Below are 57,671 nucleotides of genomic sequence, written 5' to 3' on the forward strand. Positions count from 1 at the left end.
TGGAATACATATTTGCCATTAACAAAGTCTAGGTCGCTGCTTCCCGATAAACTAATTGGGAAGGTGACTTCGTTCACCGCTCCTGGATTAATGGTCACACTGTCATCAATAATGATGGTCACTTGATCAGTTGAGTCATCTTCGCCCGAGAAAGTAATTAAACCATTCAATGCCGTACCTAGATCTAACTGGGTGTCCTCAATCGCATCAACAACACTGTCTGGTGTTATATCAATATCGGCTGCAACCTTAGTACTCCCAGCCACCACTTGAGGGAATGACAGAGTGACTTCTCCGTCCCTACGAGCGGCCGTAGATGACTCAACCTCAGCACCATCACCTCGGTCTATTACCGTGCTAAAGATATCCATCTTGATGTCATTGAACCCTCCTGCCCCGCTGTTTCCTGAAGGAAGAACAAGGCCGTTTGATGCACTGATGCTAAATATGTCTTCATTCGTTACAACCCAGCGCCCATTGCCTTCATAAGCAGCGCCAATAACGAGCAGTTGATTGAGTACAGCATCTGATAGCTCCGAACCGTCCACGTTTGTTAATTCAATAACTAACTGGTCAACTTCTTCGATAGCGGACGAAGCATCTGTTTCTTGATATCGAATGACGAACTCATCCGTAACCGATGTATTATCGCTGTTGGTTGTGAACTTAAGCACGCCAGTGTTTGCATCAGCAACTACGGTTGCTAGTGCTCCAGTACCCAGCACATCATCGACGATAAGCTTGTTGCTAGCGTCTTTCGGCTCAACGACTGGACGTACGATAACATCAATCGAGCCCGTGATTGTCGCGGTAGCGATGCCCTGACCAGGATCAGTCGCATCAACATACTCATGATCTCGCTCTTCGATCATGACAACCGTATTAAGCGTAAAGTCGGTGCTCGAGTCTTGTTCAGGTGTGATCTGAATAAAATTATTGTTCAGTGCAATTTGAGTAAACTCTTCTGCCGTCTGTCCACTCTTCGGCGTAATGGTTAAAGTGCCTGCTGAAGCATCGTAAACCCAAGTTACATCGCCATTAACCACAACACTTTCAACATCTGTCGGAATGGCACTGATCACAATAGAAGTGAAATGCTCATCATCATCAATATAATCAGTACCCTCTGGGTGCCAATCAATACTGATCGCCGTATCTTCATCGCCATTAGTGACTGTGCTGTACGTCGCTGAGGTATCGATTCTAGGTTCGACCAACACTCGCACTTCTTGGTCAAACGTAAGCGTATGACCGTCATTCTCAGTCACGATCACTTTACCCTGAATGTGAATGTTCTCTGTTGAAGAATCGACAGGTCTGATGCGGATTCCTGAGGTTTTACCTGCGTCAGTGATGTTCGCTTCGTAGATAGGTTTAGAAAGATCGGGGCTACCACCCGGACCGGTTTCGTAACCGACAAAGTTAAGGTCAATAATGGTACCGTCACCGTCTTCCAGAATAACGCCATCAGGAATACCCGAGAGGATAACGGTTATGGATTCTGAACCGTCGTCAGGTAATGGGGTTTGATCTACTGCTGCAGGATCAGGTCTTCTCTCTCCCGACAACACGGTGAAATCAAGCTCGGCGTAGCTGTCTCCATTCTGGCTCTCTTGGATCGTGGTTTGAACACCAGGTATTGTGCCATCGGTGATTGCTGTCCAAGCCGAACCGTTTGTACCGCCATAAGGAATATCTGCAACCCCTTTAACCTCAACGTTAACCGTTTTAGTTCCTAGGATTTCTTCATCAACTTGTGCACCAGTAGAGAGGTTCGCAGTGTCTTTAACCACACCGGTTACATCAAAAGTAAAATCGACATTGCTGTGTTTAGTCGGAACAATCTCTACGTTGGCGAGATCGGAATACGCCACTTCCTGATAATCAATACCGTTAATGGTGATTGTAGGAACTGGGGTCGTAGTTCCAAGGAAATAAAGCACCGCCCCTTCGGTAATATTACTGATACGAACAAATAGCTCTTCAGATCCATCAGTATCAACGGATCCCGTCATGGTGATAACTTCGTCTAACGTGAATGCGTCCTTATTATCAAGAGGACCTAGATAATCAGGATCATCAATGTTGTCTTCGTTGATCCTAATGCGGCTCACACTGAGTTTTCCAGGGTCGGCGTCAGCAGTCACATCAATGATAATGTTTTGTTCTACAGAGCGAGCGGTCGTTTTGTCTACGCCACCATTGGCTGAATCATCGTATGGGTTACGTGTTTCCTCGGTAATTGCCGTTGCTTTGAACTCAATTTGTCCAGAGAAGTTGTCGATTGGGTTAACTACGGTGCTATTGATATCAGCAGATGCGATGATATAAACACCATTAACGGGCGTTAACACATTGCCATTTTGATCAAGTAACTCAAACTTCCCGTCGCCTTCAACTGCTTCAAGTTCATAGGTAATCGTCTCAGTATTACTGTTATCTTGCGACTCTGCGTTCAGCTGCAGCGTCACATTGTCCTCATCTTCATTCACTTGATATTGATAAGTGCTATTCGCATCATCCCAAGTCGCAATGTCGGCAACCGCTTCAATTTCAATTCTAAAGTTTGAGTTTACTGTGTGGTCTAGCGAACCATTATTATCAATCTCGAGTTCGTAGTTGATTCGAACCCCATTTTCACCAGAACCAAAATTCTGGTCTGGGACAAAGAATAAGTTGTCGATTGTCGCGATGGTGTCTAATGGTTGGTTCGTACTTGGAGCAAAGCTCTGCTGCATTTGAGGTGGACCAAACAAGATATCACCGTTTGGTTCTGCCACTAGTTTGTGATATTCCACGCCCTCAAAGTAATAGAATGTCCCTCTGTGATTGCCACTCTGGATCGTCAGTTGGCCGATGGACTCGTTGTTATCTTGGTCCTTCAGGTTAACCTGTAACGCAACTTGTGCAGGGGCATCAGGCAACCCACTTTGATTATCTTGGGTATTCTCTAGGTTTGGGGCATCGCCGGTTGCGTAAGGGATTGTAGAGTCTCTACCCGCATCCTCAAACGTAGTCATCTTGAGCGAGATTACTGAAGACTCTTCATCCGTAATAGTGATGTTCAAAGGCGTAGATGACGTATCTAAATCACTGTCTGTCGCAATCACATTGATCGAGAAGTCGATGGTGTCCCCATCATGATCGAGATAATTGGTCGCTCTAAACTCCACTTCACCATTCGAGTTGATACGCAAAGTACCAAGCTGCCTTTCCTGAGTACCACCATTTCCATCATCGGTTTGCTCATAAACACGGATAGTTCGACGTCCACTTTGAACATTCAAGCCATCGCTAAAGCCAGTATTGTTACCTCGTTGGAAAACAATATCTACACCATTATTTGAGATGCCCTCAATTCGACTCAGTACCGCGCCATCAGCCCCCACATCCGTTGCATTGGCAAACATATCGACTTTAGAACCATTGTAATTCTGACCTTCAATACGAGTGATAGACTGAGTTGTCACTAACGGAACATCATCGGTTACTGTGATTTTTAGATCGATTGCGTTTGATTGGTCTTGGTCAAAATCTTCAGCAATGATTGAAAAATCAAGTTCTATGTTGTTTTCATCGGCACCATCAAGGTGCTTAAGTGGTTTAAACAATTCGAATTGATAGCTGTTATCTGAGGTATCGAAAATAATTTCGAACACTGCTTCATTACTCGTTGCTGTTTGAGCAACGTAAGTAAATGTTGTGCCGCTTTGTGAAACAGCTTGCCACTCTAAACTTTCTCCATCAGAGGTTAAGCCAGTCAGAACCAAATCTTCATCGACCAACTCATACTTCACAACACCATCGGCGCCTTCATCGACCGTGAACAGTCCGTTGATAATTGTGTCTTCAGATTGATCTGAACCAATGCCAGTAAGATCGTCTTCATCGACAACGGTTTCACCGGTCGGCGCCGTCATAACAGGCACATCATCGAGCACCTCGATTGGCAATACATACTGATTAGAATCATCGCCATCACCATCAACGGCAACGACATCGAATGGAATCGTTAAGGTATTGGAGTTCGGGCTTGTTGGATGGTTCAGAGGACCTAACAATGTAAAGGTATAGGAGCCATCATCACCTAATGCCAACGTGAAGATTGGCGTTCCACTTGTCGTCGTACCTTGATAGGTCGTTGTGTTAGCAGCACCTGTGATTTCTGTAATAGAAATCGCTTCAGTTCCAGAGGTCAATGTCGCTTCAAGAGCTGAGATATTACGCAGTTCGTAAACCTCAACTTGGTCGGCACCTTCAGTCGTAACAAATGCACCTGTCGCCTGAGCGACAACAGAGCCTAAATCGTCTTCATCAACGACAAACGTACTCGCAACCGTCGTATCAGTGATGGTTGGCGCATCATCGAGCACCTCAATTGGCAATACATATTGGTTAGAATCATCGCCGTCACCATCAACGGCCACAACATCAAACGGTATTGTTAATGTATCGAGGTTATTTGGTGTCGTAGCGTGATTGAGAGGGCCAAGTAAAGTAAACGTATAAGCACCGTCATCAGTCAGCACTAATGTAAAAATTGGCGTTCCGCCTGGGTCCGTTGCGCCTTGGTAGGTGGTCGTGTTAGCCGCACCTGTGATCTCAGTGATCTTAATACCTTCATTGCCCGACGATAGCGTCGATTCCAGAGTCGAGATATTACGTAGTTCGTAAGCCTCTACTTGGTCTGCACCTTCCGTGGTAACAAACGAGCCTGCCGCCTGAGCGATAACAGAGCCTAAATCGCCTTCATCAACGACAAACGTACTCGCAACAGTCATGTCAGTGATGGTTGGCACATCATCCGTCACCGTAATTTTCAGATCGATCGCATTCGATTTATCTTGGTCGAAATCTTCAGCTACAACAGAGAAGTTAAGGTTAATCGCGTTTTCACCCGCGCCATCAAGGTGCTTAAGTGGTTTAAACAATTCGAATTGATAGCTGTTATCCGAGGTATCGAAAATAATTTCGAACACCGCTTCATTACTCGCTGCTGTTTGAGCAACGTAAGTAAATGTTGTGCCGCTTTGCGACACAGCTTGCCACTCTAGACTTTCTCCATCTGAGGTTAAGCCAGTCAGAACCAAATCTTCATCAACCAGTTCATACTTCACAACACCATCGGCGCCTTCATCAACCGTGAATAACCCATTAATAATGCTATCTTCAGATTGATCTGAACCAATACCAGTAAGATCGTCTTCATCGACAACCATGTCACCAGTCGGCGCCGTCATTACTGGCGCATCATCGAGCACCTCGATTGGCAATACATATTGGTTAGAATCATCGCCATCACCATCGACGGCAACGACATCGAATGGAATCGTTAAGGTATTGGAATTCGGACTTGTAGGATGATTTAGAGGACCTAACAATGTAAAGGTATAAGAGCCATCATTCGCTAGCGCGAGCGTGAAGACAGGAGTCCCGCTTGTCGTCGTACCTTGATAGGTCGTTGTGTTAGTCGCCCCTGTGATTTCTGTAATAGAAATCGCTTCAGTTCCAGAGGTCAATGTCGCTTCAAGAGCTGAGATATTACGCAGTTCGTAAACCTCAACTTGGTCGGCACCTTCAGTCGTAACAAATGCACCTGTCGCCTGAGCGACAACAGAGCCTAAATCGTCTTCATCAACGACAAACGTACTCGCAACCGTCGTATCAGTGATGGTTGGCGCATCATCGAGCACCTCAATTGGCAATACATATTGGTTAGAATCATCGCCGTCACCATCAACGGCCACAACATCAAACGGTATTGTTAATGTATCGAGGTTATTTGGTGTCGTAGCGTGATTGAGAGGGCCAAGTAAAGTAAACGTATAAGCACCGTCATCAGTCAGCACTAATGTAAAAATTGGCGTTCCGCCTGGGTCCGTTGCGCCTTGGTAGGTGGTCGTGTTAGCCGCACCTGTGATCTCAGTGATCTTAATACCTTCATTGCCCGACGATAGCGTCGATTCCAGAGTCGAGATATTACGTAGTTCGTAAGCCTCTACTTGGTCTGCACCTTCCGTGGTAACAAACGAGCCTGCCGCCTGAGCGATAACAGAGCCTAAATCGCCTTCATCAACGACAAACGTACTCGCAACCGTCGTATCAGTGATGGTTGGCACATCATCCGTCACCGTGATTTTCAGATCGATCGCATTCGATTTATCTTGGTCGAAATCTTCTGCCACAACAGAGAAGTTAAGGTCAATCGTGTTTTCATCAGAGCCATCAGGGTGCTTAAGTGGTTTAAACAATTCGAATTGATAGCTGTTATCTGAGGTATCGAAAATAATCTCGAACACCGCTTCACTACTCGTTGCTGTTTGAGCAACGTAAGTAAATGTTGTGCCGCTTTGCGACACAGCTTGCCACTCTAAACTTTCTCCATCAGAGGTTAAGCCAGTAAGAACCAAATCTTCATCAACCAGTTCATACTTCACAACACCATCGGCGCCTTCATCAACCGTGAATAACCCATTAATAATGCTATCTTCAGATTGATCTGAACCAATACCAGTAAGATCGTCTTCATCGACAACCATGTCACCAGTCGGCGCCGTCATTACTGGCGCATCATCGAGCACCTCGATTGGCAATACATATTGGTTAGAATCATCGCCATCACCATCGACGGCAACGACATCGAATGGAATCGTTAAGGTATTGGAATTCGGACTTGTAGGATGATTTAGAGGACCTAACAACGTAAAGGTATAAGAGCCATCATTCGCTAGCGCGAGCGTGAAGACAGGAGTCCCGCTTGTCGTCGTACCTTGATAGGTCGTTGTGTTAGTCGCCCCTGTGATTTCTGTAATAGAAATCGCTTCAGTTCCAGAGGTCAATGTCGCTTCAAGAGCTGAGATATTACGCAGTTCGTAAACCTCTACTTGGTCTGCACCTTCAGTGGTAACAAACGAGCCTGTCGCCTGAGCGACAACAGAACCTAAATCGTCTTCATCAACGACAAGCGTACTAGCAATAGTCGTATCAATGATGGTTGGCACATCATCCGTCACCGTGATCTTCAAATCGATCGCATTCGATTTATCTTGGTCGAAGTCTTCAGCTACAACAGAGAAGTTAAGGTTAATCGCGTTTTCACCCGCGCCATCAAGGTGCTTAAGTGGTTTTAACAATTCGAATTGATAGCTGTTATCTGAGGTATCGAAAATAATTTCGAACACTGCTTCATTACTCGTTGCTGTTTGAGCAACGTAAGTAAATGTTGTGCCGCTTTGTGAAACAGGTTGCCACTCTAAACTTTCTCCATCAGAGGTTAAGCCAGTCAGAACCAAATCTTCATCAACCAGTTCATACTGCACAACACCATCGGCACCTTCATCAACCGTGAATAACCCATTAATAATGGTGTCTTCAGATTGATCTGAACCAATGCCAGTAAGATCGTCTTCATCGACAACCATGTCACCAGTCGGCGCCGTCATTACTGGCGCATCATCGAGCACCTCGATTGGCAATACATATTGGTTAGAATCATCGCCATCGCCATCAACCGCAACGACATCGAATGGAATCGTTAAGGTATTGGAATTCGGACTTGTAGGATGATTTAGAGGACCTAACAACGTAAAGGTATAGGAGCCATCATTCGCTAGCGCGAGCGTGAAGACAGGAGTCCCGCTTGTCGTCGTACCTTGATAGGTCGTTGTGTTAGTCGCCCCTGTGATTTCTGTAATAGAAATCGCTTCAGTTCCAGAGGTCAATGTCGCTTCAAGCGCTGAGATATTACGCAGTTCGTAAACCTCTACTTGGTCTGCTCCTTCTGTGGTAACAAATGCACCTGTTGCTTGAGACACCAAAGACCCAAGATCATCTTCATCAACGACAAATGTACTCCCAACCGTCGTATCAGTGATCGTTGGCGCATCATCGAGCACCTCAATTGGCAATACATATTGGTTAGAATCATCGCCATCACCATCAACGGCCACAACATCAAACGGTATTGTTAATGTATCGAGGTTATTTGGTGTCGTAGCGTGATTGAGAGGGCCAAGTAAAGTAAACGTATAAGCACCGTCATCAGTCAGCACTAATGTAAAAATTGGCGTTCCGCCTGGGTCCGTTGCGCCTTGGTAGGTGGTCGTGTTAGCCGCACCTGTGATCTCAGTGATCTTAATACCTTCATTGCCCGACGATAGCGTCGATTCCAGAGTCGAGATATTACGTAGTTCGTAAGCCTCTACTTGGTCTGCACCTTCCGTGGTAACAAACGAGCCTGCCGCCTGAGCGATAACAGAGCCTAAATCGCCTTCATCAACGACAAACGTACTCGCAACCGTCGTATCAGTGATGGTTGGCACATCATCCGTCACCGTGATTTTCAGATCGATCGCATTCGATTTATCTTGGTCGAAATCTTCTGCAACAACAGAGAAGTTAAGGTTAATCGCGTTTTCACCCGCGCCATCAAGGTGCTTAAGTGGTTTAAACAATTCGAATTGATAGCTGTTATCTGAGGTATCGAAAATAATTTCGAACACTGCTTCATTACTCGCTGTTGTTTGAGCAACGTAAGTAAATGTTGTGCCGTTTTGTGAAACAGCTTGCCACTCTAAACTTTCTCCATCAGAGGTTAAGCCCGTCAGAACCAAATCTTCATCAACCAGTTCATACTTCACAACACCATCGGCGCCTTCATCAACCGTGAATAACCCATTAATAATGCTATCTTCGGATTGATCTGAACCAACACCAGTAAGATCGTCTTCATCGACAACTGTTTCACCCGTTGGCGCACTCATTATTGGTGCATCATCGAGCACCTCGATTGGCAATACATATTGGTTAGAATCGTCGCCATCGCCATCAACCGCAACGACATCGAATGGAATCGTTAAGGTATTGGAATTCGGACTTGTAGGATGATTTAGAGGACCTAACAACGTAAAGGTATAAGAGCCATCATTCGCTAGCGCGAGCGTGAAGACAGGAGTCCCGCTTGTCGTCGTACCTTGATAGGTCGTTGTGTTAGCCGCCCCTGTAATTTCTGTAATAGAAATCGCTTCAGTTCCAGAGGTCAATGTCGCTTCAAGCGCTGAGACATTACGCAGTTCGTAAACCTCAACTTTGTCTGCACCTTCAGTCGTAACAAATGCACCTGTCGCCTGAGCGATAACAGAGCTTAAATCATCTTCATCAACGACAAACGTACTCGCAGCAGTCATATCAGTGATGGTTGGCACATCATCCGTCACCGTGATCTGCAGATCGACCGCATTCGATTTATCTTGGTCGGAATCTTCAGCCACAACAGAGAAGTTAAGGTCAATCGTGTTTTCACCCGAGCCATCAGGATGTTTAATTGGTTTAAACAGTTCGAATTGATAGCTGTTATCCGAGGTATCGAAAATAATCTCGAACACCGCTTCATTACTCGTTGCAGTTTGAGCAACATAAGTAAATGTTGTGCCGTTTTGTGAAACAGCTTGCCACTCTAGACTTTCTCCATCGGAGGTTAAGCCAGTCAGAACCAAATCTTCATCAACCAGTTCATACTTCGCAACACCATCGGCGCCTTCATCAACCGTGAATAATCCATTAATAATGGTGTCTTCAGATTGATCGGAACCAATACCAGTGAGGTCATCCTCATCGACAACTGTTTCCCCTGTAGGTGCTGTCATCACTGGTACATCATCTTTTACATTAACGAGAATCTCAGCAGCTTCTGGTGTGTTCGAACCTCCAGACAGTGCAGAACGGTCGCCATCTGCATCAACAGCATAAATTGGCAATGCAAAAGTTAGCAGCGCATCTTCAGCGCCTTGATGAGAAAGTTCTTCATAAAGATTAAACTCATAGTTGCCCAATGAAGGGCTATCAATTTTAACATCAAAGACCGTAATTCTCGTTCCATTGACCTCAACGTAACCTTCATAAGTTCTTACACCACCGATCTCACCAATCAGCTCAAGTAGCACAGCCTCACCATTTGAAACCAAGGTGCCACCCGTATTAAATTCCGTCGGCTCCAGTTCATAATGGTCGATGATGTCGCTTTCGAAAATATCGGCAGTGATACTTCCGCTCCCCGCTACAGGCGCGGTTCCCTCTTGTGAGCCACCAATGATGCCTGCTTCATCGACACTAATACTGTCGACATTAGTAATGACTGGGCTATCGCCATCAGTGATAACAATGTTGATGTTATTGGTTACAACATCTTGGTCGAAATCGGTAATCGTGATCGGTAAATCGAACGTCAGTGAATCGGTGCCCACTTGTTCTATTGGATTAAACTGCTCGAATTTATAAGTACCATCGGTATCTAGTGAGATAGTGAGAACAACCTCACCTCGACCTTGGATGGACAGAGTAATCGTTGTTCCATCATCAGAAAGTCTGGCAAGCGTATTTTGATTATCACTGAGCAACCCATCAAACTGGTCCAGTGCACCAGCATCAAATACAGCTGATTGAAGATTATCACTACCAATATTGGAGAACGTTCCTTCAATTGCTGCACTGCTAGTTTCTACGTTACTGATATTCACACTTTCAGCAGACGGATCGCCCCCATCAACCACGGCAACTTGCGCATTAATTGGTGTTGCTAATGGGTTTCCGGCGGTGTCTTCACCTTGAATATCAAAAGTGATGTTAATTTGATCGCCTGTATAGGAAACCTGACCGCCACCAACAGACGTTACGTGATCAATTGGTTGAGAAATCGTTGTGGTCAATGAAAGCTCAGCGTTATTTCCAACACTAACAACATCGATGTCGATGCGTAATACTTCATCGGTGCCTTGAACACCAATGATAGAGTTCGTCGCCGCATCATAAGTAAACGTAACGGGTTGACCACTTGAAGTAATATCACTGTTTAGCTCTGTGAGTAGCGAAGCGAGAGACAGTGCTTCTGGAACAAAAGAATCAGGGGAGAGCGCTAAACTACCAGCAATAATCGTTTCGGTAGTTGTAATAGATTGGGGGTAGGTATTGCCAGAAATGGAGCCTTCGGTGAGCACTTCACTGATTGATTGACCTCCCGATGAACGGGTTATTGTTCTGAACTCTTCTCGGTCTTCATCAACCGTTTGTTCTGCTAGACCTGCGGTCTCAAAAAATGTCGACGGATGAGTTTCGGTGTAGTTGTAGTCAATCGTCACAAAGCCAGCGTTTGCAGAACCTAATCCGCCCCCCGCAGCCGTTGCTTCTAAGATTTGGGTCGGATCGGCACCACCTAAAATGGCTTCTTGGATAGCAGCAAATTCATCATCATCAAAATCTCCTGCATCGGCTTGCTGTAAGTCAAAATTAACCTCACCAGCTATTGGGGCATCAGCCCACACTAAGTCTTGATCAACACAGCCAACACAATTACTTGCCACCTCAGTGACACCGTTTGGGTTACCTAATAACAGCTCTGCTTGGTTTGCAGTGATAACAATCTCGTTTTCACGAATAATATCGCCAACTGAAATTTTTCGTGCGCTTCCATCAGACTTAACCGCAATGACTTCTCCACTCACTGCCTCTACAACTGCAGCTTGGCGCGAAACTTCAATACCCATATATCCCCCGAGGTCACAAAATGCTGTATTGCCCAACATCGTGAAAATGATAGTAATAACGGTTTCAGGCTTAAATTATATTCAGAACTTATTCTCTGCATTAACAATCAATTACGTAGACTGATGTATGTGATGAGTCAGTTCCGTTTCGCCTGTTTTTTTTATAGTTTACTTAACTTTAAGCTTAGTCTTCCTTATCCGAAATGTCATGTCTGTGCGAAGTGACTTCTTTTCACAAATCTAGGCATTCACTTTAGTTTGTTCATGGACTAAGCAAAAGTTTATAGGGTGTTGATTAATATGCAATAAAACGCATACCTTAATTACACCTCAAATTTTTATAAATATATACAGTAATAAAGTTGATAAATCATTAGGTTTTATGGGCGATTGATAGGGTCGATATATACCTAAACCCCAAAGAAGAACTAAATCCCATATTTGAGACAAGGTGCAGCATAAAGCTGATGAGAAACTGTTCAAACACCGTATATGGCGTCAATTACATATACAACAGTTAGAGTATTGAATGGGTATACAGGGACAATGAGTAGAAGTTGCAAATGGATATTTCGAGGTATCCAAAAAAAGCCCACTAAGTTGAACCTTAGTGGGCTTTAAAATCAGTATATAGCGTTATGCTGTTAGCAATGACACACAACTATTTAGCAAGGCGATTTGCAGTCCAGACGTAAAGCAGCTCGAGAGCAATCGTCGCACCAGCCAATGCCGTAATTTCGCTTTGGTCATAAGCAGGAGACACTTCTACAACGTCCATACCAACCATGTTGATACCCTGTAAGCCACGGATGATTTTGAGCACTTTATCTGAGTTCAAACCACCACATACTGGTGTGCCAGTACCCGGAGCAAAAGCAGGATCCAGACAATCGATATCAAACGTTAAGTACACTGGCTTATTACCAACAATACCTTTCACTTGAGCAATGATCTCGTCCACGCTCATGTCGTTCGCTTGCATCGCGTTAATAACGTTAAAGCCGTGCCCTTCCTGCTTGTACTCTGTACGAATACCAATTTGCACTGAATGTTCAGGCGAAATTAAACCTTCATTTGGCGCATGGTAGAACATAGTACCGTGATCGTAACGACTACCCTGACTGTAAGTGTCAGTGTGCGCGTCGAAGTGAATCAGAGCCATCTCACCGTACTTCTTGCCATATGCTCTTAACAAAGGCAGTGTAATGAAGTGATCGCCACCTAATCCAAGCAATGTTTTACCGCTATTTAAAATCGCATCAGCCGCCGCTTCTAAACGTTGAGTTAGGTCTTCTGCATCACCGCAATCAAACACAAGGTCGCCAGCATCAATGACCGAGGTGTGTTCAAATACATTGAAGTCCCAAGGGAATTTTTTACCTTCCCACGCCAAGTTTACTGACGCACGACGAATCGCATCAGGTCCCATACGAGCACCCGGACGACCAGACGTCGCCATATCTAACGGCGCGCCCAACACAACCACATCAGCATCGTTGTCGATTGGGTTTTGCACCAATGGACGACGCATAAACGTCATCGCATTGGAGTACAACGAGTAATCTGGTTTCGTAAATAGATCGTTCATTAAAAATCCTCAAGATAGGTGTAACCCATCAAGCCTTGCTCTAACTCTTCAAGTACGCTTTGCTGCTCTTGCGCTGGTACTTTCGCCGTTACCAATTCTTTGTAGTTCTGACGAATTAGGTCCATATCGATATGAACATAACGCATCATGTCTTCAACCGTGTCGCCTTCGTTGATGTAGTCAATGTTCGCTTCTCCGCTCTCATCAACGTTCACCACCACACTGTGCGTATCACCAAATAGGTTATGCATATCACCCAAGATCTCTTGGTATGCGCCTACTAAGAAGAAGCCCATCAGGTAAGGTTCGTCTGGATTCCATGCTGGAACTGGCAACGTTGTTTCAATGCCCTGGCCGTCAACATACTGATCGATCGTACCGTCAGAATCACATGTGATATCCAGTACTACCGCGCGTCGCTCGTCCGCATTGTCCAAACCACTTAGAGGCAATACAGGGAACACCTGATCGATACCCCAAGCATCTGGCAACGATTGGAACAAAGAGAAGTTCACGAAAAACTTATCAGCCAAACGCTCACTCAACTCATCCAATATTGGACGGTGGTAGCGGTTCTTAGTACTCATACGAGAGCTAAGTTCATAGTTAATACGCAAAGACATCTGTTCTGCCCAAGCACGGTGCTGAAGGTTCAGCATGCCTGTCGCAAATTGGTTGTGTGCTTCTGCGATATCACTTTGCGTGTCGTTGTAGATCTCAATCAGCGCGCGGTCATCATTACCTGCATCTAACTCCAAGAAGTTCTTCCACATGTTGTTTAGCAACAGTGGTGCGTCTGCTTCTGGCGCAGCCATATCTTCCGGTGAGTAGCTTTCAGTACCAATCACGTTGGTGATCAACACAGCATGGTGCGCAGTCAGTGAGCGACCAGACTCCGAAATAATCACAGGTTGTGGCTGATTGTAGAGTTTACAAATATCCCCTACTGTCATCACGATGTTACGAGCGTACTCAAGCAAGCCGTAATTCATTGAGTTTGAAGATTGGCTACGCGTGCCGTCGTAATCGACTGCCAAGCCACCACCAACATCTAAGAACTTCAGTTGAGCGCCAATATCACGCAGTTCACAGTAGAAACGAGCCGCTTCACTCACGCCATTTCGCACGTCACGAATGTTTGCCATTTGTGAACCTAGGTGGAAGTGCACGAGTTCAAGTACATCCAGCTGGTCTTCGGCTTTCAAGCGTTCGATAACAGTAAGCACTTGTGATGCAGACAAACCGAATTTCGACTTCTCACCACCACTTGCTTGCCATTTACCTGCACCTTGAGAAGCAAGACGAATACGTAAACCCAAACGAGGTTTTACGCCAAGTGCTTTCGCTTCAGAAAGAACAAGATCAAGCTCAGACAACTTCTCTAGAACGATAAAGACTTTGTGGCCTAGCTTTTCGCCAATCAGCGCAAGACGGATGTATTCTCTGTCTTTGTAACCGTTACACACGATCACAGAGCTCGCTTTTTGAGCCAGCGCCAATACCGCTAATAGTTCAGGTTTGCTGCCCGCCTCTAGTCCTAGCTGCTTTTGCTCTAATTGAGCTTGGCTCGCTAAGATCTCATCAACCACTTCTTTTTGTTGGTTAACTTTAATCGGATAAACAAGTAGGTAACGATTGTCGTACTGATATTCGTCGATCGCTTGGTTAAATGCGTTACAGATATTGTGCACACGTTGATGCACTATTTGAGGAAAACGCACAAGAGCAGGTAAACCAATATTTCTTTGCTCTAACTGTTTTACGATCTTACTTAATGGGACTTGATGATCCGTCTCGCTCGGTGAAACATACACCTCACCGTTATCATCAATTCCATAAAAACCTTGGCTCCAGTGCTTTACATTATACTCAGCACGGATGCGTTCCAAATTAACCGAATTTTCCAATTCTAGAGACCTCACACTATAGGGCCATCGACAGAAGATACCTCTTTGGAATAGCGAGGTATAACCCAACAAAAAGCGTTCAAAAACGATTTGTTGGCTGCATTAACCGATATTATTAAGAGCGAGTCCAACCATTGATATTTGTAGTGACGATTACGTTTTTTTATCGACAGATCGACTTAAAATGACAGGTAAGGAATTACAAGGTTTTAGGGTAAAAAACAGGCTGAAGCGCATTAAATATAAAGCAATTTCTCACATTAAATTAGGGAGAAAAAATGTGCAGAAACCAAAAGATTTTTAGTAAATTGAGTGAGGTTAAGTCAGAGTTGTGACAAATATAAGCACTTCACAATCTGAACTCTCGCTATCACCAACACAGCTTGTGTCCCGCGATTCGATGCCGATAAACACTTCATTCTTCCTACTAGAACTCGCTCACTTCAATGTTGTAACCGCTCAATTTTTGAACTTTTCTCGCGCATATCTTGTATTCGGTTCAATCTTCTTGTAATTTTAACTGACCAACCAATCGGTCAGCCTTCGAATTTAGGGGATACTATGAGCCATAATCTAGACCTTGAACCAAACACGTCGAGCACCAACGACATGGATCAAATATTCAACCGACAACAAGATCACTACCGTAACAACGTTAATCCAACACTTGATCAGAGACGAAATGATCTCTCAGTCTTGAAAAAACTATTAATGCGCTACCAAGAGCAGTTAATTGAAGCGGTATCAGAAGATTATGGCCATCGAGCAGAGCACGACAGCTTAATTGCTGACATCACCCCTTCCCTACACCAGATCAATTACAGTGATAAAAACCTGAAGAAGTGGTTGAAGCCTTCACGTCGAAAAGCCGGCTTGATGCTAACACCAGCCAAGATTACTGTGCATTATCAGCCAGTAGGTGTGGTTGGTATCATCGTGCCTTGGAACTTCCCAGTCATGCTCTCTTTAGGCCCTCTGATCACAGCGTTAGCAGCGGGCAACACGGCGATGCTCAAGATGTCGGAGTTTACTCCAGCGACCAACCGAGTTTTAAAAGCGATGTTGGCCGAAGGCTTTAGTGAAGATCAGGTTGCGATTATCGAAGGCGAAGCTGACGTTTCCGCTAAATTTAGCCAACTGCCGTTTGACCATATCCTTTTCACAGGCTCAACCGCTGTGGGTAAACACGTTATGAGAGCAGCGGCTAACAACTTAACACCAGTTACCTTGGAATTAGGCGGCAAATCTCCAACCATCATTGCCCCTGACTTTGATGTAGCTGACGCTGTTGAACGTATCTTGTTTGCCAAGAGTCTAAACGCTGGCCAGATATGTGTAGCGCCTGATTACATCTTATTGCCGCGAGAAAAATCAGACGAGTTCATCACAGCCTATAAGCGTTATTTCAAGAAGCTTTATAAAGCCGGTATTGAGAGCAAAGACTTAACCTCAGTGATCAACATGCGCCAATACAATCGCTTGAAAGGTGTCATTGAAGACGCACAAGCCAAAGGCGCGGTTATTCACACCGTCACCGAACAAGCACAAGACGATGTAAACCACAGAATGACGCCGCACCTTCTCACCGAAGTGAACGATGAGATGCTCGCGATGCAAGAAGAGCTGTTTGGTCCTGTTTTGCCTATCGTGCCTTATGATTCCATCGAAGAAGCAATCAATTACATCACAGAGAGAGAACGCCCACTGGCTCTGTACCTAATGAGCCATAATAAAGAAACCCAAGACAAGCTTTTATCAGACACGCACTCTGGCGGCGTGTGTATTAATGATTCTTTGGTGCATGTGGCTGCAGAAGACGCACCATTCGGTGGCATCGGCCCTTCAGGCATGGGACACTATCACGGCATTGAGGGCTTCAAGACCCTTAGCCATGCCAAAACCGTTCTAAGTAGAGGAAAAATCAACTTCACCAAGTTAATGCATCCTCCTTACAACAACCCAATCAAGAAACTGATGTTCAAAGTACTCAATAGATGATCACCAAAAGACAAAAAATCCTAGATGCTGCACTCCTGCTCTTCTCTCAACAAGGGCTAGAGGGCACATCTACCGGACAAATAGCGAAAACAGCCGGCGTGGCAAAAGCGACGTTGTTCCACCACTTCGAGAATAAATCTCTATTGATTGATGAACTGTTTCGCGAGCTGAAGCTAGAGCTATTCTCGACCCTTCAACCGCACACTGATGTGGCTGTAGAAGATCGCTACCAAACCTTTAAGTTCATGTGGATCACAGGAATTGAGTGGGCATTAGAGAATCCGGTTGCGATGAAGTTCTTCACCAATGTTCATTTCGACCCAACGACTCAAACTCGAGAAGTGATTGTTTCACAGATGTTCGCATCGCTAGACGAGATCATTTTGAAAGGGCAACAAGATGGTGAATTGATGGTGTTGGACATTAACCTTGTTAGACACTTCATTCATAGCCACTTTCTGATTTGTGCAAACTGGCTGATTGAACAAAGCGAGTCTCCACCAGAGCAAACATCGAAGTACATCAACGATAGCTTTGATATGTGTTGGCGCGCCGTTGGTGGGCAAACCAAGTAGCTTTAGCTTTAAGCCCAAGGCTCTAAGCTCTAAGCTCTAAGCTCTAAGCTCTAAACCCAAAGATATAAGTTCTAGACTCAACTGATTTCCAATAATGATCACTAAAGCGCCACAAAGGCGCTTTAATTATTTGAACACAATTTAATCACCTCAACATATTGACTCAGAGTACTTTCTTTCAGTACCATCCCACCATCATTTCAAAAGAGAATAACGCCATAATGAAGTACTAACATCCTGACATCCGATTTATTTTTATAAAAATCATTTGGACACTCGGGGTTAGTGGGCGTTACTTCGTCATCTATTTTCGCGACAAATCAAGTTCTTAAAGATCCGTATTTTGACAACATGTATCTTGCAGAACTGTACCTCAAAGACAGAAATTGTCTCAGCGCAGCTTTTCTATCTTTGATTGGTCATCTACCTAAGTAACGTCTTGGTGATCTATTCTTAGACTCCTATGTTGGAGTCTATGTAGAAAAGCGCCTCACCCCTTTTACTCGTTTACACGTAAAGGGAGGTATTTTTATGCCTACTATATTAGCCAACAATCTCTCATTCCAGCTCGATACTGGTGAGTGGTTATTCAAAGACATCACCTTTAGTTTGAGCAGTCGCCTGACAGGCTTAGTCGGAAGAAATGGGGCGGGAAAGTCACTACTGCTTTCATTACTGGTCGGGCAAACACAACCCACATCAGGCAGTGTTTCCAGACAAGGCTCGATCGGCTTTTACTCCCAGTTGCCTTCAAAGCTATTGGATAGCACAACCAGCATTGCTGACTTCTTGGGGATCACCGAAAAGTTAGACGCATTACATGCCATAGAACAAGGCAGCTGCGAACTTCAGCCCTTCAATATCGTTGGCGAGGATTGGGATTTAGAGGCGCGTACCCAGCAGTTGCTAGGTACATTAAAGATCACTCGTGATTTGAACACACTTTGTTGCTCTTTGAGTGGTGGGCAACTCGCCCTGTTACAGCTTCATCAGCTATTCGTATCAAATAACGACATACTGATCCTCGATGAGCCTTCGAACCATTTGGATAACGACGGACGCAATTGGCTACTAGAACAATGCCAGTTGTTTGAAGGTAAGGTACTTGTCGTCAGCCATGATCGAAGCTTATTGAGACAAATGGAAGGTACCTACCATCTCAACAGTTTGGGGTTACGTTTCTATAAAGGAAACTACGATGACTACTTCAAACAAATGTCGAATCAGGCCGATGCACTAGATAAACAGATTGCACATCACCAATCCGAAAAGAAACGACTGGAGCGCCAAGCTCAAGCTAATAAGGAAAAAGCACAGCAACGTGAGTCTCAAGGTAATCGACTCAGAAAGTCCGGTAGCCAACCCAAGATATTATTGGATGCGATGAAAGATAAAGCAGGACGAACGCAAGGAGCATCAGCCACTAGTCAAAAGAACTTAAAGGACCAAAACCAACATAAGCTTCAATCTCTTAAAGAACAAAAGGAACAACTAAAACCACAGGCCTTGTATCTACAACAGAGTAATAACAGTAAAAAGAGCTCTTTGTTAACCGTTGAAGATTGCCATCTGAGTTTTGGTTCTGACGCTCGTATCAACTTTTCTATGTCGCAAGGTGAACGGTGTTATCTCACTGGTGCAAACAGCTGCGGAAAGTCGACGCTGTTAAAGGCCATTCATGGGCAACACTCGAACTATACAGGTTCCATTAAACGCTTAGGGTCCACAGTATACTTGGATCAACACTTTGGACTATTAGACACCAACGACACAATGTTCGATAGCCTGGTGACACATAGCGGCAGCATGACAGAAAGTGACGCACGAACCTTGTTAGCTGGTATTGGATTCAGACGAGACTCCGTCTACCGCAAAATAGCTCACCTAAGCGGTGGAGAGAAAATGAAACTGGCGATGTTGATCGTCAGCCATAAACAGGATTCGCCATTACTGCTGCTAGATGAACCAGACAATCACCTAGACATCGACTCGAAGCAAATATTGGCTTCGGCTCTGCGTGAATACCAAGGCGCATTCATCTTGGTCAGTCATGATAGCGATTTTGTTGAGGAGGTCGGCGTTAGCCAAAACCATATCCAGCTTTAACCTTCGTAAATTCGTTCACTTAGTTTAGTTAAGCGAGTATTCTTCCGGATACTCGCCTTTCTTGATTGAGACAAGTAAACTACGCGCCTCGAACATCTATTCATAAGGCTAAGGTTTGCATACTCTAGAACAATTAAAATCAGGGCAACTTAAAGGTATTAAGCGCTTAAAACTGTCGGAAAGTCTCACCGAGTTTCCTCTAGAAATCATAGAGCTTGCAGATTCTCTTGAGATCCTAGACCTTTCAGGTAATCAGCTGTCAGACCTACCAGCCGAGTTATCAAAGCTAACTAACCTGCGTATTATCTTCGCGTCGAATAACCTGTTTACGCACCTGCCTGATGTTCTAGGGTCACTTCCTAAGCTCGAAATGGTTGGCTTCAAAACCAACCAAATCAAAACCGTTAGCGAACAATCTCTGCCGACTCAACTACGTTGGTTAATCCTGACCGACAATGAGATTGAGGCCCTGCCTAGCTCACTAGGTGAAAGACCGCGACTACAGAAACTGGCATTGGCGGGTAACAAGATTCGCGTGTTACCAGAAAGCATGGAAAACCTATCCAACCTTGAGCTAGTTCGCCTGTCTGCAAACCAGTTGACTGAATTCCCAGAGTTCCTTATCAAGCTACCAAAACTGACTTGGTTAGCGTTTGCGGGTAACCCGTTTTGCAAACACCCTAGCAGCTTAGATAGCGTGCCTGCGGTTAGCTCTCAAAGCTATTCACTGAATCAAGTACTTGGCCAAGGCGCATCTGGCGTGATCTCGCATGCAAGCTGGCTAAACAGCGACTTCGATTTTCCACAGGAAGTGGCGGTTAAAGTGTTTAAAGGCGAAGTCACCAGTGACGGCTACCCACATGATGAACTGGAAGCGTGCTTGCAGGCTGGACACCATAACAACTTGGTAAAATCTATCGCCCAAGTAGAGGAACAAGATTACCTAGCTTTGGTGATGGAACTCATTCCAAACAGCTACTACAACCTAGGGCTACCACCAACACTCGAGACTTGCACGCGTGATACTTTCCCAGAAGGTTTCGAACTTTCAATTGCTCAAATCAATAGCATTACAGAGCAGATGATTGATGTGTTTGAACACCTTCATGCCAATAAAGTCTCTCATGGTGATCTATACGCTCACAACACTTTAGTGAACGAACAAGGTCAGATGATCTTTGGTGACTTTGGCGCTGCGACTATCTACGGCTACCTAACTGAAGAACAGCAACAAGGTATTCGCCGAATTGAAGCACGTGCATTGAAGTACTTTATTGAAGACCTACTGACGATTTGTGCAAAGCAAGATCAAGACAGCGAGCTTTATACTCGATTGGCGAACTTCGAAGCTTAATAGAAGTATTCAGTCAGATTGAAGACAACAAAGCCAACATCATGAACTGACCCCCAATAGTTGGACACCAATTATTGGGGGTCTTTTTATGTCCAAATATAGCCGTGAGCTAAAATGTATCATTGCTAAGCAATACTTAGATGGCACGTCATCTCTCTATTTAGCAAAACAATATTCAATTTCTTCAAGGCAGATACGGTATTGGGCTCAAGTCTTTGCCATCCATGGTACTGATTCATTTTTACCAACTAAGCATGCCGCGACTGCTCAAACAAAACGAAAAGCATTGAATTTAATGTGGACGAATGAATGGTCTCTCACGCACACTAGCGCTGTATTAAACCTCTCATCCCCTGGGATACTCTCTGTCTGGCTCAAAAGATTTAATGAGCTCGGTATCAAGGGGCTCAAAATGCGCCAGAAAGGAAGACCCTCAATGAAACAGCAACCTCAACGTACCACTAAGCCTGATAATGAAATGACACTTGAGGAGCTAAAAGAGGAGTTGGTCTACTTACGAACCGAGAATGCCGTTCTAAAAAAGTTGGAAGAGTTGGAGCAGGAAAAAAACCGTCGAACAAAGAAAAAGCGGTCATAGCTCTAACTCTTAAAGGCAAGTACCCGCTGAAGCACTTACTGCAGACTCTACAGCTGGCAAAAAGTGTCTTTTATTATCAAGCTCAAACAAACAAGCGCCCAAATAGCTACGAACGTGAGCTGCGGTTGATAAAGTCAATTTATCATGAACATAAGGGTCGATACGGCTACCGCCGTATTCACTTGGAACTAAAAAATCAGGGGTTCGTGCTTAATCACAAAACGGTTCAAAGGCTTATGGCTCAGCTCAACCTTAAATCGACGGTCAGGATTAAAAAGTATCGTTCATACCGAGGAGAGTCTGGAACAGCTGCTCCTAACCTGCTTGAAAGAGATTTTAGTGCGACTCAACCCGATGAAAAGTGGGTAACTGATGTCACGGAGTTCAAAGTCAAAGAGCAGAAAGTATACTTGTCTCCCGTGGTCGACTTGTTTACTCAGGAGGTAGTTGCTTATAGAGTGGCCAAAAATGCCTGCTTGCCGCTTGTCACGGATATGCTAACGGAAGCCATATCAAAGCTCAAACCCAACTCAAAGCCAATTATACATAGCGATCAAGGTTGGCAATATCGTCATCGACAGTATCAGAAAAAGGTAGCGGAGAGTGGGTTAACACAAAGCATGTCGAGAAAAGGTAACTGCTTGGATAATGCGGTTGCTGAAAACTTTTTTGCTTTACTCAAAACAGAGATGTATCACAACCAAAGCTTTGAAGATGCAGATGCTCTGATAGAGCAAATTAAAGAATACATCGAGTACTACAATACCAAACGTATAAAAGTGAAACTAAAAGGCCTGACTCCGATAGAATATCGAACTCAGGCCTTGAAAGCCGCTTAACAGAAATGTCCAACTTTACGGGGTCACTTCAATCACTGTTGGCTTTTTTATATGCTAATTAAACGAACCAGCGTTTAGCTTTCAACTTGAACAAGCTTCAAGTACGAATGCAGCTCTCCGCTCTTATACTCAACCGCAGAGTGAATATTAAGGTCAGCACGAGCCACAACAGCAAACTGGTAGCAGTTCTCACCCTTCAGAATCTCGACGTGTAACAAACCGTCTTTTAGTTGCCACTGCCCTGTTGTTTCAAATCGGTCGAACAAACGATATTCAATCAAAGAACCGTCAGCATTGAAGTGCACTTCAGTGATGTAACCGCCGGGGCAGCTCTTCACCCAAACTCGATTCTCGATATCACTGACCGTAAAGTTACGCCTTGTGTCACGCCACGCTAGAAAGCCTTCGCTATCATAAAGAGCAATGTCGAGATCAGTTCTAGAGATTAACGGCTGCTCATTTTGCTCACGACAATAAAGTTGAAGCAAAATTTGCTGAACTGTTTCGCTCTGTAATTCACTCATTGTGGCTTCCCTTTATCATTGCTCTGCGTTAGACGCAGTATTGATCAACAAATTCTATTTAAAGCGGGCTACACAAGCTCGTAAGAAACCACATACAGTTGAGAGATACCCGGGTAGATATCTTGAATCACGTCTTTCAGTACTTGCAGCGTCATGTTCTCTTGCTGAGCATGGAACTCACCTAAGTCATCAAACAAAATTGGCTCAACGCTGATGATCTTAAGATTACAGAACACACGGTCTTGCTCTAGCGTCGATACTTCCACAACACTGCCTGGCTGGTAGTCTCGCTCAGATTCATCACGAATAGTAATCGTCTTCTTGCCAGATAGGATGTCAGTTTCAAAACGTTCGAAGAACGTCATAGTGGTCGGTGCGGTCATTTATTTCGGTCGCTTTACATTTAAAGGTTAGGTAAATGTTTATATACCAGAATGCGTGTTCAAGCGAATAAAAATTAGGTGCGGGATGCGAGATGCGAGATGCGAGATGCGAGATGCGAGATGCGAGATGCGAGATGCGAGATGCGAGATGCGAGATGCGAGAGAGTATGGCAAAGCCAAATTACAGGCAATAAAAAAGGAGAACCGAAGTTCTCCTTTTCTTAAACCTTTAAGCTAACTCTAAATTATAGAGATGCTTTCGCTTTTTCAACTAGAACAGCAAATGCTGCTTTGTCGAATACTGCGATGTCAGCAAGAATCTTACGGTCGATCTCGATAGATGCTTTCTTTAGGCCATTGATGAAACGGCTGTAAGATAGACCATTTTGACGAGATGCCGCGTTGATACGTGCAATCCAAAGTTGACGGAATTGACGTTTCTTGTTGCGACGGTCACGGTAAGCGTATTGACCAGCTTTGGTAACTGCTTGGAAAGCTACGCGGTAAACACGTGAACGTGCTCCGTAGTAACCTTTAGCTTGTTTTAGAACTTTCTTATGACGTGCACGAGCTTGTACACCACGTTTTACGCGAGGCATTATGCTTCTCCTAAACTAAACGAATTTATAAACTAAAAAGAATTAAGCGTATGGCATCATACGTAGAACTTGAGCAACTTCACATTTAGGAAGGATCGAGTTCGGACGTAGCTGACGCTTGTTCTTAGTAGTACGCTTAGTCAGGATGTGACGTTTACCAGCGTGCTTAAACTTAATACCACCAGCAGTTTTCTGGAAACGCTTAGCAGCACCTTTGTTGGTTTTCATCTTAGGCATGATGAATAACTCCGCATTGTTGAGTTGTTAATAACATAGTAATTAGGGCGAATAAAACCCCGCAACCTGAGGCTGCAGGGTTCAATTACTTGCAAAGCCGTTAATTACTTCTTTTTAGGGGCCAACACCATGATCATCTGGCGACCTTCAATTCTCGTTGGGAAAGATTCGACTACTGCAAATTCTTCAGTATCCGCTTTCAAACGATTAAGAACGTCAACACCGATTTCTTGGTGAGCCATTTCGCGGCCACGGAAGCGAATTGTTACCTTCACTTTGTTGCCGTCTTCTAGGAAACCAGTCAGGTTGCGTAGTTTTACCTGATAGTCTCCAATATCAGTTCCAGGTCGGAATTTAATTTCCTTGATCTGAACCTGCTTTTGCTTCTTCTTCTGCTCTTTCGCAGCTTTGCTCTTCTCGAAGAGGAACTTACCGTAGTCCATCACACGACAAACTGGCGGCTCGGCGTTAGGGCTGATCTCTACAAGATCCATACCAGCTTCATTTGCAGCTTCCATCGCTTCAGCGATTGATACTACACCAACAGCTTCGCCGTCTGCGCCAGTTAGACGCACTTCACGAACGCCACGAATGTCACCGTTTAAACGGTGCTGGTTTTGTTTGGCCGGTTGTTGGCCACGTCTTCCGCCTTTAATAGCTATTCCTCCAGATTGAGCTTACGGCTTGAAACCTCGGCTTGGATGTATGAAATAAAGTCATCCACTTTAAATTTGCCAAGGTCCTTACCTTTACGTGTACGTACTGCAATTTCGCCGGCTTCCATTTCTTGGTCACCACACACAAGCATGAACGGTACACGTTTCAAAGTATGTTCGCGGATTTTAAAGCCAATCTTCTCATTTCTCAAGTCTGCTTTGACTCTAAATCCACTTTTTTGCAGTTTTTTCGTAATTTCTTGTACATATTCAGACTGTTTGTCTGTAATGCCCATTACAACTGCTTGTTCTGGCGCCAACCACGTTGGGAAAAAGCCAGCGTATTCTTCAATAAGAATACCAATGAAGCGTTCTAGTGAACCTAAAATCGCGCGGTGGATCATAACTGGCGTGTGACGCTCGTTATCTTCACCTACGTAAGTAGCACCTAAACGTTCTGGTAATGCAAAATCGAGCTGCACTGTACCACATTGCCAAGCGCGGTCCAAACAATCATGCAAAGTAAATTCAATCTTAGGTCCGTAGAACGCACCCTCGCCTTCTTGAATCTCGTATGCAATGTCCATTGCCTCTAGCGCTTGCTTAAGGTCAGCCTCTGCACGGTCCCACATTTCGTCTGAACCTACACGCTGTTCTGGACGAGTAGATAGCTTAACAACGATGCTTTCGAAGCCGAAAGTTGTGTAAGTATCGTAAACCATTTCAATACAAGCTTTAACTTCTTGTTGAACTTGGTCTTCAGTACAGAATACGTGAGCATCATCTTGAGTGAAGCCACGAACACGCATAATGCCGTGAAGTGCGCCAGACGGCTCGTTACGGTGACATGAGCCGAACTCAGCCATACGTAGCGGTAGATCACGGTAAGATTTCAAACCTTGGTTGAAGATTTGAACGTGACCAGGACAGTTCATTGGCTTGATAGCGTATTCACGGTTCTCTGAAGAAGTAGTGAACATCGCTTCAGCGTACTTATCCCAGTGACCAGAGCGTTCCCAAAGAACACGGTCCATCATTAATGGGCCTTTAACTTCTTGGTAATCGTACTCAGTCAGTTTTTGACGAATAAATACTTCTAGCTCACGGAAGATAGTCCAACCGTTGTGGTGCCAGAACACCATGCCTGGTGCTTCTTGCTGCATGTGGAATAGGTCAAGCGCTTTACCGATTTTACGGTGGTCACGTTTAGCCGCTTCTTCTAGGCGCACAAGGTGAGCTTTAAGTGCCTTCTTGTCGTGGAATGCAGTGCCGTAGATACGTTGAAGCATCTTGTTGTCACTGTTACCACGCCAATATGCACCCGCTACGTTAAGTAGAGTGAAGTGCTGACAGAAGCTCATGTTAGGCACGTGCGGGCCACGACACATATCGATGTATTCTTCGTGATGGTACAGACCTGGACGATCGTCTTTAGAAACATTCTCGTCCAAGATTTCAATCTTGTAAGTCTCGCCGCGAGCTTCGAATGCGTCGCGCGCTTCCTGCCAGCTAACTTTCTTCTTAACAACCTGATACTTGGTCTTCGCTAGCTCTTTCATACGCTTTTCAATCTTTTCTAGATCTTCTTGCGTTAGAGAGTGCTCAAGGTCGATATCGTAGTAGAAACCGTTATCGATGGTGGGACCGATCGCCATTTTCGCTTCTGGAAAAAGCTGCTTAACCGCGTGGCCTAAAAGGTGAGCACAAGAGTGACGAACGATCTCAAGGCCATCAACTTCATCTTTAGCAGTGATGATTTCTAGGCTTGCATCGTTTTCGATAAGATCACAAGCATCAACTCGCTCGCCGTCTACACGACCAGCAATGGTTGCTTTCGCAAGACCAGGACCGATTGATAGGGCAACATCTAGAGTTGATACAGGGTTGTCAAATTGACGCTGACTACCGTCAGGAAGAGTAATAATTGGCATTATTTGTCCTTTACAGTGGTGTTACACACCAAGCAACACATGAAAATGTTTAATATATGTCTTTCAATCAACGAGTACGCTGATTGGGGATATATGCATAATAAATATACCCACATAGAAGCAAATACAGATGCCACATCTGTGAGTAGCCGAACATTGTAACGAAATTATATGAAATGACAATGTTAGTCCCGCAGCACCACAAAACTATATGACTGAAATGTCTCTTCTATATAGATCCTTCTAACGCCTAACCCATAGTTCAATCAGTAATTCGTTGGCTTTATCTACAATACAAAAAAGCCGAACGGATAAGTTCGGCTATAGAAATCGTACTGTCTTGTCTCTATTAATAGAAAAAGCGACTACTAACAGAAAGGGAACTACGCACTCATGATTCTTGATACAGCGTTGCGAATGTCTGAGTCGGCCGCATTAGCAGGTAAGCTGAATGAGATGTATTGGTCGCCGCGGAAGCTCATTGAGCGGTCGATTTCTGCTAGGCAGTGAACCATTGAACCTTCAACGATGAATGACAGCTCGATCTCTTTATTATTCATGAAGCCGCCGCTGCGAAACTCAATCTCTTGGTAACAGCCCGAACGAGAAGCAAAGCTGTTGCCTTTTAAGAAGCCCTTCTCTACGTCTGCTTTCACCATTGCCATGCCCGATGCTTCCACACCTTGGATAATTTTAGCGACTGTTGGCAGTGGATGAACGGAGATAAAGTCACGGTCTTTAGGATCAATCGCAAAGCCGATATCTAGGTTGGTTTCAACCCACACATGGCATTGGTTCATTTGTGCGTTCAACGCGGTGACTGGTGTTTCATCATTTAACTTAAGACGGAACGGCACCAATTTGGTTTCACCCGGTTGGATCACAAATGGTTCTACCGCTTGAATACGACCCAACGAAAAGGTTTCGTAGCTGGTGCTATCTTCCGTTTCTACTTTTACTTCTGTGTTGAGAACCAAGTTGATCAGGTCGATTTGTTGCTCAACGTCACCACCAACAATGTGAACATTGCCAGACAACTCTCCACCTTGGAAAACTTCAATATTATCTAAGACAGTATCAACCTTTGCTGCACCGATGCCCAACGAGGCCTTTAATTTCTTAAACATATTATTTCCCTTTCTAATTATCTGATTTACGAATAGTTATTGCGTGACAATTTGCGACACTTGCCTCACAGAATCAAGCAATTTGCCCCATCTATGTTGAATAAGGTCACATTGCCCGAGGAAATGTTGAAATCGTGAAAAATTCCGTTACTCTATTTGTATAGTCAAATAAGGTTTCATTATGTCGAAAGCACCGCTCTACCTTCAGATAAAACAGTTCATAGATGACAAGATCAGCAGTGGTCATTGGCCGGTGGGTTACCAAATCACCACAGAACTCGAACTTACCGAGCAGTTCAATGTGAGTCGAATGACGGTCAATAAAGCCATTCGAGATCTTGTGTCTGAAGGCAAGCTCATCAGGAAACCAAGACTGGGGACTTTTGTTTGTGAACCCGACGAAAAAGCGCAATCTCCGTTGCTTGATATCAACAACATAGCGCAAGAGATCAAAGACCGAGGCCAAACGTATACTAGCCAGGTTATCAAGCACGATAGTATCAAGGCTGATGAAAGCACGGCTACACGGTTAGGTGTGATGATTAACGCAGAAGTGTTCTATAGTGAAATCATACACTTTGCGGACAACGCACCGATTCAATTGGAAGCGCGCTGGGTGAACTCTCAAGCCGCTCCAAAATACCTAGAGCAAGACTTTTCAACCTCTACGCCCAACGAATACCTTTCAAAAAGCTGCCCGTTAAGTGCTATCGAGCACACGGTTGAAGCCATTATTCCAGATTCTCAAATCAGAACGTCACTAAAGCTATCTGAATCAGAACCTTGCCTTCTTTTGAATAGAAGAACATGGAGCAAAGAACGCCTCATCAGCTTTGCATTGCTCTACCATCCTGGCTCTAAGTACAAATTAAGCTCCAAGATACTTCTAGATTAAAGAACATCATCCTGATCGCCGATCACATTTTTGCAACATCAACTTGATTCGGGTCAGCGTTTAGCCTATTTATTTGTATATACATTTAATATTTAGCAAAGATCTAGGTGATTATGAATTTGATCCTCAAAAACGCACGAGTGGTCTCCATGAGTTCGGGAGCCGACGGTTATCAGCCCTCTTCCCCTCAAGATATCGTTATCGAAAGCGGTAAAATCGTGTCCATCTCTTGTTCAAACCAAGGCGTACTTGCTTATGAGGTAGAACAACCGAGCACTGATAACTCTGCGGATTACATCACCTATGATTGCAAAAACAAGCTCGTTACCCCAGGTCTGATTGATTGCCACACTCACCTCGTATTTGCAGGCAATCGCGCCAACGAATTTGAACAGCGTTTGAATGGTATCTCTTACACCGACATCGCCAAACAAGGCGGCGGGATTCTTGCGACAGTCACTGCAACACGCGCAGCGCAAGAGTCTGAACTGGTTGAAATGGCACTACCTAGACTCGATGGCCTGCTAAGAAGTGGCGTAACCAGCATCGAAGTAAAATCGGGCTATGGTTTAACACTTGAAGACGAACTCAAGATGTTACGTGCAGCTAAAGCGTTAGAAAATCATCGCCGAATTAAGATCACTACCACTCTCCTTGCAGCACACGCAGTACCGCCAGAATACAAAGAACAACCAGATCGTTACATAGATCTGGTTTGCCAAGAGATCATTCCTAAAGCTGCGGGGCAAGGGCTCGCCGATGCAGTTGACGTGTTTTGCGAATCTATCGGCTTCAACCTAGAACAAACCGAACGTGTATTTGCAGCAGCCAAAGCACATGGCCTCGCGATTAAAGGCCACACTGAACAACTTTCGAATATGGGTGGCAGCGCGCTTGCAGCTAAATACGGCGCACTCTCTGTTGACCATGTTGAATACCTTGATGAAACCGGAGTAAAAGCACTGGCAGAATCAGGCACAGTTGCCACCTTGCTACCCGGTGCTTTCTACTTCCTGAAAGAGACTCAACAGCCACCTATTGCTTTACTTCGTGAACACAAAATCCCAATGGCGATCGCGACCGACCTAAACCCCGGCACATCTCCCTTTGCAGACTTAACCCTGATGATGAACATGAGCTGCACCCTGTTTGGTACGACGCCTGAAGAAGCGCTACGCGGTGTAACTTGTAACGCGGCGGCTGCCATTGGTGAGTCACAAACCAAAGGCAAAGTCGAAATCGGTTATGCCGCAGATTTGGCTATCTGGAACATCGACCACCCTGCAGATCTAAGCTATCAAGTCGGTGTTCCTCACCTGCATAAACGCATTGTTAATGGCGAGGTGTGTCATGACTCAATCTAAATCCAACGCTATCCAAGATAACGCAACAACCGTGCATAACTTTGTGTGGACCGGACGTAATGATCTTGAAGATGGCGCACTCGGTACTCGCGTTCATCACATTACCAAGCAAGTGCAAAGTAGTGAGTTAAGTGACAAGCTGACTGACGGTGATATCGCCTTGGTAGGCTTTGCCAGCGATGCCGGTGTTGCAAGAAATAAAGGACGCGTGGGCGCGAAACAAGCACCTAACTTGATACGCCAAGCATTGGCGAATATGGCTTGGCACAGTGACGCACACATCGCCGATCTTGGTGATATCGAGTGCAATGATGGTCAATTAGAAGTCAGCCAAAAACAGTGTGCTTCTGTGATTGCCAATGCCTTAGCAACCAACAAAGTGATTACCCTTGGCGGTGGTCACGAGGTGGCTTGGGCAACGTTCCAAGGTCTCGCTGAGCACCTAAATAAAATTCAATCAGAACACAATCCTAAGATCGGCATCGTTAATTTTGATGCTCACTTTGATCTTCGTGAATTTGAAAGCGACATCACCGATGTTAAACCGAGCTCCGGCACGCCTTTTAACCAGATCAGTGATTACTGCCACGCACATCAATGGCCGTTTCATTACGCTTGTCTTGGTGTGAGTGCCGCCAGCAATACCAAAGCGCTGTTTAACAAAGCTGACCAACTGGGCGTGTGGTATGAACACGACCGCAACATGACCCAAGTGAATCAAGTCGCTCAACTGATCAAGTTACAAAAATTCATCGTTGAGTGTGATTATCTCTATCTCACCATTGATCTCGATGTTTTCCCCGCAGCTACTGCGCCGGGCGTAAGTGCACCAGCGGCAAGAGGCGTGAGCTATGAAGCGCTTGCTCCTTTTCTAGAACAGATTTTCCAACACAGTGAAAAACTCATTATCGCGGACATAGCGGAATACAACCCAGACTACGACGTCGATGGCCAAACGGCTCGATTAGCGGCTCGTTTATGTTGGGATATTGCCAGTGCAATGGCCAGCGACTAATCCAGCTATACCGATAACTACAACTACAACTACAACTACAACTACAACGATATAACGTGAAACAGAAGGAATTCCAAAATGACGGAACACCACAACAGTGACCCTCGTCTCGACACGACTCGCGAAATTCGCGCACCTCATGGCACCACTTTGCGCGCTAAATCTTGGTTAACAGAAGCACCACTGCGTATGCTGATGAACAACCTAGACCCTGATGTGGCAGAACACCCACATGCACTGGTTGTTTATGGCGGTATTGGTCGCGCTGCGCGTGATTGGAAATGTTATGACAAGATTGTGGAAGTATTGGAGCGTTTAGAGGACGACCAAACCTTACTTGTTCAATCAGGTAAACCTGTGGGCGTGTTCCCGACTCATAAAAACGCACCTCGCGTACTGATCGCTAACTCGAACCTTGTTCCACACTGGGCGAACTGGGAACACTTCAACGAGCTCGATAAAGAAGGCTTGATGATGTACGGCCAAATGACAGCAGGCAGCTGGATTTACATTGGTTCACAAGGCATCGTTCAAGGTACTTACGAAACCTTTGTCGCTATCGCGAAGAAGCACTTCCAAGGTGAAGCAAACGGCAAGTGGGTTCTAACGGGCGGTCTTGGTGGAATGGGCGGCGCTCAACCTCTTGCTGCAACGATGGCTGGCTTCTCAATGATCGCAGTGGAGTGTGATGAATCACGAATCGACTACCGCTTGCGTACTGGCTATGTAGACAAAAAAGCCACCAGCTTAGATGAAGCGATGGCAATGATTAAAGAGTCAGACACGCCAATCTCTGTTGGCTTATTAGGTAACGCCGCAGACGTCTTCCCAGAGTTAGTTGAACGCAATATCACACCTGATGTGGTGACTGACCAAACCTCTGCCCACGATCCTCTTAACGGCTACTTGCCGCAAGGTTGGACGATGGAGAAAGCCGCACAAGAGCGCTCCATTGATGAAGCAAAAGTGGTCAAAGCCGCTAAGCAATCTATGGCGATTCAAGTACAAGCGATGTTAGACCTGCAATACCGCGGCGCAGCGACCGTGGATTACGGTAATAACATTCGCCAAATGGCACTGGAAGAAGGCGTAGAAAACGCGTTTGATTTCCCAGGTTTCGTTCCGGCTTATATTCGACCTTTATTCTGCGAAGGTATTGGTCCTTTCCGTTGGGCGGCACTATCTGGTGACCCAGAAGACATCTACAAAACAGACCAAAAAGTAAAAGAACTGATTCCAGACAACCCACATCTACATAACTGGCTAGATATGGCACGTGAACGCATTCAGTTCCAAGGCCTACCAGCTCGTATTTGTTGGGTTGGCTTGAAAGACCGTGAACGCTTAGGCCAAGCATTCAATGAAATGGTCAAAAATGGCGAACTTAAAGCACCGGTTGTTATTGGTCGTGACCACCTAGATTCAGGTTCAGTAGCAAGCCCGAACCGCGAAACAGAAGGCATGATGGATGGATCAGATGCCGTATCAGATTGGCCTCTATTGAACGCCCTTCTAAATACGGCAGGTGGCGCAACATGGGTTTCTCTGCACCATGGTGGTGGCGTTGGCATGGGCTTCTCACAACACTCAGGAATGGTGATTTGTTGTGACGGCAGTGAAGATGCATCGCAGCGCATTACTCGTGTACTTCACAACGACCCAGCAACAGGCGTTATGCGTCATGCTGATGCGGGTTACGATATTGCCAAGCAGTGTGCTAAAGAGCAGAAGCTTGATTTACCTATGCTAAACGAAGAACTTCGTCGCCTTTAACTTCTGGAGAGAACATGTTGAATTTATTACTTAAACCAGGACTTCTAGGCCTGCCTGAACTTCGAAAAATCAGCCGTAGCCCTGTAAACTTATCACTCGATCCAGCAGCGATTCCTGATATTGAAGCGAGCATGCACGTTGTAGAACAAGTGATTGCTGAAGATCGCACTGTGTATGGCATCAATACGGGTTTTGGCTTATTGGCAAATACCAAAATTGCGCCTGAAGATTTAGAAGTACTACAGAAAAGTATCGTACTTTCTCACGCTGCGGGCATTGGCAAGTTCATGTCTGATGAAACCGTACGCTTGATGATGGTATTGAAGATTAACAGCTTGTCTCGCGGTTACTCTGGTATCCGCCTCAAAGTGATTAACGCTCTTATCGATCTTGTGAACGCGCAGGTTTACCCGTGTGTTCCACAAAAAGGCTCAGTAGGCGCATCTGGAGATCTTGCTCCCCTCGCCCACATGAGTACCGTTCTGCTAGGTGAAGGCCAAGCACGCCACAACGGCAAGATCATCACTGGCTTAGAAGCAATGCAGATCGCAGGTCTTGAACCAATCACACTTGCGCCGAAAGAAGGCTTAGCGCTGTTAAACGGCACACAAGCATCGACTGCCTTTGCATTAGAAGGTCTGTTCGCAGCGGAAGACTTGTTTGCGTCTGCAACCGTATGTGGTGCAATGTCTGTTGAAGCTGCACTGGGTAGTCGTCGTCCGTTTGACCCTCGAATTCATCGCGTTCGTGGTCATCGTGGTCAAATGGATGCCGCGCTTGCTTATCGCCATATGCTTGATCAAAAGAGTGAGATTGGTGAATCACACACTTGCTGTGAAAAGGTTCAAGACCCTTACTCGTTGCGCTGTCAGCCTCAAGTGATGGGTGCCTGTTTACAGCAAATTCGTAATTCAGCAGAAACGTTAAACGTTGAAGCGAACTCGGTATCGGATAACCCACTGGTATTTGCTGAAGACGGCGACATTATTTCAGGTGGTAACTTCCACGCAGAACCTGTGGCAATGGCAGCGGATAACCTAGCACTTGCGATTGCAGAAATTGGTAGCCTTTCTGAACGAAGAATGGCACTGCTGATTGATAGCGCACTAAGCAAACTTCCACCTTTCTTAGTCGATAACGGCGGCGTTAACTCAGGCTTTATGATTGCTCAAGTAACGTCTGCTGCTCTGGCAAGCGAGAATAAAACACTGGCACACCCAGCTTCAGTAGACAGCCTTCCAACATCGGCAAACCAAGAAGATCATGTATCTATGGCAACCTTTGCGGGTCGTCGACTGCGTGACATGGCAGAAAACACCCGTGGCATCTTGGCTGTTGAATACTTAGCAGCAGCACAAGGCTTGGATTTTAGAGCACCAAATCTCTCTTCTCCTCGAGTAGAAGAAGCAAAACAGATACTGCGCGAGAAAGTCAGCTTCTACGACAAAGATCGCTACTTCTCACCAGATATCGAGCAAGCTAACTTATTGCTCAAATTGTCTGTACACAACCACTTAATGCCTGAAGGTATTTTGTGTAGCTTCTGAGTCGTGAAATAACACGTCATATAAACAAGGGCTATCGATTAGCCCTTGTTGCATTGAGCCAGTCACCATATCCCCTCAAAATCGTCACATACCATCCAACGTATTTATCTAATCGACTGATATATAAGCAAAGTTAACTGGATAGACCATTAGAACGAAGTTAGTTAGCTATAATCCACCCCAGATTTGATGACTAATAGCGATACTATGTTTCTGACACCTTACTTTTCTACTGAAGACAATCAATTTCAATTCACTCGTGAACAAGCAAGCCACTTTGCTAAAAAAGTAGCTGGCGATTTCAACCCGATTCACGATGAAGACAACAAGCGCTTCTGTGTACCTGGCGATCTTTTATTTGCAGTACTTCTGCAAAAAGAAGGCATCAGCCAAAAAATGCGTTTTGATTTTTCAGGTATGGTTGGTAACGGTATTGCGTTAAGCGTTGACAACAAGTGTGAAAAAGAGAGCTCACTTATCGATGCAAATGGTAAAGAGTACCTACACATGTCTTGTGAAGGTGAGAAGAGCCATGATCAAGCATTCATCGAGCACGTAGTAACAAACTACGTTAAGTTCTCTGGCATGAACTTCCCACACATCATGGTTCCTCTTATGGAAGAACAACAAATGATGATCAACTGCCAACGTCCTCTAGTGATTTACGAGAGCATGGAAGTTGAATTTACTCGCCTAGACCTGTCTCACCCAGAAGTTGAATTCTCTGGCGCGACTTTTGATGTTGAAGGCAAACGTGGCATCGTGACCCTGAACTTCGATTTCAAAGAAGACGGCGAAGTAGTAGGTAAAGGCGTGAAGCGTATGGTAGCAAGTGGCCTTAAGCCATACGACCAAGCTTCTGTAGACGACCTAGTAAACCGCTTCAACGAACGCAAAGAGATGTTTCTAGCTCAGTTCACAGCCGCTGCTTAATCAGCTCTAGAACAAGATCAATAAAGCCCAGCTTGACAATCTCAAGCTGGGCTTTTTTATTTCGATTACTAAGCCAGCACTCAAATCATCACTAAATCCAGCGTCTAACCTTTTGTTTGTAATCAACATATTCTGCGCCGAATAATTGTTCTAGTGCTCGCTCTTCGGGTTTGATTTGGAAGTAATTCATGTAGATTACGAAGCCAAAGCTAAGTAGTACACTGAAGATATTCTGGAAGAAGTAGCCAAAGCAAAATAGCAGGATGAACAACCCTAAGTACATTGGGTTTCGCGTGTAGCCAAAAATTCCACTGTCCACGACGGCTGAAGCGGTTTCTACTTTGATCGGGTTAACGGTGGTTTTCTGTTTTCGAAATTCCAATATGCCGGATATTCCGATCACACCACTCAATGTGACTCCGATTCCTAACACAATCATTCCATAAGGCAATGCCAGTGTCCCTTGGCTCAACTGTTGAGCGCAGAAGTATGATGCTACGAATACAATAATGAACAGTGCAACTGGTGGTACTTTTAATTCTAGAAATTTCATACTTTTCCTTATTAACATTCCTTTGTTAGTTTAGAAAAAAGCCCAGCAATTGCTGGGCTAAATGTATTAGAGAATTTTTGCTAGCGCCTGTAATGGGTGAGCAAGCTTCTCACCTTCAAAACGCTTCACTTGGCTGCGGCAAGAATAGCCCGTCACCAAGCAACGATCTTTTGGTAAGTCCTGCATTTGAGGCTTCCAGCTTAAACCATATATGTCTTTCGACATTTGTAGCTTATCGACTTCGTGGCCGAAAGTTCCCGCCATACCACAACAGCCGACAGGAACGCTGGTTAACGCCGCCCCAAAGTGTTTGAAGATAGTACCCCACTCTTTTTCAGCGTTCGGCATTTTGGTTTTCTCAGTACAGTGAGCAAACAAGTACCACATATCTTCACTTGCTGAGCGTGCTTCGAACTCACCTAGAGATGGCATTAACCATTCATGCACAGTAAGTACATCAAAGTCGCCGCGCTTGTCACCTAAGATCTCGACGTATTCATCGCGGTAACAAAGCACAAGAGCAGGATCAACACCGACCAAAGGAATTCCGATATCCGCCACCATCGACAAGAAATCCGAAGTCGATTTCGCCTCACGTGCAAAACGATTTAAGAAGCCCTTGATGTGCAACGCTTTACCATTCGGTTTGAACGGCAGCAGTACCGGAGTTTTGCCAAGTTTTTGAGCCAGAGTGACAAAGTCTTCAATCACCTCGGCATCATAGAAGCTGGTAAACGGGTCTTGAACGATCAGCACATGCTGTTTCTTCTGTTCAGAAGACAAGCCTTCTAAATACTGTAAATCGAAGAGTTGCAGCTCTTTACTCGCTAGACGATTTTTGAGCGTAGGCACCGACATCAATGGTGCATCAACATAACCGACCGTTTTAGCTGTTGCCGTTTGGATCCACTTTTGACCCAATGCAGCGTTGACTACTTTTGGCGCTTTCGCCATCAGCGGCAGCATGGTTTCAATGTTGGCAACTAGATAATCTTTTGCAGGGCGCTGGTAACGCGAGTAGTAGATGTTCAAGAATCGAGAACGGAAACTTGGTACATCGACTTTGATCGGACATTGACTCGCACACGCTTTACACGCCAAACAACCGTTCATCGCCTCATGAACTTCATGCGAGAAATCGTACTCATGGCGTTTGTTCATCGTATTGCGAACACGCTCAATCATAGTCTTAACGGGTGTGTTGTCTTTCAACGCTTCTTGCTCAAGGTCGAGAATATCAACGCCTTGTTCAGTCAGTTGACGCAACCACTCTCTTACCAAGCCTGCGCGGCCTTTGGGTGAGTGACGTCGGTCAGCCGTAACTTTCATTGAAGGACACATTGGCGAGCTAGTATCGTAGTTGAAACACAAGCCGTTACCGTTACATTCCATTGCTTGCTTGAAGCTGTCACGAACTTGTACGTCGATCTGACGGTCGTAGAAACCACGCTTGGTATCGGTGACTTTCACCAATTCAGCGTCACTTTCTAAAGGCGTACAGATCTTGCCTGGGTTCATCTTGTTGTGCGGGTCGAATGCTGCTTTAATACGTCTTAATTCGGTAAACAGCTCTTCACCAAAGAAGTCTGGGCCATACTCAGAACGGAAACCTTTACCGTGCTCGCCCCACATTAAACCGCCGTATTTCGCCACCAGCTTAACCACTTCATCAGAGACTTCATGCATCAATGCTTCTTGCATCGGGTCACACAGATCCAATGCTGGACGAACGTGTAATACGCCCGCGTCAACGTGACCAAACATGCCGTAATTCAACTCTTTTGAATCGAGTAACACTCTAAATTCAGAGATGAAATCCGCGAGGTTTTCTGGTGGTACACAAGTATCTTCAGCAAAAGCGACTGGCTTAGCTCGGCCTTTCGCCGCACCTAACAGACCCACTGCTTTCTTACGCATGTTGTAGATTCGGCCAATGCTCGCCAAATCGCTACAAACTTGAAAACCAATCACGCCGGCTTCTTCGCTTTCAACCATGGTTTCAAGGCGTGCAGTCAGCGCTTGAACTTGCTGTTCAACTTCCGCTTCATCTTGGCCTGCAAACTCAACCATGTTGATGCCAAGCATCTCTTTGTTCGGAACATCAGTCAGCAAATCGCTCACGGTGTGCCAAACGATGTCTTGCTTCGCTAGGTTCAATACTCTTGAATCTACCGTTTCAACAGACAGTGCTTTCGCTTCCACCATGAACGGCGCATTACGCAGCGCAGAATCAAACGTGTTGTATTTCACGTTAACCAGTGTGCGCGCTTTTGGAATCTTGGTTAGGTTTAACTTTGCTTCCGTGATGAATGCTAAAGAACCTTCAGCGCCACATAGAACGCGAGTTAGGTCAAAGCTGTCATCTTGTTCGTTGATTGCATTCTTTAGGTCATAGCCTGTTAAGAAGCGATTCAGCGGAGGGAATTTATCTAAGATTTGAGCGCGTTTGTCTCGACAAACCGCCTCTGTCACCGCAAGTGCATGGTGAGCGAATTCACCCTCTACAGGTAAGCCGTGTGATAAATCAGATTCTAGACATGAACCATCTGCGAACACCGCTTGCAGCGACAATACATGGTCAGACGTTTTGCCGTACTTCAATGACCCTTGGCCCGAAGCATCGGTATTGATCATGCCACCCAAGGTTGCTCGGTTACTGGTAGAAAGGTCTGGAGAGAAAAAGTAACCATAAGGGCGAACAGCGTCGTTCAATTGATCTTTAACGACACCAGACTGAACTCTTACCCAGCCCTCTTTCTCGTTAATCTCAAGAACCTTATTCATGTATCGCGACAGGTCAACCACGACACCTTTTGTTAAAGATTGTCCGTTGGTTCCGGTACCGCCGCCACGAGGGGAAAAAGTCACGCGTTCGTAAGCGGATTTAGAAACCACTTTACCGATAAGCACAACGTCTTGCGTTGTTTTAGGAAGGATGACCGCCTGCGGCAATTGCTGATAGACACTATTATCAGTCGCCACAGCCAAACGGCTAGAATATTGAGATTCAATGTCGCCAGTAAAGCCCGCTGTTTTTAGTTCATCTAAAAAGCGTACGACAACTGGATCGACATCAGCATTGAGTTGAAGTCTTGGTAACATTTGCTTCCTGCCCCTACTTCGCTGATCCTATCAGCATTGGGTTATCTGAGATTTTTAATAATTTTCTTTGAATTTCGTCACTTTACTACTATTAAGATCATATAAAAAGGTGATCAAATCAGAATCTCAGTGCAAGAATGGAGAAATAGTCACTTTCGTCTTAATTCAGTAACAATATACTGAATAACATTTTGTTTAAGACATCTCCACGAGCACATCACAATGAAAAAAAACAAAACAGTCACAACTGAAGATATCCTTCTTAAACTATGCCAATCAGTCTCAAGCGTACTGACTTCAGCGACGGCTTCTCAGGTGTCCTATTCAGCCATGGTTCAAAAGATCAACAAGACAAGCCTAAAGCCAGATTTTGGTTGCTTCGTTCTGTTTGACGGCGGCTTTTCTGGTCTCGTTGTTATTAATTTTACGTCCAAAGCAGCGCTAGAGATCTACACCAATTACATGCGCAATATGGGCATGCCTGAAAACGAGCTTGCTGTGCTTCATACTTCAGACGAAGTGGGTGATGTATTGGGTGAGTTGATGAACCAATTAGTTGGCGATTTCACCAATAAAATCCGCAAAGAGCTGCAAACCAACATCACACAAAACCAACCGAAAATGCTGGCTCTGAACAAGCAAGTTAACCTTTCTGTTGATACCAATCTCGACCGTCCACAAGCTCGTCGTGTGACCTTCTCTACCGCTAATAACAACATCTTCTACCTTGAGCTTGCGATGGATAAGACTGAGTTCATTCAATTAGAAGAATTTGAAATCGCAGAAGACGAATGTCCAGATAGCATTCTTGAGGCGACTCAGAAAAAAATGCAAGAAGCGAACAAGCCAGCTCAAAGCTCTGGCAATGATTCTGCGGCAGATCTACTCGATGAACTGGGTATCTAGTTTACGAATGCTCTAGACATATTGAAAAAACTTGTCACTAACGCCATCAATACGCTTGATGGCGTTTTTGTTTTTACCGCCAACTGGGCTCATGCAGTTCAATGTTCACCGCCGTCCTTGTTCATCAAACCAGTTTTGCCTTTCTGTTACCCGCGAAAACATGTAAAATGTTGGACTTTTAAAAATTTGCGGTACTGATTAAATTGTCGATGGATAAGAAAAAAGCCCTAAAGAAAATTGCCAAGTGTCTTGAGCTTGGAAATTCTGCGAACGTCAATGAAGCTGCCAATGCGATAAAAATGGCGCATAACTTGATGCTGAAATATGGTCTCGAAAAAGACGATATTGAATTTATCAAGATGGGGAAAACTCAGTCCAGTCACCTGTTACCTGCAAATATCAGTTCTACACTGCTGCGTGTTATTCGCGGTATCAACACCAAATTTGGCGTAGAAGCCGTATTGCTGAATCATAAAGGCCTCAAGCGTGTTGAGTTCATTGGTGAAGCCGACCGCGCGATCTTCGCAGCGTTCGCTTTCGATATCATTTATCGTGAACTGAATGAACACACCGGCCAATTCAGAAATAGCTTTGCTGGCTCTGGCACAGGGTCCTTAGAAGTGACACGCCGCGTGAACTCGTTTGTTTCAGGCTGGGTTGAAGGTGCGCTTGAAAAGCTACCAACTATTACCCCAGACGACGAATCAAACAACAAGATCAATAATTACATTGATAAAGAATTCAAAAATATCGACCGTGAAACGTTCAAGCAGCAACTGAGAGAAGCGATGAAAAACCTCACCGCCGATTATGAAGTTGGTTTGAAGAAAGGTCGTAAATTGTCTGTTAATCGACCAGTTGGCGGTACCCAGGCAGCTAAAAAGATAACTAAATCATAGAGCCACTTTACATTGCTTCGACGTATTGATAAAAACCATCAATAAGATTTACAGGACTATGTTTGTCACTCGGATTCATTCGTTTGACAGAAGTACATGATGGAGAAATACGTTAAAAAAATCACACTAGCCCTAGCGCTTACTATCGCTTTAACGGGTTGTCAGGCAACTCAACGCCAAAACGCGACAACTGGCGAATCTGAGGCTAACTCTGCAACTCAAGGCGCTCTAATTGGTGCACTCGCTGGTGCTGCAACTGGTGACTCTAAAGACCGTGGTAAACGTGCACTTATTGGTGCTGCCGGTGGCGCCGCTGTTGGTGGTATTGGTTACTACTTTGACCGACAAGAAGCTGCCCTTCGTGAAGAGCTAATGAATTCAGGCGTTCAAGTTGAACGTGTCGGTGAGAACCAACTTCTACTTCGCCTAGAAAACGGCATCGGTTTTGATTCTGGCTCTTACGCTTTGGAATCAAGCATTCACAATACCCTTCGCGGCGTTGCTCGCATCCTAGTTGAATACCCAGACACTAGCCTAGTGATTGAAGGTCACTGACAGCGAATCGACGAACCAAATCCTTTCTGAGCGTCGAGCTGAATCTGTTCGTGCATTCTTGATCTCTCAAGACGTTGCTGCAGGTCGTGCTATTGCTCGTGGTAACGGTGAGCGCTACCCTCTATGTGACAATAACACCTCTCAAGGTCGTGCTTGTAACCGTCGCGTAGAGATTCAAATCTTGCCGCTTAAGTAGCACGATTAAAGCCCAGTCCATCTTTATCTATTGAATTAACCTCTATATAGTTGTTTATCAGTTATGTTACTCATTTAACGTGATAATAATAATCAACGACCATAAAGCGTATTCATACTGACATATCGATTCTGGGCTTTTTTACGAGACTTATCTTTTGCTGATCCTATCCAACATTCTGTCATCATCATTTCTTAGAACACTATTTCTAGCCCTCATCTTTTCCACGATTCAACTGTCCACCACACATTTCGTGCACGCAGCAAGCAGTGATGAATTTTCACTAGAATCACAACCTCAAGATCCAGTTTCTCAATACCAATTGGCTCAAGCTTATGAATCGGGTGTCGACGTTCCTGTTAGCACCAGTGATGCATTGTATTGGTACACGCAGTCAGCAGAAAACGGCAACCCAAACGCGCAATTTAGACTGGGTGAATGGTACTTGGCAGGTACAGGTGTTGAACAAAGTAACAAGCTTGCTTTGGAATGGTTTATTAAAGCGGCGTTGCAAGGTAACCAGCGCGCACCTATCGAGGTAGCAAAACTCTACGAATCCTCGCTAGAACAAGACCTCCTTCAACCATTAGATAAAGCGCAGCTATGGTATGAAGCAGCCTTAAAAGATAATCCACAAGCAGAAGAGGGCTACAACCGCATTTTGGAAGCACAATTCAACCAGCAACGTGCAAAACAGATCTCTTCAATAGAACAGCTCGATGACAGCATCGACTCTGAAATAGACACCAGTCAGGGGGTATCTAAGCACGTTCAATCTAACCAAGCATCACGCTCTAACCTCTCCAGTTCTAACCTAACTAGCTCTGACTATATGATTGGTGCTGCGTTGGCCGTGTTGATTTCAATCATCAGCATTATTGCGACGCTCGTTATCTCAAGAAAAAGACAAGCTCTAAAGTCGGGTGATTCGCGACAGCAACAACAATCACTTGAAGCGCAGCTTAGCTCGAAGGACCTTACGATTAAGCAGCAAAAACGCCAGCTGAACACTATGTTCCACGAATTGAAGAAGCAGAAAAACAGCAAAGGTCTGAGTAATTTGCAGGTGGCCTGCGCGCTATTTGGCTACACACCTAGCTCAATCCCCGACCAGAAAAGCATCAAGATCCGATACAAACAGCTATCAAAGATCTACCATCCAGATGGTCACGGATGTGACGAAGAAATGAAACGTTTGAACAATGCGCTAAAAACCATTTTACAAAATGTTACAAAACCGTAAACAAACACACATCTTCATTTTCCTAGATCTCAAAGATATCGATTTTATTGGTGTTGCAATCGATCCCCCTCTCAAAAATGGGTAACAAACTATTAACTAATGGGTCTTACTTGTGTCATAATTTGCGCCGAAAATACACCTGACTTAAACAGGTGAGGAGAGAATATGTTCACAATAGAAGGCGTTTGTGATTGGTGCAAAAAGCCAAGCCTAGTTAAAAAGCACGACTACCTAGATGGTAAGTGTCATCATGCATGTAACGAGTGCAATGATATTGCAACCATTGATGTTCGCCAGTTCAATATTGGTGAAATGGAAATGAGAGCAAAACTCTCCCAAGCGACATTGAGATAAGCAACACCGTGAAATATAAGAAAGCGCCTAAGGCGCTTTTTTTGTGCCTGTGGTTTTAGATCTTCTTTCTTCTTTCTTCTTTGTTCTCTCTTCTATACAGGTATATACAGTACTTTTCTGCAAAAACCAGTGTATACACCTGTATAAAGCTCACATTTATTCAACTTATGATACAAAACAGCAGATTCATTCAAATTTAATTTATCGAATACTTTCAATGATTTAATCATTTACCATCCATAACCTCAGACGAAATCGTCCAATAATCCCGCAAAAAACGCTTGATCTTATAAGCAACTAAAACTACTGTATACACATACAGCATGTATATAAGGACAGCAAAATGATTCAAGCACACGTTAAAGCACAACACTCTAGCCCGCTAGTTCACTGCGCATTTACATCAGTTTCTCGTAAAAGCAAAAATTCAAACGAGGAAGCGTTGTTTGCAAGAATGGCGTTGCTGTCCAATCAACATCAGTGGTTACTGTTTACGGCTCAAACACCAAGACCATCGGCTAAGCAGCTTAAGCAACATAATGTTTGCTGCGACCGCGTTATTCATATGAAAGCCTCTCATCAAATGACTGAGGTAGAGACTGTCGAGAAAGCAATCCGCTCTAAGAATGCGAGCGCGATTGTTGCAAGTGCATCGATTGATCAGTTCAGCCAACAGTACCTAAGAACATTAGGGTTACGCTTTCAATGTGAAGTCTTCTTTATGGATGCAAATTCAGAGCGTATTCACTAAGCCACCTTGCTTAATAACATTTTGGCTCAAAAACATGGTCCACAAACATAGCTTAATCTTTTAGCTAACAAACTTAATTTAACTTAAGAAACAATTCGCCAAAACACAGTCCAAACATACTGCCTTCCCCTGCCCTACAATTCGCCCATTTTTTAGCGGATTGTTAGGCGGGGGTTTTTATTTAAACAACAGATTTAGCAATCGTTTGCTTTTTCTCTGGAAGCAAATAGTAGATTGGGTATAATGCCCGTCTAATCATGTGCACACCGCACTTCTCTGTATGACGTTTGATAAAAGATAGGAATGTCTAAATGAGCCTTGCTGATCAAGTTCTTGCCGTAAATGATGACCTACCAATCCGTACTGACAAACCTGTCCACAGTGGCAAGGTTCGCTCAGTCTACTGGTTAACTGAAGAAGATAGCCAACGACTAATTAAAGAGAAAGGCTACGACGTAGCACCCGATGCGCCTCTAGCTATCATGGTGATCAGTGACCGTATCTCTGCATTTGATTGTATCTGGCGTGGTGAAGGGAATCTTAAAGGTGTTCCAGGTAAGGGAGCGGCTCTGAATGCTATCTCTAACCACTGGTTCAAATTGTTTAAAGACAACGGACTTGCTGACAGTCATATTCTTGATATCCCTCACCCGTTCGTATGGATTGTACAAAAAGCTCGCCCAGTCATGATCGAAGCGATTTGTCGTCAATACATCACTGGTTCAATGTGGCGTGCATACGCAAACGGCGAACGTGAATTCTGTGGTATCGAGATGCCTGAAGGCCTTGAGAAAGACAAGAAGTTGCCTGAGCTACTGATCACGCCTTCAACAAAAGGGATTCTGAAAGGTATTCCTGGCGTTCCAGAAGCTGACGATGTGAACATCACACGCAACAACATCGAAGATAACTTCGCAGCATTCAACTTTACTCAAGCAAGCGACATCGCGCATTACGAAAAACTTCTTAAAGAAGGCTTCAACGTAATCAGCCAAGCGCTAGCAAAAGTAGACCAAATCTTTGTTGATACCAAATTTGAGTTTGGCTACGTCAACGATGCTCAAGGCAAAGAAAAGCTTATCTACATGGACGAAGTCGGTACTCCAGATTCATCTCGCATTTGGGATACTCAGGAATATAACAACGGCAACATCGTTGAGAATTCAAAAGAAGGCTTCCGTCAGTTCTTGCTTAACTACTTCCCTGATGCCGACATTCTTTTGAATAAAGAGCGTATGCCAGAACGTGAAGCATTGGCTCGTGACAATGAACTTCCACTGGATTCGCTAATGTCTCTGTCTCGCACTTACCTTGATATCGCAGCGAAAATCACAGGTGCGGAGATCGTACTGAGCGAAAATCCTAAGCAAGAGATCATCGATGTACTGCGCGCTGACTATGGTCTAATCGACTAGTCGCTTAATTGCTAATTGCTTAATCGCTTAATCTCAAAATAAAAAGCTCGAAAGCTAATAAGCTCGTAGACTCAAGTTTTAGATACTAAAAGGGCCTCAATATTTGAGGCCCTTTTTACGTGTACGTTTTTACTATTCCTCGAGAGAGATTATAGGCGAGCTGAAGTTACAGCTTAATCGTGAACTCTTCTCCAGAATTACCCGCAATCACTAAATGACTGCGCGATTCAATATACTCGATCTGCTCTTCTTCAAGTGAATATGGCATCACCACTTTGAGCTCATTGATCCCTTCCAGCTTAGCGAGCTTGAGTAAGGTAACAATGTTCGACTCATCACTTTTACGCGTCGACATTGATTTCAATGCCATCTGCCATAAACGATCCTCTGGGGTGCCCAACTCTTTAATGCTATCTCGCCAGACGGTACTGAACACTGGCGCAATTGTGGTGAGTGCTTCCAGAAAAGTCCATTTTTTACTGCATGAGGCGCCAAGAAATGTTGTGTAATCGAACTCTACACGCGTCTCTTCCTGTTTATCCATGATGTCCCCCGACACTTTGGCAACACAATATACTCAATATCTATCAACTCTTTCTTTATAGCAATAGGATATAGAAGAATAGTCTTTTATGACCTTTTGATTGGTTAAAAAGGAATATAAAAATCAAACTTGTAACAAAATAAGCACTGAAAAATCATATATGCATCTATTTGATTAATATTTTAGAGATAAAACTTATCCATCTATTTGATATCAATTATTCGACTCGCTTTTTTGAACTGAATACGCCAACCAGACCATGTCGGTAGCTCCCAACGTTTTGGCGATAACTTTCGGCTACCCGACTGATAATGGACGTAAATCAGCTTTCTTGCGGGCAAGTATTCAACATCGAGTTGCAAGTCGGCAAGGCTCAATGCAAACGGGTATTTTTCCGAAAATTCTGAGTAGAGCCAAGTTGGAATGCCATCGAACGGTATGTCTGCATGATCGAACATTTCCAATTCGCTGACATCAGTAACACCTAGTACTTCAAGCTGCTCTATAAACCATAGCTCAAAGTTAATGTTCTCAATTTCTGGTGTGTATTTAGTTTGTTCATCGAGACCAAGTTTCACATACAACTGCCAGTGTTTGATTTCTTGAGTGCGAGCCTTTGCAAAACCGGGAAGCTGCTCTCCATTTAACACAAGGTCGACGATAGGTTTTAACGATAGTTGCCCTTCAGCGGCGACGAGTTTGGTTGTAATCGTGCGGCCTGCGTACACCAATGCCATCTCGGTAAAAACACCATCATCATTCACAACGGTTTCGCCTTGCTCCCACTCTCCTAGTTCAGCATCAATGAGAAGCTCAAGAGGAATGGGTGTCGTGACCGTCGCTAAGGTCAGTGTTTGCTTAACGCCTCTTCCCGGCAAGCTGTGAGTATCCAAAACCAACATCGCTTGTGCATTATCAGGGAAACGGTTCTGACGACCGAGCACCACTTCTAAAACACCATTGGCAAAGGCTTCTTTCCTTTTCAGTCGGCGCACAAACACCAGTTCAGGATGCAGATTCACAATGGTCTTGAGCAATTCAATGCGTTGGAAACGTGACGCGACTTCTAGCTGAGGAAGTTCAAATACCTCCCGCATTTGCTTCGCCAATCCTTGAGCTTCATTCAGAGCCTGTTGGTCGATGTCTAAATGCGGATATTCTCGACCGCGCACAATCTGAATCAACAGGCTTAAATCACACCCTTCCTTCTCTTGTTGCGCGAGCGCTTCAAGATGTTCTGCATTGTTTGGTAACTGATACAAGCGAGCAGGAACGGACAGCGCCGCAGTGAGATCAACCATCGCCTCTTTTAATGCTTTGGTTTTGATTCGAGTAACGATATCGGCATACAAAGCATCAATCGGCAACGGATACAGCTTTTTACCATGCTCGGTAACTTGATGGTCGGCGTTAATCGCTTCCATCGTCAGCAAGGTTTGAGTTGCACTGTTGAGTGATTTCTCTGGAATAGGGTCAAGGAAGGACAAGCTCTCAAGCGGAGATCCACAACATGCTGCGGCCAACATAGGTTCAATCAGCTCTTCACGCTGCAATTCAGGCGGTGTGACTAACTCTAACGCCGCATGTTCACCATATAGACGCACGCAAACGCCATCCATTACCCTACCCGCGCGGCCAGCTCGCTGTTTGGCACTCGCTCGTGATATGGATTTAAGCATCAGTGTGGTTCTGCCATTACGCTGAACGGTGCGTCTCTCTAATCCTGAATCTATCACCACGCCAATGTCAGGAATGGTTAATGAGGTTTCTGCAACGTTGGTCGCAAGGATGACCTTTCTCAAACCATTACCTTCAGTATTGATATTACGACCCGATAACGCTGAATCTCGCTCTTTATCACTGACCGACGCATGCAATTTAACGACTTGGATATCTGGATTTTTCGCCAAGGCTTGTTCGCATTGCACGATCTCTTTTTTACCCGGCAGAAAAACCAACATATCGCCAGAAGAAGCGATCAGCTGATGATTCACTTCTTCCGCGATACGCTGCTCTAGATGTCGGATATCAGGCAGTGTTCTGGATTCATTCGCTCTGTGCTCAATCTCAACTTGATAGGTTCGCCCTTCACAGCTTATGCGATTCGCATCCAAATAATGAGCAAGGCGTTCACCCTCAATGGTTGCTGAAGTGATCACCAAACGATGACTCGCTTTTTGTTTGAGAATCGCCACCAGCAGATCAATGTCCCAGCGCCTCTCGTGAAACTCATCCACCACGATCACATCAAAACTAGCTAATCCATCTTCTGATAACCAACGCAGCGCGATACCGGGCGTCACAAAAACAACGTTAGTTTGCTCGTTGTATTCCGACTCAAGCTTAATCGCATAGCCCACTTTGCTACCCAACTTCTCGCCTGATCGCTGCGCGAGATATTTAGCCAGTGATGTACACGCGATGCGTCTTGGCTCCACCACTAACACTCGTCCATGTTGAGAGGCCCAAAGTGGCAGGCGCGTTGATTTACCTGATCCGGTTTCCGCCTCTACGACAAGGTGAGAATTAGCGATTTGTTCGTGGAATACGTTTTGATAAGCATCGATGGGAAGTAATGACATAAAATGGCGAGTAGCGAAAAAGTGTGAGCAAAGTATAACGAATTATCGTGTTGAAATTCGATAAGTGTGGGACAGAGGTAAGAATATCATTTTGTTTGCTCAGATCGCGGAGAAACTATTTACAATTGAATAACTAAACCGTTATCATTTTTCAGTTACCCTTTCTCCCATATTAGGCATCTAATGAACAACGATAAACGCCCTCTGTATATCCCTTATGCTGGTCCTGCTTTACTAAGTACCCCTCTTCTTAACAAAGGCAGCGCATTCTCTGCTGAAGAGCGCAGTTCTTTCAACCTTGAAGGCTTGTTACCGGAAACAACCGAAACAATCCAAGAGCAAGTTGGACGTGCATACAAACAATATTGTAACTTCGAAAGTGATATGGATAAGCATATTTACCTACGTAACATCCAAGACACTAATGAAACGCTTTTTTATCGTTTAGTTCAAAACCACATCTCTGAAATGATGCCTATCATTTACACGCCAACAGTTGGCGCAGCATGTGAGAACTTCTCAAATATTTATCGTCGTGGCCGTGGTCTGTTTATCTCATACCCGAATCGCGATCGTATCGATGATCTACTGAATAATGCGACAAACCACAACGTTAAAGTTATCGTGGTTACGGACGGTGAACGCATTCTTGGTTTGGGAGACCAAGGCATCGGTGGCATGGGTATTCCAATTGGTAAGCTAGCGCTTTACACAGCTTGTGGCGGTATCAGCCCAGCTTACATGCTACCAATCGTGCTCGATGTGGGTACTAACAACCCTCAACGTCTTGCAGATCCAATGTACATGGGTTGGCGTCATCCTCGTATTACAGGTGCCGACTACGACGCATTCGTTGAAGAGTTCATCCAAGCGGTTCAACGTCGCTGGCCAGATGCATTAGTTCAGTTCGAAGATTTCGCACAAAAGAACGCAATGCCTCTACTTGAGCGTTATAAAGATCGCATCTGTTGTTTCAACGATGATATCCAAGGTACAGCAGCGGTAACGGTTGGTTCTCTACTTGCAGCATGTAAAGCAGCAAACAGCAAACTGTCAGATCAACGAATAACCTTCTTAGGTGCGGGTTCTGCAGGTTGTGGTATTGCAGAAGCGATCATCGCACAAATGGTATCTGAAGGTATCAGCGATGCACAAGCTCGCTCTCAAGTATACATGGTTGACCGTTGGGGTCTGCTACAGGAAGGCATGCAAAACTTGCTTGATTTCCAACAGCGTTTGGTTCAAACCAACGCTAACACTAAAGATTGGGAAAGTGACGGTACTGGTTTCTCTCTACTAGACGTTGTTCGCCACGCTAAACCAACCGTATTAGTTGGTGTATCTGGTGCTCCGGGTCTATTCAGCAAAGAAGTCATCAAAGAGATGAACCTTCACTGTGAGCGCCCTATTATATTCCCACTGTCGAACCCAACAAGCCGTGTTGAAGCGACACCAAACGACATTATTCGTTGGACTGATGGCCAAGCTCTTGTTGCAACAGGTAGCCCATTTGAACCAGTGGTTCACAACGGAACTACTTACCCAATTGCTCAATGTAACAACAGCTACATCTTCCCTGGTATTGGCCTTGGTGTATTGGCTGTGAACGCTTCACGTATCACCGATGAGATGCTGATGGAATCAAGCCGTGCTCTTGCTACGTGTTCTCCACTTGCCATCAATGGTTCAGGTGCGTTACTTCCACCATTGGAAGAGATTCACACCGTATCTAAGAAGATTGCTCTTGCCGTTGGTAAGAAAGCCATTGAACAAGGTGTTGCGTTAGAGATCACAGATGAAGCTCTTCAACAAGCAATTGACCAACATTTCTGGCAACCGGTTTACCGTCGCTACAAGCGTACTGCGTTCTAATAAATTGAACTGTATTCTAAATAAAGAGCGTTAACGACTCTTACTAGAGCCTCTGCCAATGCAGAGGCTTTTTTCTTTTCACTGTCTTGTCTTTTTAGCTGATTTTTCTCATTTTTATTTGGTATTATCGAGCACTCAAAAATTAATGCTCAGCCAAAGGACCATACCGAGAGTGAAATTTGATTCTCACATTTTCCGTAGCTACTTAAAAAAAGCTTACAAAAAACTACAAGGTTTTCTGTTTGGCGCTTTCCTCGTGTTCTTAGTAGGTAGTGCTGCGGTTATTGCGATTGATTATTGGGTTTCATGGCAAGCAAAAGATCGCATCATCTACCATATCGATGATGTGCCAGAGCGCGAAGTTGCCGTTGTACTTGGTACCAGTAAATACCTAGGTAGAACACTCAACGAATACTACAAACATCGAATTGACGCTGCTATTGAGTTATTCGATCGTGAAAAAGTAGAGCAATTTCTACTGAGTGGCGATAACGCTCATCGTTCTTATAACGAACCGTGGACAATGAAACGTGACTTATTAAAAGCCGGTGTGCCCGATGAACGCATCAATCTCGATTACGCTGGTTTCAGAACTTTAGATTCAATTGTTCGCGCCAAAAAGATCTTCGATACCGATAACTTTTTAATTATCACACAGGAATTCCACTGTGAAAGAGCACTATTGATCGCAAGCTCTTACGATATTCACGCCCAATGTTTGGCAGTTTCAGGTCCGACTCACCACTCTGGAACAACCATACGTTTACGTGAAGTGTTCGCGCGAACTAAAGCGTTCCTTGATTTGTATATTATTGGTACTGCACCCAAATTCCTTGGACCTAAAGAACCAATTCAACCCAGCCCTAAGCAAGAAACACTGCCTATTCCTAGCCCTATCGCAGACCCTTCAGATCCCGATGTGTAGAAACCTACACATTTTGAATTTGTTGCCTCACATTTCCCTACTGTTACACAAAAACACACCAACGCTCCTTTCTTAACTTAAGTAACATTCCCCCAACAAAGTCCGACCCTACATCAAGCTATATACCTCGTACAGAATAAGCACTACTCAATGAAGTCAGTACACCAATAAAACGAGGATAACAAAAGGAGCGTCTTATGACGGCACTTGTTACTACACTGAAACACTGGTTGTTTACCCGCAACAGCATGATATTAATTGGTAATTTCACACTATTTGCACTCTTGCTCAACACCTTACCATTCGAAGCACAAGTGAATACGGGTTTAAGTATTCTCGTGTTCGTTGCTATTTTATGGTTAACCGAAGCGATTCACGTCAGCATCACCGCTTTGCTTGTTCCTCTATTGGCTGTCTTGTTTGGTGTGTTCAATACGCCCGCAGCACTGGCTAATTTTTCGAACCCAATCATCTTTTTATTCATGGGTGGCTTCGCACTGGCAGCCGCACTGAACAAACAGGAGTTGGATAAAGCGATTGCCGACAAAGTTCTGCTGATTGCAAAAGGCAGAATGTCGGTGGCGGTGTTCATGCTATTCGGTGTGAGTGCAGGCTTGTCGATGTGGATTTCGAACACAGCAACGACTGCAATGATGCTTCCCCTTGTTCTTGGCATCATGAACAAAGTTGACCAAAGTGAAGACCGCAACACGTACGTGTTCGTACTGCTGGGTATCGCTTACTGTGCTTCAATCGGTGGTATCGCAACCTTGGTTGGTAGCCCACCAAACGCAATTGCGGCGGCAGAAGTTGGCTTGAGCTTCACAGAGTGGATGGCACTTGGCCTACCTATCTCAATGATCTTACTTCCAATCGCGATGATTATTCTTTACGTGATGACTAAGCCGAAGCTTGACCACAAATTCGAGCTAGACCATGCCCCAGTTGAGTGGACAAACAGCAAGAAAATCACACTGTCTATCTTCCTTCTAACCGTAACGCTTTGGATATTCGGTAAACCAATCAACGTAATGATTGGCGGATTCTCTAAATTTGATAGCTTAGTAGCGATTGGCGCAATTGTACTGCTTGGCGCTTCTAGAGCGGTGGAATGGAAAGACGTTGAGAAGACAACGGACTGGGGTGTTCTTATCCTATTCGGTGGTGGTATCTGCTTAAGTAACATTCTAAAAGCGACAGGAACCAGCGTATTCTTAGCACACTCACTAAGCGGATTTTTAGAAACAGCTGGCGTACTGCTTACGATTCTAGCCGTGGTAGCGTTCGTGGTATTCCTAACGGAATTTGCGAGTAACACAGCGAGTGCAGCACTTCTGGTGCCAGTATTCGCAACCATCGCTGAAGCACTTGGTATGTCGCCAGTTATTTTGTCTGCACTGATCGCTGTTGCTGCGTCTTGTGCCTTCATGCTTCCTGTTGCAACACCACCAAACGCAATCGTGTTTGGCTCGGGTCACATCAAGCAGAAAGAGATGATGCGAATCGGTATGGTGTTGAACCTAGTTTGTATCCTAGTTCTGACTCTGTTCGCTTGGATCTTCTGGTAAACACTAACGTTCTATAAGCGCATGCTTACAGGAATGCTCCCCTAAACTGGTTGAACTTCCCCCGGTTCAACCAAGACAAAAATGCCCGTTCAGCGTAAGCAAGCACTGAACGGGCATATAAAAACAAGAAACGCTTTCCCTTTTGGTGGCCCCGCGCCACCTTTTTTGTTTTGGCTTTTGGGAGAAGAACCATAAAAACGCCACACGTCACATATGCACGTGTGGCTTATAAACTCATCAAAACAATTTTCAGGTTAGTGACTCAAGATCACCTGGTTTCGACCTGAATGCTTTGCTTGATATAAAGCTTCGTCCGCGCGAGCAATGGTCTCTGTCACTCGCTCTTGCTTCATCTCGGCAACACCAATACTGCATGTCAGTGGATCGCCATGAACCCAGAGGTGTTGGCTGACTAAAAGTCGGATTTTCTCGGCCTTTCTTTGTGCTTCGCCAAGATCAGTCTCAGGGCAAAAAACAATGAACTCTTCACCACCCCATCTCACCAATTTGTCGGTAGCGCTGATCGAGCTGCCCACCACCATACTGAACTCACGTAAAATATGGTCACCCATTTGGTGTCCGTACTTGTCATTCACGCTCTTGAAGTAGTCGATATCGAGATACAACATACCTAGCTTGCCATGTCCCTGCTTCACATGTTGTGACTGCATTTTCAACCAATCACGAATCGCGTGGCGGTTTAGTATTCCGGTTAACTCATCACGATGGGCCATCTCTGAAAATTCAAAATTCTGTTCTCTCAGTGCGCGATTGACGTTCTTTAAGTGGTGATGTCTTTTCTCTGCGATCACCATGCGTTTTCTTGAACGGTTTAACTCTGACAGCAAGAATACGGTGCCCGTCCCCACCCACACAAACAGTAGGATCATGAACAAGCTTTCTGCGGTGATATACGAACCTTCGAACTCAATACTGCGGATGACGATTCTGTGGTGACCGAGTTTCGCTCCAGACGCAGTAGCAAACTCAACCATATTCACATTCGAAAATTCAGGGGCCGAATGCTCTAACGCAATGTCGTTGTCAGCCAGCCACCATGTCATCACTTGCAGATTTTTGATCGGGATTTCAATAACACCACCATCGATTCCTGGAGAAAACTCCATCCCATTGTACTTGTGCGTGTACTCGTCATCAGGAACTGAATAAGCAGGGTTGTAGTTACGTAGATAGGTTCTCAAACGGCCACTAGAGTCAGCCTCCGCATGGTAATCAATGTTCACTCTAAAGGTGTGGTACTGAGAAAGGTCAAGGCCCGAGGTGATGTCAGGGTTGATACGAATCGACAGCCCACAGTAAGGCCACGGATACTCAGATTCTTTAAGTTCACAATCGAGAGTGTACTGTCCATTTTCATAGGATAACTGGGACGTACTGACTCCCCTATCAACTTGATCACTGGTCGCGATAAATTCATATTTATCAGGGGTAATTGCCGTTATCACACGATTTCCGCTCACACGGTAATACTGCACAATGGCAAGCGTTGCGATAACTAGAAAGATAACAATCTTATGGATCCACTTCACGTCTAAGCTTCCTGCTTAATATCCCTATAGTTGGGATTTCACGATAAAAAACAAGTTAGATAAATTAGTGATCTTAATACCAATAAATCACTAAAAAACGTTATATCACGCCCGAACAAAATGTCATACTATATTTTAATGCATGTATTTGCTGTTGATTATTCACGGCGAGAATCAAGTAATATTGCGTATAAAAACAGGCTCTATTTGTTATACTCATCGCATAATCATCGTTAACCGTACTGCCTGCTCACAGCGCAATCGAGTCGACGAAATAATAATCAAAATACAACGAGTAATGTCATGTCTTTATTAGCAAAAGGAACACTCAAAAAGATGAGTGCTTCCCTTGATGGCGCGGTTACCTACCGTTTGCCTGTAGGCGAAGAGTTTGTAGAGCTAAACCCTCTGATTGGTAAAACCATCAACCTCACTCACACCGGCAATATTTTTTGCTGCTCATGTGGTAAGAAAACTAAGAAGAGCTACTCTCAAGGCCACTGTTTTGTGTGCATGAAAAAGCTAGCAAGCTGCGACATGTGCATCATGAAGCCAGAGACTTGTCACTACGATGAAGGCACGTGTCGCGAGCCTCAATGGGGTGAAGCGAACTGCATGGTTGATCACTTCGTTTACCTATCGAACACATCAAGCCTAAAAGTGGGTATCACTCGTCACACTCAAATTCCTACTCGCTGGATTGACCAAGGTGCCACTCAAGGCCTACCGATCTTGAAGGTAAAAACACGTCAGATTTCTGGCCTGATTGAAGTTGAGTTAGCCAAACACATTGCCGACAAAACCAACTGGCGCACGCTGCTTAAAGGCGACGGCGACGATATGGAGTTGGTAGAAAAAGCCAAAGAACTATTGCCGTTGGTTGAGGATAAAATCCAAGAGATCAGAGCGAAGTTTGGCGACGATGCAATCGAGATTCTTAGTGAGAACATCACTTCACTCAGCTACCCAGTTGAGCAGCACCCAGTGAAGATTGTTTCTCATAACTTTGACAAGAACCCTGAAGTATCTGGCGTGCTGCAAGGTATCAAAGGCCAATACCTTATCTTGGATACTGGTGTAATTAACATCCGTAAATTTGGCTCTTACGAAGTAGAAGTTTCTGCTTAATAAGCCAACGGTTTTGAGATGTTCGCTGTTTTGATAAACCAAAGCTAAACGGTTTTGATCGGTGAAAGCTAAACGGCTTTGATGAGCTAAAACTAAAATGCCCTCAGCAATTGCTTGAGGGCATTTTGTATCATGACCAGACATTATAACGGGGTGACACCCTAGTTAGCTTTATTTTTATGCTTCTAGATTTATAGCTTAAGCTTTTAGATTGATTGAGTGTGCTAAATTGATCGAGTTTACTCAATAGATTGAAGTCGTCTAGTGCGGTAATGCTTGGCTTATATCGCTGACAAACACTTCTCCGCACACGCAGTTCTTTCCATTCGCTTTGGCTCGATATAACGATTGGTCTGTGAGGTTGACGAGTGCATCGATGGACACTTTTCCTTCGCAAGATCGACTATCACTTACTCCGATACTCACACTCACATTAAAATGAATCTGTTCGCCCACTTTGAACTCGACCTGATTAAATTGCTGTCGGATCTGATCAGAAACTTCTCGCGAAACGTTAGATGACGCATTGGGAATAAACAGAATAAACTCTTCTCCACCCCAGCGGCCTGCCACACCACCCACTCTCTCTACATTACGTTTGGTAATGTTAGCCAATGCGCAAATAACCTCATCGCCCACCATATGGCCGTAAGTATCATTGATCGATTTGAAGTCATCGATATCAAGCAGCATACTGACGACATGAGTATCAGAGGCAATATGTTCCCTTAACCACTCATAAATAGCTCTGCGATTGAGTAAGTCAGTCATTTCATCGTAATTCGCTTGGTGAACCAATTGCTTTTCCAACATCACCTTTTGAGTCACATCTTCGAGCACAACCTGAACGGCCGGCTGACCTTGCCAAGTAATCGCATTATCGTAAATATTGAAGAATCGATGAATGCCATCGAACCCAATATTTTCAACCACAGTGCTGGTTCCCGACAACTCACCCGACACGATCGCTTGATAGTGCTTACTGATGCCATCCGTATTCTGTTTTGGCACCAATGTAAGGATAGAGTCCAGCTTTAAAACTTGTTCTATGGAAGAACCACCCTGCATTTTAACCCACGATTGATTGACCATCAGCGGTTTGAACTCTCGGTGAACCAAGATGCCCTGCCCGGATTGCATGATCATATCGTGATACATCTTATCTTGTTCACGCACCGCATTTTGTAGCTGAATCGCAGGGGAAAGATCGATCACCGTGACTTGCAGTGCTGGCCGACCTTGCCACTCTGTCACATGGTCAATAGAGAACACTGTGAACTCTCGACCATTGCGATCAACATTAACATAGGTGTGGACCTGCGGCTCGCGTTGACCACTGATCGTTTCAAGGTAATTTTGATAGGCTAAAACATGGTATTCTTCTGAGATTAGATCTAGGAAGCTATCTATATTAGTAAGTAGTTCTTCGGGTGATTGGTATCCATAGATGCGAGCATAATTAGCGTCTACACTAACTACATTCATATCTTGAATAGTTATTACACCGTACGTGGATTCGAAATTTATTGAAGACATTGCCAACTCCGCACTCTCGCTATACTCCACAAACTGGAGCATAACAACACATCCTGCCAACGCTTCCACACAATCTATCACGCGCTAGGGACATTAATATGCCATCTAGTATATCGTACTGTTGCGGCCTTCTCTACAACTCAATTGCTAACACGAGTTAGTAAAAGTAGACAAGCATCTCAATCCCATTATTCGCGTCAAAAAACAGAAATAGATAACCTATACCAATGTAACCATTATCTTTTTCTACTTTTGGCCTTGAACTGATGAAAGAATCCGCTCCCAACCACTTCAAATCCTGTTCGCTATTCTTTTAAACCTGCGCACTATTCTTTAAACCTACGAACTATTCATTCCAATCAGAGAAATATGAGACTAAGAAGTCGATAGCTAACCGTGCTCTCTGTGGAAGAAAACGACGGTTCTGATAAACAATCCAACTGCTTGTGCCCGCTCCCCAATACTCTTCTAACACAGGGACGAGTTTTCCATTGCTAAGACTGCCA

The 57,671-nt window shown here is 44.7% G+C and carries 38 protein-coding genes and 3 pseudogenes (2 of these 41 only partly in view); 24 read left to right on the forward strand and 17 right to left on the reverse strand.

Features of this window, described 5'->3' with window-relative positions:
• The 3 genes from BCU07_RS07075 to speA all read right to left on the reverse strand — a co-directional run.
• Positions 1-11,537, reverse strand: the 5' portion of a protein-coding gene (locus BCU07_RS07075) for a retention module-containing protein (RefSeq protein WP_413286085.1). The gene continues 4,312 nt to the left of window position 1, outside the view; 11,537 of the gene's 15,849 nt are visible here — the first part of the coding sequence; the start codon lies at positions 11,535-11,537; its stop codon lies off the left edge, out of view.
• A 661-nt stretch (positions 11,538-12,198) separates the two neighbouring features.
• Complete coding sequence (gene speB, locus BCU07_RS07080) at positions 12,199-13,125, reverse strand: agmatinase (protein WP_017063610.1); 927 nt, start codon at positions 13,123-13,125, stop codon at positions 12,199-12,201.
• Positions 13,125-15,032 (reverse strand): arginine decarboxylase, encoded by a 1,908-nt coding sequence (gene speA / locus BCU07_RS07085; protein WP_032500248.1) that lies wholly within the window; start codon positions 15,030-15,032, stop codon positions 13,125-13,127. Before speA ends, speB begins: the two co-directional genes overlap by 1 nt.
• Before the next feature lie 561 nt (positions 15,033-15,593).
• Here speA and BCU07_RS07090 point away from each other — a divergent pair.
• From BCU07_RS07090 to BCU07_RS07115, 6 genes are all read left to right on the forward strand, one after another.
• On the forward strand, positions 15,594-17,030 hold the full coding sequence (locus tag BCU07_RS07090) for a coniferyl aldehyde dehydrogenase (protein ID WP_017070227.1): 1,437 nt from the start codon (positions 15,594-15,596) through the stop codon (positions 17,028-17,030).
• Complete coding sequence (locus BCU07_RS07095) at positions 17,027-17,605, forward strand: TetR/AcrR family transcriptional regulator (RefSeq protein ID WP_017066051.1); 579 nt, start codon at positions 17,027-17,029, stop codon at positions 17,603-17,605. The genes BCU07_RS07090 and BCU07_RS07095 overlap by 4 nt, the downstream gene beginning before the upstream one ends.
• Before the next feature lie 531 nt (positions 17,606-18,136).
• A complete protein-coding gene (locus BCU07_RS07100) occupies positions 18,137-19,711 on the forward strand; it encodes an ABC-F family ATP-binding cassette domain-containing protein (protein WP_102428224.1) in 1,575 nt (524 codons plus the stop codon).
• 115 nt (positions 19,712-19,826) lie between these two features.
• Positions 19,827-21,065 carry a leucine-rich repeat-containing protein kinase family protein gene (locus BCU07_RS07105; protein WP_102428225.1) on the forward strand — a complete coding sequence of 413 codons (1,239 nt, stop codon included), beginning with the start codon at positions 19,827-19,829 and terminating at the stop codon, positions 21,063-21,065.
• A gap of 88 nt (positions 21,066-21,153) precedes the next feature.
• Entirely contained in the window at positions 21,154-21,663 is a 510-nt protein-coding gene (locus BCU07_RS07110; RefSeq protein ID WP_029236503.1) for a helix-turn-helix domain-containing protein, read from the forward strand.
• Entirely contained in the window at positions 21,660-22,502 is an 843-nt protein-coding gene (locus BCU07_RS07115) for an IS3 family transposase (protein ID WP_106427183.1), read from the forward strand. Before BCU07_RS07110 ends, BCU07_RS07115 begins: the two co-directional genes overlap by 4 nt.
• 74 nt (positions 22,503-22,576) lie before the next feature.
• Here BCU07_RS07115 and BCU07_RS07120 read toward each other — a convergent pair whose 3' ends face one another.
• The 7 genes from BCU07_RS07120 to BCU07_RS07150 form a co-directional block, all read right to left on the reverse strand.
• Complete coding sequence (locus tag BCU07_RS07120) at positions 22,577-23,026, reverse strand: hypothetical protein (protein WP_017063604.1); 450 nt, start codon at positions 23,024-23,026, stop codon at positions 22,577-22,579.
• A gap of 68 nt (positions 23,027-23,094) precedes the next feature.
• Positions 23,095-23,409, reverse strand: a complete 315-nt coding sequence (gene yqfB, locus BCU07_RS07125; RefSeq protein ID WP_017063603.1) for a N(4)-acetylcytidine aminohydrolase — start codon at positions 23,407-23,409, stop codon at positions 23,095-23,097.
• A 245-nt stretch (positions 23,410-23,654) separates the two neighbouring features.
• Entirely contained in the window at positions 23,655-24,008 is a 354-nt protein-coding gene (gene rplT, locus BCU07_RS07130) for a 50S ribosomal protein L20 (protein WP_004733517.1), read from the reverse strand.
• A gap of 42 nt (positions 24,009-24,050) precedes the next feature.
• Positions 24,051-24,245 (reverse strand): 50S ribosomal protein L35, encoded by a 195-nt coding sequence (gene rpmI, locus BCU07_RS07135; protein ID WP_004738430.1) that lies wholly within the window; start codon positions 24,243-24,245, stop codon positions 24,051-24,053.
• 104 nt (positions 24,246-24,349) lie between these two features.
• Complete coding sequence (gene infC, locus BCU07_RS07140) at positions 24,350-24,901, reverse strand: translation initiation factor IF-3 (RefSeq protein ID WP_076654893.1); 552 nt, start codon at positions 24,899-24,901, stop codon at positions 24,350-24,352.
• Positions 24,902-24,903: 2 nt separating this feature from the next.
• Positions 24,904-26,832 carry a threonine--tRNA ligase gene (gene thrS / locus BCU07_RS07145; protein ID WP_016768282.1) on the reverse strand — a complete coding sequence of 643 codons (1,929 nt, stop codon included), beginning with the start codon at positions 26,830-26,832 and terminating at the stop codon, positions 24,904-24,906.
• Between the two features lie 383 nt (positions 26,833-27,215).
• Positions 27,216-27,959 (reverse strand): sporulation protein, encoded by a 744-nt coding sequence (locus BCU07_RS07150; protein WP_016789246.1) that lies wholly within the window; start codon positions 27,957-27,959, stop codon positions 27,216-27,218.
• A gap of 181 nt (positions 27,960-28,140) precedes the next feature.
• Between BCU07_RS07150 and hutC the strand changes: the two genes are divergently transcribed.
• From hutC to BCU07_RS07180, 6 genes are all read left to right on the forward strand, one after another.
• Positions 28,141-28,854 carry a histidine utilization repressor gene (hutC, locus tag BCU07_RS07155; RefSeq protein WP_017059778.1) on the forward strand — a complete coding sequence of 238 codons (714 nt, stop codon included), beginning with the start codon at positions 28,141-28,143 and terminating at the stop codon, positions 28,852-28,854.
• Between the two features lie 113 nt (positions 28,855-28,967).
• Positions 28,968-30,218, forward strand: coding sequence for an imidazolonepropionase (gene hutI, locus BCU07_RS07160; RefSeq protein WP_102428042.1), 1,251 nt, complete (start codon positions 28,968-28,970; stop codon positions 30,216-30,218).
• Complete coding sequence (gene hutG, locus BCU07_RS07165; protein ID WP_102428043.1) at positions 30,205-31,233, forward strand: formimidoylglutamase; 1,029 nt, start codon at positions 30,205-30,207, stop codon at positions 31,231-31,233. The genes hutI and hutG overlap by 14 nt, the downstream gene beginning before the upstream one ends.
• Positions 31,234-31,311: 78 nt before the next feature.
• Positions 31,312-33,006, forward strand: a complete 1,695-nt coding sequence (hutU, locus tag BCU07_RS07170) for a urocanate hydratase (protein WP_102428044.1) — start codon at positions 31,312-31,314, stop codon at positions 33,004-33,006.
• A 14-nt stretch (positions 33,007-33,020) separates the two neighbouring features.
• A complete protein-coding gene (hutH, locus tag BCU07_RS07175) occupies positions 33,021-34,553 on the forward strand; it encodes a histidine ammonia-lyase (RefSeq protein ID WP_102428045.1) in 1,533 nt (510 codons plus the stop codon).
• A gap of 207 nt (positions 34,554-34,760) precedes the next feature.
• Entirely contained in the window at positions 34,761-35,486 is a 726-nt protein-coding gene (locus tag BCU07_RS07180) for a DUF3581 domain-containing protein (RefSeq protein ID WP_017067089.1), read from the forward strand.
• 91 nt (positions 35,487-35,577) lie between these two features.
• Here BCU07_RS07180 and BCU07_RS07185 read toward each other — a convergent pair whose 3' ends face one another.
• Both BCU07_RS07185 and BCU07_RS07190 read right to left on the reverse strand, forming a co-directional pair.
• Positions 35,578-36,039 carry a methyltransferase family protein gene (locus tag BCU07_RS07185; RefSeq protein ID WP_017066183.1) on the reverse strand — a complete coding sequence of 154 codons (462 nt, stop codon included), beginning with the start codon at positions 36,037-36,039 and terminating at the stop codon, positions 35,578-35,580.
• 66 nt (positions 36,040-36,105) lie between these two features.
• A complete protein-coding gene (locus BCU07_RS07190; protein ID WP_017066184.1) occupies positions 36,106-39,141 on the reverse strand; it encodes an FAD-binding and (Fe-S)-binding domain-containing protein in 3,036 nt (1,011 codons plus the stop codon).
• A gap of 222 nt (positions 39,142-39,363) precedes the next feature.
• On the opposite strand from BCU07_RS07190, the gene BCU07_RS07195 reads away from it, so the two are divergent.
• From BCU07_RS07195 to BCU07_RS07230, 8 genes and pseudogenes are all read left to right on the forward strand, one after another.
• On the forward strand, positions 39,364-40,047 hold the full coding sequence (locus tag BCU07_RS07195) for a DUF3334 family protein (protein ID WP_017059770.1): 684 nt from the start codon (positions 39,364-39,366) through the stop codon (positions 40,045-40,047).
• A 209-nt stretch (positions 40,048-40,256) separates the two neighbouring features.
• Positions 40,257-40,946 (forward strand): DUF2786 domain-containing protein, encoded by a 690-nt coding sequence (locus BCU07_RS07200; RefSeq protein ID WP_017059769.1) that lies wholly within the window; start codon positions 40,257-40,259, stop codon positions 40,944-40,946.
• A 99-nt stretch (positions 40,947-41,045) separates the two neighbouring features.
• Positions 41,046-41,697 (forward strand): annotated as a pseudogene (locus BCU07_RS07205) (OmpA family protein).
• Between the two features lie 157 nt (positions 41,698-41,854).
• Positions 41,855-42,422: pseudogene (locus BCU07_RS07210) on the forward strand (tetratricopeptide repeat protein); the annotation flags it as partial.
• Between the two features lie 80 nt (positions 42,423-42,502).
• A pseudogene (locus BCU07_RS07215) lies at positions 42,503-42,940 on the forward strand (hypothetical protein); the annotation flags it as partial.
• Positions 42,941-43,105: 165 nt separating this feature from the next.
• Positions 43,106-43,294: a hypothetical protein gene (locus BCU07_RS07220; protein WP_017059767.1), complete on the forward strand. Its 189-nt coding sequence runs from the start codon at positions 43,106-43,108 to the stop codon at positions 43,292-43,294.
• A gap of 343 nt (positions 43,295-43,637) precedes the next feature.
• On the forward strand, positions 43,638-44,045 hold the full coding sequence (locus tag BCU07_RS07225) for a SulA-like leucine-rich domain-containing protein (protein ID WP_017055178.1): 408 nt from the start codon (positions 43,638-43,640) through the stop codon (positions 44,043-44,045).
• Between the two features lie 311 nt (positions 44,046-44,356).
• Positions 44,357-45,460 (forward strand): phosphoribosylaminoimidazolesuccinocarboxamide synthase, encoded by a 1,104-nt coding sequence (locus BCU07_RS07230; RefSeq protein WP_102428047.1) that lies wholly within the window; start codon positions 44,357-44,359, stop codon positions 45,458-45,460.
• 166 nt (positions 45,461-45,626) lie between these two features.
• On the opposite strand, the gene BCU07_RS07235 is transcribed toward BCU07_RS07230, so the two are convergent.
• Both BCU07_RS07235 and BCU07_RS07240 read right to left on the reverse strand, forming a co-directional pair.
• A complete protein-coding gene (locus tag BCU07_RS07235; RefSeq protein ID WP_017059766.1) occupies positions 45,627-46,004 on the reverse strand; it encodes a hypothetical protein in 378 nt (125 codons plus the stop codon).
• Positions 46,005-46,207: 203 nt separating this feature from the next.
• Positions 46,208-48,586: a helicase-related protein gene (locus BCU07_RS07240; protein WP_102428048.1), complete on the reverse strand. Its 2,379-nt coding sequence runs from the start codon at positions 48,584-48,586 to the stop codon at positions 46,208-46,210.
• Positions 48,587-48,769: 183 nt separating this feature from the next.
• Here BCU07_RS07240 and BCU07_RS07245 point away from each other — a divergent pair, with 183 nt between their 5' ends.
• The 3 genes from BCU07_RS07245 to BCU07_RS07255 all read left to right on the forward strand — a co-directional run bounded on the left by BCU07_RS07245 (position 48,770) and on the right by BCU07_RS07255 (position 52,951).
• Complete coding sequence (locus BCU07_RS07245; RefSeq protein WP_010438217.1) at positions 48,770-50,458, forward strand: NAD-dependent malic enzyme; 1,689 nt, start codon at positions 48,770-48,772, stop codon at positions 50,456-50,458.
• A 172-nt stretch (positions 50,459-50,630) separates the two neighbouring features.
• Positions 50,631-51,383 carry a vancomycin high temperature exclusion protein gene (locus BCU07_RS07250; protein WP_016783897.1) on the forward strand — a complete coding sequence of 251 codons (753 nt, stop codon included), beginning with the start codon at positions 50,631-50,633 and terminating at the stop codon, positions 51,381-51,383.
• 197 nt (positions 51,384-51,580) lie between these two features.
• Complete coding sequence (locus BCU07_RS07255; RefSeq protein WP_102428049.1) at positions 51,581-52,951, forward strand: SLC13 family permease; 1,371 nt, start codon at positions 51,581-51,583, stop codon at positions 52,949-52,951.
• Between the two features lie 254 nt (positions 52,952-53,205).
• Here BCU07_RS07255 and BCU07_RS07260 read toward each other — a convergent pair whose 3' ends face one another.
• The gene (locus BCU07_RS07260; protein ID WP_102428050.1) at positions 53,206-54,501 is read right to left on the reverse strand and encodes a GGDEF domain-containing protein; all 1,296 of its coding nucleotides are present in this window, start codon (positions 54,499-54,501) and stop codon (positions 53,206-53,208) included.
• 303 nt (positions 54,502-54,804) lie between these two features.
• Between BCU07_RS07260 and BCU07_RS07265 the strand changes: the two genes are divergently transcribed.
• Positions 54,805-55,629: a DUF2797 domain-containing protein gene (locus tag BCU07_RS07265; protein ID WP_102428051.1), complete on the forward strand. Its 825-nt coding sequence runs from the start codon at positions 54,805-54,807 to the stop codon at positions 55,627-55,629.
• A 261-nt stretch (positions 55,630-55,890) separates the two neighbouring features.
• Here the strand turns inward: BCU07_RS07265 and BCU07_RS07270 are convergent, their stop codons facing one another.
• Positions 55,891-57,165, reverse strand: a complete 1,275-nt coding sequence (locus BCU07_RS07270) for a diguanylate cyclase (protein ID WP_133154763.1) — start codon at positions 57,163-57,165, stop codon at positions 55,891-55,893.
• Positions 57,166-57,511: 346 nt separating this feature from the next.
• Positions 57,512-57,671: the end of a LysR family transcriptional regulator gene (locus tag BCU07_RS07275; protein WP_102428052.1), read on the reverse strand. The gene runs 725 nt beyond the window's last position; only the last 160 of its 885 coding nucleotides appear in the window; the start codon falls outside the window, past its right edge; the stop codon is at positions 57,512-57,514.

This window comes from Vibrio sp. 10N.261.54.E10 (assembly GCF_002877735.2).
Lineage (GTDB): Bacteria > Pseudomonadota > Gammaproteobacteria > Enterobacterales > Vibrionaceae > Vibrio > Vibrio crassostreae_C.

Coding starts and splice junctions, on each gene's coding strand:
- speB (WP_017063610.1), bottom strand. CDS start 13,125: ATGAACGATCTATTTACGAAACCAGATTACTCGTTGTACTCCAATGCG.
- BCU07_RS07090 (WP_017070227.1), top strand. CDS start 15,594: ATGAGCCATAATCTAGACCTTGAACCAAACACGTCGAGCACCAACGAC.
- BCU07_RS07095 (WP_017066051.1), top strand. CDS start 17,027: ATGATCACCAAAAGACAAAAAATCCTAGATGCTGCACTCCTGCTCTTC.
- BCU07_RS07100 (WP_102428224.1), top strand. CDS start 18,137: ATGCCTACTATATTAGCCAACAATCTCTCATTCCAGCTCGATACTGGT.
- BCU07_RS07110 (WP_029236503.1), top strand. CDS start 21,154: ATGTCCAAATATAGCCGTGAGCTAAAATGTATCATTGCTAAGCAATAC.
- BCU07_RS07120 (WP_017063604.1), bottom strand. CDS start 23,026: ATGAGTGAATTACAGAGCGAAACAGTTCAGCAAATTTTGCTTCAACTT.
- yqfB (WP_017063603.1), bottom strand. CDS start 23,409: ATGACCGCACCGACCACTATGACGTTCTTCGAACGTTTTGAAACTGAC.
- rplT (WP_004733517.1), bottom strand. CDS start 24,008: ATGCCTCGCGTAAAACGTGGTGTACAAGCTCGTGCACGTCATAAGAAA.
- rpmI (WP_004738430.1), bottom strand. CDS start 24,245: ATGCCTAAGATGAAAACCAACAAAGGTGCTGCTAAGCGTTTCCAGAAA.
- thrS (WP_016768282.1), bottom strand. CDS start 26,832: ATGCCAATTATTACTCTTCCTGACGGTAGTCAGCGTCAATTTGACAAC.
- BCU07_RS07150 (WP_016789246.1), bottom strand. CDS start 27,959: ATGTTTAAGAAATTAAAGGCCTCGTTGGGCATCGGTGCAGCAAAGGTT.
- hutC (WP_017059778.1), top strand. CDS start 28,141: ATGTCGAAAGCACCGCTCTACCTTCAGATAAAACAGTTCATAGATGAC.
- hutI (WP_102428042.1), top strand. CDS start 28,968: ATGAATTTGATCCTCAAAAACGCACGAGTGGTCTCCATGAGTTCGGGA.
- hutG (WP_102428043.1), top strand. CDS start 30,205: ATGACTCAATCTAAATCCAACGCTATCCAAGATAACGCAACAACCGTG.
- hutU (WP_102428044.1), top strand. CDS start 31,312: ATGACGGAACACCACAACAGTGACCCTCGTCTCGACACGACTCGCGAA.
- hutH (WP_102428045.1), top strand. CDS start 33,021: ATGTTGAATTTATTACTTAAACCAGGACTTCTAGGCCTGCCTGAACTT.
- BCU07_RS07180 (WP_017067089.1), top strand. CDS start 34,761: ATGTTTCTGACACCTTACTTTTCTACTGAAGACAATCAATTTCAATTC.
- BCU07_RS07185 (WP_017066183.1), bottom strand. CDS start 36,039: ATGAAATTTCTAGAATTAAAAGTACCACCAGTTGCACTGTTCATTATT.
- BCU07_RS07190 (WP_017066184.1), bottom strand. CDS start 39,141: ATGTTACCAAGACTTCAACTCAATGCTGATGTCGATCCAGTTGTCGTA.
- BCU07_RS07195 (WP_017059770.1), top strand. CDS start 39,364: ATGAAAAAAAACAAAACAGTCACAACTGAAGATATCCTTCTTAAACTA.
- BCU07_RS07200 (WP_017059769.1), top strand. CDS start 40,257: ATGGATAAGAAAAAAGCCCTAAAGAAAATTGCCAAGTGTCTTGAGCTT.
- BCU07_RS07220 (WP_017059767.1), top strand. CDS start 43,106: ATGTTCACAATAGAAGGCGTTTGTGATTGGTGCAAAAAGCCAAGCCTA.
- BCU07_RS07225 (WP_017055178.1), top strand. CDS start 43,638: ATGATTCAAGCACACGTTAAAGCACAACACTCTAGCCCGCTAGTTCAC.
- BCU07_RS07230 (WP_102428047.1), top strand. CDS start 44,357: ATGAGCCTTGCTGATCAAGTTCTTGCCGTAAATGATGACCTACCAATC.
- BCU07_RS07235 (WP_017059766.1), bottom strand. CDS start 46,004: ATGGATAAACAGGAAGAGACGCGTGTAGAGTTCGATTACACAACATTT.
- BCU07_RS07240 (WP_102428048.1), bottom strand. CDS start 48,586: ATGTCATTACTTCCCATCGATGCTTATCAAAACGTATTCCACGAACAA.
- BCU07_RS07245 (WP_010438217.1), top strand. CDS start 48,770: ATGAACAACGATAAACGCCCTCTGTATATCCCTTATGCTGGTCCTGCT.
- BCU07_RS07255 (WP_102428049.1), top strand. CDS start 51,581: ATGACGGCACTTGTTACTACACTGAAACACTGGTTGTTTACCCGCAAC.
- BCU07_RS07265 (WP_102428051.1), top strand. CDS start 54,805: ATGTCTTTATTAGCAAAAGGAACACTCAAAAAGATGAGTGCTTCCCTT.
- BCU07_RS07270 (WP_133154763.1), bottom strand. CDS start 57,165: ATGTCTTCAATAAATTTCGAATCCACGTACGGTGTAATAACTATTCAA.